Source organism: Pseudomonas sp. S4_EA_1b (assembly GCF_016307435.1).
Lineage (GTDB): Bacteria > Pseudomonadota > Gammaproteobacteria > Pseudomonadales > Pseudomonadaceae > Aquipseudomonas > Aquipseudomonas rhodesiae.
Window position 1 is genome coordinate 1 of sequence record NZ_JAEILC010000055.1, and the last position, 57,671, is coordinate 57,671.

49 protein-coding genes (1 of these 49 running past the window's edge) are annotated in these 57,671 nt (G+C 61.0%); 27 read left to right on the forward strand and 22 right to left on the reverse strand.

From position 1 onward, the window contains the following. Window positions 1–182 precede the first annotated feature (182 nt). Complete coding sequence (locus tag YA0848_RS18565; RefSeq protein ID WP_034096138.1) at window positions 183–1,400, reverse strand: argininosuccinate synthase; 1,218 nt, start codon at window positions 1,398–1,400, stop codon at window positions 183–185. Window positions 1,401–1,529: 129 nt separating this feature from the next. Beyond that, window positions 1,530–2,438 carry a flagellar protein MotY gene (locus YA0848_RS18570; protein WP_034096137.1) on the reverse strand — a complete coding sequence of 303 codons (909 nt, stop codon included), beginning with the start codon at window positions 2,436–2,438 and terminating at the stop codon, window positions 1,530–1,532. Between the two features lie 156 nt (window positions 2,439–2,594). Here YA0848_RS18570 and pyrC point away from each other — a divergent pair, with 156 nt between their 5' ends. Beyond that, window positions 2,595–3,641: a dihydroorotase gene (gene pyrC, locus YA0848_RS18575; protein WP_034111964.1), complete on the forward strand. Its 1,047-nt coding sequence runs from the start codon at window positions 2,595–2,597 to the stop codon at window positions 3,639–3,641. After that, on the forward strand, window positions 3,638–4,309 hold the full coding sequence (rnt, locus tag YA0848_RS18580; protein WP_010564138.1) for a ribonuclease T: 672 nt from the start codon (window positions 3,638–3,640) through the stop codon (window positions 4,307–4,309). The genes pyrC and rnt overlap by 4 nt, the downstream gene beginning before the upstream one ends. Before the next feature lie 64 nt (window positions 4,310–4,373). Here the strand turns inward: rnt and YA0848_RS18585 are convergent, their stop codons facing one another. After that, window positions 4,374–4,976, reverse strand: a complete 603-nt coding sequence (locus YA0848_RS18585) for a peroxiredoxin (RefSeq protein WP_034096135.1) — start codon at window positions 4,974–4,976, stop codon at window positions 4,374–4,376. A 242-nt stretch (window positions 4,977–5,218) separates the two neighbouring features. On the opposite strand from YA0848_RS18585, the gene YA0848_RS18590 reads away from it, so the two are divergent. Continuing rightward, window positions 5,219–5,437: a bacterioferritin-associated ferredoxin gene (locus YA0848_RS18590; RefSeq protein ID WP_034096134.1), complete on the forward strand. Its 219-nt coding sequence runs from the start codon at window positions 5,219–5,221 to the stop codon at window positions 5,435–5,437. Between the two features lie 201 nt (window positions 5,438–5,638). Continuing rightward, window positions 5,639–6,109: a bacterioferritin gene (bfr, locus tag YA0848_RS18595; protein ID WP_034096133.1), complete on the forward strand. Its 471-nt coding sequence runs from the start codon at window positions 5,639–5,641 to the stop codon at window positions 6,107–6,109. Window positions 6,110–6,178: 69 nt separating this feature from the next. Here the strand turns inward: bfr and grxD are convergent, their stop codons facing one another. Further along, window positions 6,179–6,517, reverse strand: coding sequence for a Grx4 family monothiol glutaredoxin (grxD, locus tag YA0848_RS18600; RefSeq protein ID WP_065906770.1), 339 nt, complete (start codon window positions 6,515–6,517; stop codon window positions 6,179–6,181). Window positions 6,518–6,603: 86 nt separating this feature from the next. Beyond that, window positions 6,604–8,712, reverse strand: a complete 2,109-nt coding sequence (locus YA0848_RS18605) for a molybdopterin oxidoreductase family protein (RefSeq protein ID WP_169902714.1) — start codon at window positions 8,710–8,712, stop codon at window positions 6,604–6,606. Window positions 8,713–9,145: 433 nt separating this feature from the next. On the opposite strand from YA0848_RS18605, the gene argF reads away from it, so the two are divergent. Together argF and YA0848_RS18615 are read left to right on the forward strand one after the other, a co-directional pair. Beyond that, complete coding sequence (argF, locus tag YA0848_RS18610; RefSeq protein ID WP_034096130.1) at window positions 9,146–10,066, forward strand: ornithine carbamoyltransferase; 921 nt, start codon at window positions 9,146–9,148, stop codon at window positions 10,064–10,066. Next, a complete protein-coding gene (locus tag YA0848_RS18615; RefSeq protein ID WP_034096129.1) occupies window positions 10,063–11,172 on the forward strand; it encodes an ABC transporter ATP-binding protein in 1,110 nt (369 codons plus the stop codon). Before argF ends, YA0848_RS18615 begins: the two co-directional genes overlap by 4 nt. A gap of 56 nt (window positions 11,173–11,228) precedes the next feature. On the opposite strand, the gene ybaK is transcribed toward YA0848_RS18615, so the two are convergent. Further along, on the reverse strand, window positions 11,229–11,699 hold the full coding sequence (ybaK, locus tag YA0848_RS18620; RefSeq protein WP_034096128.1) for a Cys-tRNA(Pro) deacylase: 471 nt from the start codon (window positions 11,697–11,699) through the stop codon (window positions 11,229–11,231). Window positions 11,700–12,025: 326 nt separating this feature from the next. Here ybaK and YA0848_RS18625 point away from each other — a divergent pair, with 326 nt between their 5' ends. The 11 genes from YA0848_RS18625 to YA0848_RS18675 all read left to right on the forward strand — a co-directional run bounded on the left by YA0848_RS18625 (window position 12,026) and on the right by YA0848_RS18675 (window position 24,420). Continuing rightward, window positions 12,026–12,880: an MIP/aquaporin family protein gene (locus YA0848_RS18625; RefSeq protein ID WP_034096127.1), complete on the forward strand. Its 855-nt coding sequence runs from the start codon at window positions 12,026–12,028 to the stop codon at window positions 12,878–12,880. A gap of 76 nt (window positions 12,881–12,956) precedes the next feature. Further along, entirely contained in the window at window positions 12,957–14,462 is a 1,506-nt protein-coding gene (glpK, locus tag YA0848_RS18630) for a glycerol kinase GlpK (protein ID WP_169902715.1), read from the forward strand. An 83-nt stretch (window positions 14,463–14,545) separates the two neighbouring features. After that, window positions 14,546–15,301, forward strand: coding sequence for a DeoR/GlpR family transcriptional regulator (locus YA0848_RS18635; protein ID WP_169902716.1), 756 nt, complete (start codon window positions 14,546–14,548; stop codon window positions 15,299–15,301). Window positions 15,302–15,527: 226 nt separating this feature from the next. Next, entirely contained in the window at window positions 15,528–17,066 is a 1,539-nt protein-coding gene (glpD, locus tag YA0848_RS18640; RefSeq protein ID WP_169902849.1) for a glycerol-3-phosphate dehydrogenase, read from the forward strand. Window positions 17,067–17,438: 372 nt separating this feature from the next. Beyond that, window positions 17,439–18,365 carry a glutamate/aspartate ABC transporter substrate-binding protein gene (locus YA0848_RS18645; protein WP_184315953.1) on the forward strand — a complete coding sequence of 309 codons (927 nt, stop codon included), beginning with the start codon at window positions 17,439–17,441 and terminating at the stop codon, window positions 18,363–18,365. A gap of 193 nt (window positions 18,366–18,558) precedes the next feature. Next, window positions 18,559–19,305, forward strand: coding sequence for an amino acid ABC transporter permease (locus YA0848_RS18650; protein WP_034096122.1), 747 nt, complete (start codon window positions 18,559–18,561; stop codon window positions 19,303–19,305). Next, window positions 19,305–19,976 carry an ABC transporter permease subunit gene (locus YA0848_RS18655; protein ID WP_034096121.1) on the forward strand — a complete coding sequence of 224 codons (672 nt, stop codon included), beginning with the start codon at window positions 19,305–19,307 and terminating at the stop codon, window positions 19,974–19,976. Before YA0848_RS18650 ends, YA0848_RS18655 begins: the two co-directional genes overlap by 1 nt. Next, window positions 19,973–20,707 carry an amino acid ABC transporter ATP-binding protein gene (locus tag YA0848_RS18660; protein WP_034096120.1) on the forward strand — a complete coding sequence of 245 codons (735 nt, stop codon included), beginning with the start codon at window positions 19,973–19,975 and terminating at the stop codon, window positions 20,705–20,707. Before YA0848_RS18655 ends, YA0848_RS18660 begins: the two co-directional genes overlap by 4 nt. 139 nt (window positions 20,708–20,846) lie before the next feature. Further along, window positions 20,847–22,748 (forward strand): sensor histidine kinase, encoded by a 1,902-nt coding sequence (locus YA0848_RS18665; protein ID WP_034096119.1) that lies wholly within the window; start codon window positions 20,847–20,849, stop codon window positions 22,746–22,748. Further along, entirely contained in the window at window positions 22,745–24,082 is a 1,338-nt protein-coding gene (locus tag YA0848_RS18670; protein ID WP_034096118.1) for a sigma-54-dependent transcriptional regulator, read from the forward strand. The genes YA0848_RS18665 and YA0848_RS18670 overlap by 4 nt, the downstream gene beginning before the upstream one ends. After that, on the forward strand, window positions 24,082–24,420 hold the full coding sequence (locus YA0848_RS18675; protein WP_034096117.1) for a GlpM family protein: 339 nt from the start codon (window positions 24,082–24,084) through the stop codon (window positions 24,418–24,420). The genes YA0848_RS18670 and YA0848_RS18675 overlap by 1 nt, the downstream gene beginning before the upstream one ends. A gap of 197 nt (window positions 24,421–24,617) precedes the next feature. Here the strand turns inward: YA0848_RS18675 and YA0848_RS18680 are convergent, their stop codons facing one another. The 6 genes from YA0848_RS18680 to YA0848_RS18705 all read right to left on the reverse strand — a co-directional run bounded on the left by YA0848_RS18680 (window position 24,618) and on the right by YA0848_RS18705 (window position 31,951). Further along, complete coding sequence (locus YA0848_RS18680) at window positions 24,618–26,015, reverse strand: sigma-54-dependent transcriptional regulator (protein ID WP_034096116.1); 1,398 nt, start codon at window positions 26,013–26,015, stop codon at window positions 24,618–24,620. Next, entirely contained in the window at window positions 26,005–27,774 is a 1,770-nt protein-coding gene (locus YA0848_RS18685) for a sensor histidine kinase (RefSeq protein WP_034111953.1), read from the reverse strand. The genes YA0848_RS18680 and YA0848_RS18685 overlap by 11 nt, the downstream gene beginning before the upstream one ends. Next, window positions 27,771–28,898, reverse strand: a complete 1,128-nt coding sequence (locus YA0848_RS18690) for a GNAT family N-acetyltransferase (protein ID WP_034096114.1) — start codon at window positions 28,896–28,898, stop codon at window positions 27,771–27,773. The genes YA0848_RS18685 and YA0848_RS18690 overlap by 4 nt, the downstream gene beginning before the upstream one ends. A gap of 116 nt (window positions 28,899–29,014) precedes the next feature. Next, window positions 29,015–29,869, reverse strand: a complete 855-nt coding sequence (locus YA0848_RS18695; RefSeq protein WP_034111951.1) for an alpha/beta hydrolase — start codon at window positions 29,867–29,869, stop codon at window positions 29,015–29,017. After that, a complete protein-coding gene (locus tag YA0848_RS18700; protein ID WP_034096112.1) occupies window positions 29,866–31,260 on the reverse strand; it encodes an aspartate aminotransferase family protein in 1,395 nt (464 codons plus the stop codon). The genes YA0848_RS18695 and YA0848_RS18700 overlap by 4 nt, the downstream gene beginning before the upstream one ends. Next, entirely contained in the window at window positions 31,253–31,951 is a 699-nt protein-coding gene (locus tag YA0848_RS18705) for an HAD-IB family phosphatase (RefSeq protein WP_169902718.1), read from the reverse strand. The genes YA0848_RS18700 and YA0848_RS18705 overlap by 8 nt, the downstream gene beginning before the upstream one ends. Before the next feature lie 229 nt (window positions 31,952–32,180). Here YA0848_RS18705 and YA0848_RS18710 point away from each other — a divergent pair, with 229 nt between their 5' ends. Beyond that, window positions 32,181–32,951, forward strand: a complete 771-nt coding sequence (locus tag YA0848_RS18710) for a MipA/OmpV family protein (protein ID WP_034096109.1) — start codon at window positions 32,181–32,183, stop codon at window positions 32,949–32,951. A 63-nt stretch (window positions 32,952–33,014) separates the two neighbouring features. Here YA0848_RS18710 and YA0848_RS18715 read toward each other — a convergent pair whose 3' ends face one another. The 5 genes from YA0848_RS18715 to YA0848_RS18735 form a co-directional block, all read right to left on the reverse strand. Next, on the reverse strand, window positions 33,015–33,419 hold the full coding sequence (locus tag YA0848_RS18715) for an EamA family transporter (RefSeq protein WP_034096108.1): 405 nt from the start codon (window positions 33,417–33,419) through the stop codon (window positions 33,015–33,017). Then, the gene (locus tag YA0848_RS18720) at window positions 33,416–33,796 is read right to left on the reverse strand and encodes an EamA family transporter (protein ID WP_034096107.1); all 381 of its coding nucleotides are present in this window, start codon (window positions 33,794–33,796) and stop codon (window positions 33,416–33,418) included. Before YA0848_RS18720 ends, YA0848_RS18715 begins: the two co-directional genes overlap by 4 nt. Beyond that, the gene (locus YA0848_RS18725) at window positions 33,793–34,713 is read right to left on the reverse strand and encodes an arginase (protein ID WP_099312749.1); all 921 of its coding nucleotides are present in this window, start codon (window positions 34,711–34,713) and stop codon (window positions 33,793–33,795) included. The genes YA0848_RS18720 and YA0848_RS18725 overlap by 4 nt, the downstream gene beginning before the upstream one ends. A 184-nt stretch (window positions 34,714–34,897) precedes the next feature. After that, the gene (locus tag YA0848_RS18730) at window positions 34,898–35,551 is read right to left on the reverse strand and encodes a DsbA family oxidoreductase (RefSeq protein ID WP_034096105.1); all 654 of its coding nucleotides are present in this window, start codon (window positions 35,549–35,551) and stop codon (window positions 34,898–34,900) included. 54 nt (window positions 35,552–35,605) lie between these two features. After that, window positions 35,606–36,625 carry an alpha/beta fold hydrolase gene (locus YA0848_RS18735; RefSeq protein WP_047881579.1) on the reverse strand — a complete coding sequence of 340 codons (1,020 nt, stop codon included), beginning with the start codon at window positions 36,623–36,625 and terminating at the stop codon, window positions 35,606–35,608. 182 nt (window positions 36,626–36,807) lie between these two features. Here YA0848_RS18735 and metR point away from each other — a divergent pair, with 182 nt between their 5' ends. Beyond that, window positions 36,808–37,725, forward strand: a complete 918-nt coding sequence (gene metR, locus YA0848_RS18740) for a transcriptional regulator MetR (RefSeq protein ID WP_034096103.1) — start codon at window positions 36,808–36,810, stop codon at window positions 37,723–37,725. A 139-nt stretch (window positions 37,726–37,864) separates the two neighbouring features. Here metR and YA0848_RS18745 read toward each other — a convergent pair whose 3' ends face one another. The 3 genes from YA0848_RS18745 to YA0848_RS18755 are packed head-to-tail and all read right to left on the reverse strand — an operon-like array spanning window position 37,865 to window position 40,139. Beyond that, complete coding sequence (locus YA0848_RS18745) at window positions 37,865–38,371, reverse strand: GNAT family N-acetyltransferase (protein ID WP_034096102.1); 507 nt, start codon at window positions 38,369–38,371, stop codon at window positions 37,865–37,867. A gap of 5 nt (window positions 38,372–38,376) precedes the next feature. Further along, window positions 38,377–38,790 (reverse strand): NUDIX hydrolase, encoded by a 414-nt coding sequence (locus YA0848_RS18750; RefSeq protein WP_034111939.1) that lies wholly within the window; start codon window positions 38,788–38,790, stop codon window positions 38,377–38,379. A 47-nt stretch (window positions 38,791–38,837) separates the two neighbouring features. Continuing rightward, on the reverse strand, window positions 38,838–40,139 hold the full coding sequence (locus tag YA0848_RS18755; RefSeq protein WP_034096100.1) for an HD domain-containing phosphohydrolase: 1,302 nt from the start codon (window positions 40,137–40,139) through the stop codon (window positions 38,838–38,840). 181 nt (window positions 40,140–40,320) lie between these two features. On the opposite strand from YA0848_RS18755, the gene YA0848_RS18760 reads away from it, so the two are divergent. From YA0848_RS18760 to YA0848_RS18795, 8 genes are all read left to right on the forward strand, one after another. Next, entirely contained in the window at window positions 40,321–42,219 is a 1,899-nt protein-coding gene (locus YA0848_RS18760) for a putative bifunctional diguanylate cyclase/phosphodiesterase (RefSeq protein WP_169902719.1), read from the forward strand. A gap of 25 nt (window positions 42,220–42,244) precedes the next feature. Then, window positions 42,245–43,213, forward strand: coding sequence for a cytochrome-c peroxidase (locus YA0848_RS18765; protein WP_169902720.1), 969 nt, complete (start codon window positions 42,245–42,247; stop codon window positions 43,211–43,213). Then, window positions 43,210–45,027: a DAHL domain-containing protein gene (locus YA0848_RS18770; protein WP_034112123.1), complete on the forward strand. Its 1,818-nt coding sequence runs from the start codon at window positions 43,210–43,212 to the stop codon at window positions 45,025–45,027. Before YA0848_RS18765 ends, YA0848_RS18770 begins: the two co-directional genes overlap by 4 nt. Beyond that, complete coding sequence (locus tag YA0848_RS18775) at window positions 45,024–46,424, forward strand: ATP-binding protein (RefSeq protein WP_169902721.1); 1,401 nt, start codon at window positions 45,024–45,026, stop codon at window positions 46,422–46,424. Before YA0848_RS18770 ends, YA0848_RS18775 begins: the two co-directional genes overlap by 4 nt. A gap of 279 nt (window positions 46,425–46,703) precedes the next feature. Continuing rightward, window positions 46,704–48,326, forward strand: a complete 1,623-nt coding sequence (locus YA0848_RS18780) for a glucan biosynthesis protein (RefSeq protein WP_052229514.1) — start codon at window positions 46,704–46,706, stop codon at window positions 48,324–48,326. Further along, window positions 48,323–50,572, forward strand: coding sequence for a beta-glucosidase BglX (gene bglX, locus YA0848_RS18785; RefSeq protein WP_169902722.1), 2,250 nt, complete (start codon window positions 48,323–48,325; stop codon window positions 50,570–50,572). The genes YA0848_RS18780 and bglX overlap by 4 nt, the downstream gene beginning before the upstream one ends. An 83-nt stretch (window positions 50,573–50,655) precedes the next feature. After that, the gene (locus tag YA0848_RS18790; protein ID WP_034096096.1) at window positions 50,656–52,275 is read left to right on the forward strand and encodes an FMN-binding glutamate synthase family protein; all 1,620 of its coding nucleotides are present in this window, start codon (window positions 50,656–50,658) and stop codon (window positions 52,273–52,275) included. A gap of 172 nt (window positions 52,276–52,447) precedes the next feature. Beyond that, window positions 52,448–53,581, forward strand: coding sequence for an OpgC family protein (locus YA0848_RS18795; RefSeq protein ID WP_034111931.1), 1,134 nt, complete (start codon window positions 52,448–52,450; stop codon window positions 53,579–53,581). A gap of 42 nt (window positions 53,582–53,623) precedes the next feature. Here the strand turns inward: YA0848_RS18795 and YA0848_RS18800 are convergent, their stop codons facing one another. Both YA0848_RS18800 and YA0848_RS18805 read right to left on the reverse strand, forming a co-directional pair. Next, the gene (locus YA0848_RS18800) at window positions 53,624–55,033 is read right to left on the reverse strand and encodes an amino acid permease (RefSeq protein ID WP_047881584.1); all 1,410 of its coding nucleotides are present in this window, start codon (window positions 55,031–55,033) and stop codon (window positions 53,624–53,626) included. Between the two features lie 337 nt (window positions 55,034–55,370). Continuing rightward, window positions 55,371–57,671, reverse strand: the 3' portion of a protein-coding gene (locus tag YA0848_RS18805) for a hypothetical protein (protein ID WP_169902723.1). It continues 2,337 nt past the right edge of the window; 2,301 of the gene's 4,638 nt are visible here — the last part of the coding sequence; its start codon lies off the right edge, out of view — the gene reads right to left on this strand; its stop codon occupies window positions 55,371–55,373.

The following is a 57,671-nucleotide window of genomic DNA, read 5'->3' on the forward strand; positions in this document are numbered from 1 at the left end:
ATTATAAAATTCTTAGTACTCCTACAAATTACCCACCGCAATCTGTGCAAATAAATTGATCAGTACAATTTTTGGCGCAATTGCTCATAGATTTAAACGCGGATAAACATGTGGTGTTGCTAAAGTAGCCAGGCAAAAAAAAGCCCCTTGAGTAAGGGGCTTTTTTCAAGCGTATCCGCGACTCAGAACAACGAACGGCCTTTATTGGCAGCAATGCGCATACGCAGTGCATTCAACTTGATAAAGCCTGCGGCGTCTGCCTGGTTGTAGGCACCGCCATCTTCTTCGAAGGTGGCGATGTTGGCATCGAACAGCGACTCATCCGACTTGCGACCGGTGACGATCACGTTGCCTTTGTACAGCTTCAAGCGCACCACACCGTTCACGTGAGCCTGGGAAGCATCGATCATCTGTTGCAGCATCAGACGCTCCGGGCTCCACCAGTAGCCGGTGTAGATCAGGCTGGCGTACTTGGGCATCAGCTCGTCTTTGAGGTGAGCCACTTCACGGTCCAGGGTGATGGACTCGATAGCGCGGTGCGCGCGCAGCATGATGGTGCCGCCCGGGGTTTCGTAGCAGCCGCGGGACTTCATGCCCACGTAGCGGTTCTCGACGATATCGAGACGGCCGATACCGTGCTCGCCGCCGATACGGTTCAAGGTGGCCAGTACGGTGGCCGGGGTCATCTCGACGCCGTCCAGCGCCACGATATCGCCGTTACGGTAGGTCAGTTCCAGATACTGCGGGGTATCCGGCGCCTTTTCAGGGGAGACGGTCCAACGCCACATGTCTTCCTCGTGCTCGGTCCAGGTGTCTTCCAACACGCCGCCTTCATAGGAGATGTGCAGCAAGTTGGCATCCATGGAATACGGGGATTTCTTCTTGCCGTGACGCTCAATCGGGATTGCGTGCTTTTCGGCGTAATCCATCAGCTTTTCACGGGACAGCAGGTCCCATTCGCGCCAAGGTGCAATCACCTTGACACCAGGCTTGAGCGCATAGGCACCCAGCTCGAAACGGACCTGGTCGTTGCCCTTGCCGGTCGCGCCATGGGAAATGGCGTCGGCGCCGGTTTCGTTAGCGATTTCGATCAGGCGCTTGGCGATCAGAGGACGTGCGATGGAGGTACCCAGGAGGTACTCGCCTTCATAGACGGTGTTGGCGCGAAACATCGGGAAAACGAAATCGCGGACGAACTCTTCGCGCAGGTCGTCAATGTAGATCTCTTTCACGCCCATGGCTTGCGCCTTGGCACGTGCAGGTTCGACCTCTTCACCCTGACCCAGGTCAGCGGTGAAGGTCACCACTTCACAGTTATAAGTATCCTGCAGCCACTTGAGGATCACCGAAGTGTCCAGGCCGCCGGAATACGCGAGAACGACCTTGTTTACGTCGGCCATGCCATCACTCCACGGGGTTGTACGGAAAGGCGTCGATTCTACCGATCAAAACCGTGAAATTACAGGGGCGCGACAGCAAATGAAGATAAAGCGACAGATTATGTCGAACGGGCGACCAATGGTCGCACCTTAGGAGGTGTGCGCCGGATTGCTGGGTGTCGCGGCCTGGGGCGCCGGTTTCTCGGGGGCCGCCACTCTTTCCAACTGGATATTCACGCGACGGTTACGGGCGCGATTGGCGGCATTGGTGTTGGGCGCCAGAGGGTAGCTTTCACCGTAGAACCGCAGGGTGATCTGGGATTCCGGGATGCCATTGGCCTTGAAGTAATCCATGACCGCCAAGGCGCGCCGACGCGAGATATCGCGATTACTCAGGCGATTGCCGCTGTTGTCCGAGTGGCCGTTCAACTCGATATGGTTGACGGTAGGATCGGCCTTCATGAATGCGAGAATCACCGACAGCTTTTGCTTAGCCGCTGCATCCAGTTCGATACCGCCGCCGGGGAAGCCCACCACGGTCTGCTTGACCTGATCGTAGTTCATTGGCAGCAATTTAGTCGTACACAACTGATAGTCGCTGTAGGCCTTATTGAATTTCACTGGCAGTAAACGGATCTCCGAATACCCACCCTCACGCCCGTAATGCCGCACAGTAGGCGAACGCCCTTCGAGCAAGCCGATGAACAGACGCCCGGCCTGGGCCTGTGAACTATTGAACAGGACGTCGCCGCTCCCGGCGCGCACCGCTCCCAGATTTATGTCACCGCGACCCGGCTGCCACGGAGCGGCAGCCGCCAACAAGGTGGCCGATCCAGCGCCCAGCGATCCGTTGTAGGCTTTCAGGCGGAATGTCGCCTGCTCGCCGGCTCGACGCACGAACTCACCTGAGCCGAAATCAGTAATCGGCTGGGTCAGACGGCACTCGAACTGGTCGCCTTCCACCTTCCACTCAATATTTTCCAGTCGTGTCTGGAACGTGAGTGCCATTGTAGGCAGACTGGCGAACACACTGAGCAGGGCTAGATAATGCTGGCGCACGGGAGGCTCCACTGGTTTCTACAACACTTCAAAGCGTCATACATCGTTAAGGCATACCCAGTGCTATCGGTCGTATCCCGCAAAACTTGATAGCGAGTGCCTGCATGAGTCTTTTCCGGTAGCATTCCCACCAGATTGACCCGCCTGGAATCCCCAATGTCCGACCGCCTGACCCTGCTGCGTCCCGACGACTGGCACATTCATCTTCGCGATGGTGCTGCGTTGCCCCACACCGTGGCCGATGTTGCGCGCACGTTTGGCCGCGCCATCATCATGCCTAACCTGGTACCTCCGGTGCGTAATGCCGCCGAAGCCGACGCCTATCGCCAGCGTATCCTCGCGGTACGGCCGGCCGGCAGCCGCTTCGAACCGCTGATGGTGCTTTACCTGACCGACCGCACCCAGCCGGAAGAAATTCGCCAGGCCAAGGCCAGCGGTTTCGTGCACGCCGCCAAGCTGTACCCCGCCGGCGCCACCACCAACTCCGACTCCGGTGTGACCAGCATCGACAAGATCCTGCCGGCCATCGAAGCCATGGCGGAAGTCGGCATGCCGCTGCTGATCCACGGTGAGGTGACCCGTGGCGACGTCGATGTGTTCGATCGCGAGAAGATCTTCATCGACGAGCACATGCGCCGCGTGGTGGAGTTGTTTCCGACGCTCAAGGTGGTGTTCGAACACATCACTACGGCCGATGCCGTGCAGTTCGTCACCGAGGCCCCGGCCAACGTCGGCGCGACCATCACTGCGCATCATCTGCTGTACAACCGCAACCACATGCTGGTGGGTGGGATTCGCCCGCACTTCTATTGCCTGCCGATCCTCAAGCGCAATACTCACCAAGTGGCGCTTTTGGATGCCGCCACCAGCGGCAATCCGAAGTTTTTCCTCGGCACTGACTCGGCCCCCCATGCCCAGCACGCCAAGGAAGCGGCGTGCGGCTGTGCCGGTTGCTACACCGCGTACGCCGCTATCGAGTTGTATGCCGAAGCATTTGAACAGCGTAACGCGCTGGACAAGCTCGAAGGCTTCGCCAGCCTCAATGGCCCGCGCTTCTACGGCCTGCCGGCCAACACCGATCGCATCACCCTGGTTCGCGACGATTGGACCGCCCCTGCCAGCCTGCCGTTCGGCGAGCTGACTGTCATCCCGCTGCGCGCCGGTGAAACACTGCGCTGGCGCCTGCTGGAGGAAAGCAAGTGAGTGAAGACCATTACGATGACGAACACGAGCACAGTGGTGGCGGTTCCCGCCACCCGATGGCCGAGCGTTTTCGCGGCTATCTGCCGGTTGTCATCGACGTAGAAACTGGTGGGTTCAATTGCGCCACCGACGCGTTGCTGGAAATCGCCGCCACCACCATTGGCATGGATGAGCAGGGTTTTGTGTTCCCGGAGCATACCCACTTCTTCCGCGTCGAACCGTTCGAAGGCGCCAATATCGAAGCCGCCGCATTGGAATTCACCGGGATCAAGCTTGATCACCCGCTGCGCATGGCCGTGAGCGAAGAAGCGGCGCTGACCGATATCTTCCGTGGCGTGCGCAAGGCGTTGAAGGCCAACGGCTGCAAACGCGCGATCCTGGTTGGCCACAACAGCAGCTTCGACCTGGGCTTCCTGAACGCCGCCGTGGCGCGTCTGGACATGAAGCGCAACCCGTTTCACCCGTTCTCCAGCTTCGACACTGCCACCCTCGCCGGCCTGGCCTACGGCCAGACGGTGTTGGCCAAAGCCTGCCAGGCCGCCGGCATCGACTTTGACGGTCGTGAAGCCCACTCGGCGCGTTATGACACCGAAAAGACCGCCGAGCTGTTTTGCGGCATCGTCAATCGTTGGAAGCAGATGGGCGGTTGGGAAGACTTCAACGACTGAGACGGAATCCCACGCATAAAAAAACCGGCCTTCTCAGGCCGGTTTTTTTTACCGTAAACGTGGCTTACAGCTTGCCAGCGTTCTCGGTCAGGTAAGCGGCAACGCCTTCTGGCGAGGCGTTCATGCCTTTGTCGCCTTTTTTCCAGTTGGCAGGGCACACTTCGCCGTGCTCTTCGTGGAATTGCAGCGCGTCGACCAGGCGGATCAGCTCTTCCATGTTACGACCCAGTGGCAGGTCGTTGATGATTTGCGAGCGAACAACGCCCTTGTCATCGATCAGGAAAGCGCCACGGAAAGCCACGCCGCCTTCGGATTCAACGTCGTAAGCCTTGGCGATCTCGTGCTTCATGTCGGCAGCCATGGTGTATTTGACTTTGCCGATGCCACCATCGTTGATGGCGGTGTTGCGCCAGGCGTTGTGGGTGAAATGGGAGTCGATGGACACCGCAACCACTTCAACATTACGCGCCTTGAAATCGTCCATGCGGTGGTCCAGAGCGATCAGCTCCGAAGGGCAGACGAAGGTGAAGTCCAGCGGGTAGAAGAACACCAGGCCGTATTTGCCTTTGATGGCTTCAGACAGTTTGAAGCTGTCGACGATTTCGCCATTGCCGAGAACGGCAGGTACGTCGAAATCCGGGGCTTGTTTACCGACGAGTACGCTCATGGGGTATCTCCTGATGTGGGATGAAGATTGAAGTAAAAGGACCGATCCAGAGTCTGCCGTGTTCAAGCGACAAGCCTGTGACGCAGTCACGCTTCGTGAAGACCGACCATCATACACGGAAAAAACCGTTCGTCAGCGCGAGGGCGCCGGCGCGAAAAGTCCATGAATCTACTTTGACAATCATTCTCGTTAACATTAAGATCCATCGCACTTAAGCCCTAAACCCGCGACGGTTCTCCCTTATGTATGTGTGCCTCTGTACTGGCGTCACCGACGGACAAATCCGCGAAGCAATCTACGAAGGTTGCTGCAGCTACAAGGAAGTGCGTGAAACCACCGGCGTTGCCAGCCAGTGCGGTAAATGCGCTTGTCTTGCCAAGCAAGTGGTACGGGAAACCCTGACGCAGCTGCAGACCGCGCAGGCTTCGCTCCCCTATTCAGCAGAATTTACTCACGCCTGATCGGGCATGTTTTAAAGAACCGAACTTAGTGTTCGGTTTTTTTATGCCCGTAATTCAACTAGTTAGCGTCAAGACGCGGAACACAAACATTCTTATTCCGATTAATTTTCATTTATTATTCAATAACTTAGGTTTGACACTACAGAGTTCGCCGCTCAAACTCCGCCCTATACACAGCTATTACAGGGCAGGACCCCAGTCATGAAAGGCGACATCTCAGTCATCCAGCAACTCAACAAAATCCTTGCCAATGAACTGGTCGCGATCAATCAGTACTTCCTGCATGCGCGCATGTACGACGATTGGGGCCTGGAAAAGCTCGGCAAACGTGAATACAAAGAATCTATCAAGGCCATGAAGGACGCGGATGCGCTGATCAAACGCATCCTGTTCCTGGAAGGTCTGCCAAACGTGCAGGATCTGGGCAAGCTGAACATCGGCGAGCACACCCAGGAAATGCTTGGCAGCGACCTGGGCTTTGAACGCAAGAGCCACAGCGACCTGAAGGCCGCCATCGCTCATTGCGAAACAAGCGCCGACTTCGGCAGCCGTGAACTGCTGGAAGATATCCTCGAAGATCAGGAAGAACATATCGACTGGCTGGAAACTCAACTGGGCCTGATCGACAAAGTCAGCCTTGAGAATTACCTGCAGTCGCAGATGGGCGAATAAACCCAACGCACACAGGCACAAAAAAGCCCCGCTCTCTCACGAGAAGCGGGGCTTTTTGTTACACGGCGATCAAGCGTCAGTTTTGGCTGCCGCGTTTGCCGCTGCTTCTTTGATCAGCGCTTGCAATGAGCCGTCGGCCGCCATCTCAACGATGATGTCGCTACCGCCGACCAACTCACCGGCCACCCACAGTTGTGGGAAGGTTGGCCAGTTGGCGTACTTGGGCAGGTTGGCACGAATTTCTGGGTTTTGCAGGATATCGACGTAAGCGAACTTCTCGCCGCACGCCATGATGGCCTGGGACGCCTTCGCGGAGAAACCGCATTGAGGAGCGTTCGGAGCACCCTTCATGTAAAGCAGAATAGTGTTGTTGGCAATCTGCTCTTTGATCGTTTCGATGATATCCATGGAACACCTCTGCAGGAACTTTGCGACTCACAGGTCGGCACGGTGGCGCATTGTAACGCAAAATTCCCGCAGGATGCTCGGGCTCCTTACGCCGCGGCGACTTGCACGGGCACGCCATTCAAGGCCGCATTGCCGGATAACTCATCCAACTGCCGCTCGTCGGTCAGGTCATTGGCGCTGGCGCCTGGCTGTTCGCTGGCAATGCTCATCCGCACACCGGGGCGACCATGCCCCCAGCCATGGGGCAGGCTGACCACGCCGGGCATCATGTCCTGACTGGCGACCACCTCCACCTCGATCATGCCGATACGTGAGCTGACCCGTACCCGCTGGCCATCGCTTAGCTGGCGCTGAGCCAGATCGTCGGGGTGCATGTGCAACTGATGGCGCGGCTTGCCTTTCACCAAGCGGTGATAGTTGTGCATCCAGGAATTATTACTGCGCACATGCCGACGGCCGATCAACAACAGCTCATCGGCCATAGGTACTGGCTGAGCCGCGAAGCGCGCCAGGTCGGCGAGGATCACCGCTGGAGCCGCCTGCACCTTGCCGTCCGCGGTCTTCAAGCGCTCGGCAAGATTGGGCCGCAGCGGGCCCAGGTCCACGCCATGGGGATGATCGGCCAGTATCGCCAGCGACAACTTGTGGCTAGACGCATCGCCGTAAGCCCCGGCACGCAACCCGTAGTCGATCATCTGCGCCGGCGGCATGGTCGGCTTTAGGGCCGCGCCGGTCTTCGCCGCGAATGCCTGAGCCAAGCCCACGAAGATTTCCCAGTCATGCAACGCACCTTCGGGTTTGGGCAAGATCGCGCGATTGAACCGAGTGACATTGCGCACCGCGAACATATTGAAGGTGGTGTCGTAGTGATCGTTCTCCAGCGCCGATGTGGACGGCAGGATCAGGTCGGCGTAACGCGTGGTCTCGTTGATATACAGATCGACGCTGACCATGAACTCCAGACCATCCAGCGCCTGCTCCAATTGGCGACCGTTCGGCGTAGACAGCACCGGGTTACCAGCCACCGTCACCAGGGCGCGAATCTGGCCATCCCCTTCGGTCAGCATCTCCTCGGCCAGCGCCGATACCGGCAACTCGCCACCGTATTCCGGGCGCCCGGACACCCGGCTCTGCCAGCGGTTGAAATGGCCGCCTCCGGTCGATGCCACCAAATCCACCGCCGGCGACGTGCACAAGGCGCCGCCCACCCTGTCCAGGTTGCCCGTCACCAGGTTGATCAACTGCACCAGCCAATGGCACAAGGTACCGAACGCTTGGGTCGATACGCCCATGCGCCCGTAACAGACAGCCTTGTCCGCTGCGGCGAAATCCCGTGCCAACTGGCGAATCTGCGCGACCGGCACGGCACACTGGCGGCTCATCGCCTCGGCGGTGAAGCCGCTGACCGCACGGCGAACCTCGTCCAGCCCCTCAACCGGCAAATGGCTGACGCGATTCAGGTTCTCGGTGAACAAAGTGTTGAGCACACCAAACAACAGGGCTGCATCGCCCCCAGGCCGTACGAACAGGTGCTGATCGGCAATTGCTGCGGTTTCGCTGCGCCGGGGGTCGACGACCACCACTTTGCCGCCACGGGCCTGGATCGCCTTGAGGCGCTTTTCCACATCCGGCACTGTCATGATGCTGCCGTTGGACGCCAGTGGATTGCCGCCCAGGATCAGCATGAAGTCGGTGTGATCGATATCCGGAATCGGCAGCAGCAGGCCATGGCCGTACATCAGGTGACTGGTGAGGTGATGGGGCAATTGGTCCACGGACGTCGCGGAAAACCGGTTGCGCGTTTTGAGCTGGCCCAGGAAGTAGTTGCTATGGGTCATCAGCCCATAGTTATGCACGCTGGGATTGCCCTGATACACCGCCACCGCATTCTGCCCGTGCCGTGTCTGAATATCCGCGAGCCGCTCGGCCACCAGGGCGAATGCTTCCTCCCATGGGATCGGCTGCCATTCGCTGCCCACCCGCAGCATGGGTTGATGCAGGCGGTCGGGGTCGTTTTGAATATCCTGCAGCGCCACAGCTTTGGGACAGATATGGCCACGACTGAAAGTATCCTGCGGGTCGCCCTTGATCGAGGTGATCGCCAGGCGCCCGTCGTCGTTACGGGTGGTTTCCAGGGTCAGACCACAGATGGCTTCACATAGATGGCAGGCACGGTGGTGGAGAGTCTTGGTCATGGCCAGTCTCTTTATAGGGGCTTTGGGCTGACTATGGGCCGCGACCTCAATGGGCGCCAGCATCGTTCGCCCTGTGAATCGCCGGGCATCAGGCCGGGCCATGGCGAAGCATGAGCAAATGTTACAGAACCCCGCCCATACCGGCTGAAACCGACGCAGCCTGGCCCGAGCCCGCCTCCGCGCATTGCAAAAGGTTGCGAGGCCAGTGTACAAATGGGCCGCTGCTGTCAGGAAATTGTCTTCAAACGCGTCTCGGCGCCCTGCTTGAAAACCCCTAAAAACGTAGCCCTATTGGTAAGACGCGACATTTAATGTCAATATCGCGCCTTCCCCTATTTCGTCGCCCCCGTGCGGCTTTCGCCGCAGGTCTCGCCCGTTGTCACAATAAACAAGGCTTTGAGTATCTGCGGTCTGTTGCAAAAGGTAGTTAATGATGAGCGCAAGGCACTTTCTCTCCCTGATGGATTGCACGCCCGAAGAGCTGGTCAGCGTGCTCCGTCGAGGCATTGAGCTTAAAGACCTGCGTAACCGCGGTGTACTGTTCGAGCCTTTGAAAAACCGCGTACTCGGGATGATTTTCGAGAAATCATCCACGCGTACCCGCCTGTCCTTCGAAGCCGGCATGATTCAGCTGGGCGGCCAGGCCATCTTCCTGTCGCCGCGGGACACCCAACTGGGCCGTGGCGAGCCGATCAGCGATTGCGCCATCGTCATGTCGCGCATGCTCGACGCGGTGATGATCCGAACCTTCGCCCACAGCACCCTGACCGAATTCGCCGCCAACTCGCGCGTGCCGGTGATCAACGGCCTGTCCGATGACCTGCACCCCTGCCAGTTGTTGGCCGATATGCAAACCTTCCTTGAGCACCGCGGCTCGATCCAGGGCAAGACCGTGGCCTGGATCGGCGACGGCAACAATATGTGCAACAGCTATATAGAAGCGGCGATTCAATTCGACTTCCACCTGCGCATCGCCTGCCCGGAAGGCTACGAGCCTAACCCTGAGTTCCTGGCCAAGGCCGATGGCCGCGTGCAACTGCTGCGCGATCCAAAAGACGCCGTGGTTGGCGCGCACCTAGTGAGCACTGACGTGTGGACCTCCATGGGTCAGGAAGACGAAACCGCCAAGCGCCTGGCCTTGTTCGCGCCCTACCAGGTCAACCGCGACCTGCTAGACCTGGCCGCACCGGACATGCTGTTCATGCACTGCTTGCCTGCGCATCGTGGCGAAGAAATCAGCCTCGACCTACTCGACGACCCGCGTTCGGTCGCCTGGGATCAGGCCGAAAATCGCTTGCACGCACAGAAGGCCCTGCTCGAATTTCTGGTCGAGCCGGCGTACCACCACGCATGAGCCATTCATTACTGCTGAACCTGCGCAACCTGGCTTGCGGCTATCAGGACCAACGCGTGGTGCAGAACCTCAATCTGCACCTCAATGCCGGTGATATCGGCTGCCTGTTGGGCTCCTCGGGCTGCGGCAAAACCACAACCCTGCGCGCGATCGCCGGGTTTGAGCCGGTGTACGAAGGCGAGATCAGTCTGGCAGGCGAAGTCATCTCCAGCGCCGGTTTCACCCTGGCGCCGGAGAAACGTCGCATCGGTATGGTGTTCCAGGACTACGCGCTGTTTCCCCATCTGAGCGTGGCCGACAACATCGCCTTTGGCATTCGCAAGCACCCGCAAAAAGAGCGTGTGGTGGCCGAGCTGTTGGAACTGGTCAACCTGAAAAACCTGGGCAAGCGCTTTCCCCATGAGCTGTCCGGCGGCCAGCAACAACGTGTGGCACTGGCCCGCGCCCTTGCGCCGGAACCGCAATTGCTGCTGCTGGACGAACCCTTCTCTAACCTGGATGGCGAATTGCGCCGCAAGCTCAGTCATGAGGTGCGCGACATCCTCAAGGCGCGCGGTACCAGTGCGATCCTGGTCACCCATGACCAGGAAGAAGCCTTCGCGGTGAGCGATCAGGTGGGCGTGTTCAAAGAAGGCCGGCTGGAGCAGTGGGACACGCCCTACAACCTCTATCACGAACCGCAGACGCCTTATGTGGCCAGCTTTATCGGCCAGGGCTACTTCATTCGTGGGCAGTTGAGCTCACCGGAGTCGGTCAGCACCGAGCTGGGCGATCTGCGCGGCAACCGTGCCTATACCTGGCCTACGGGCGGTGCGGTGGATGTATTGCTGCGCCCGGACGATATCGTCTATGCGCCCGACAGCGCGTTGAAGGCAAGGATTGTCGGCAAGACCTTCCTCGGCGCGTCCACCCTGTACCGCCTGCAACTGCCGACCGGCGCACAGCTGGAGTCGATTTTTCCCAGCCATGCCGACCACCTGGTGGGCGCGGAGGTTGGCATTCGTGTCGCCGCTGAACACTTGGTACTGTTCCAAGCGTCAGGCAGCGTTGCGGCGCAAATTCCCCAGCTCGAATCCGGCGTACGGCGCTACAGCACTGCCAGCTGAGTCACGAAACGTGTGGGAGTGAGCCGCCTCCCACACGGCATCTTCAGCAATCTGGATTATGCCCGGCCAATTTCGGCAAATTTGGCTTGGGTATGCTCCGCCAGCACTGCCGCCGGCAACTCCACTTCCAACCCTCTCCTGCCTGCGCTGACAAAAATCGTCGCGAAGGGCTGTGCCGTCACATCAATAAACGTGCGCAAGCGCTTCTTCTGCCCCAGCGGGCTGATGCCGCCCAGTAAGTAACCGGTTGAACGCTGCGCGGCCGCCGGATCGGCCATTTCGACTTTCTTGACCCCCGCCGCATGAGCCAGGGCCTTCAAATCCAGACTTCCGACGACCGGTACTACGGCCACCAGTAATTCGCCCTTCTCGCTGCTCGCCAGCAAGGTCTTGAACACCTGCGCCGGGTCGAGGCCCAATTTCTCTGCGGCCTCCAGCCCATAGGAGGCGGCCTTAGGGTCGTGTTCATAACTATGAATACGATGTTCGGCGCGAACTTTCTTCAAAAGATCCAGTGCAGGGGTCATGGATACTCCAAGCGTGGCAAACAGATGGCCAATTCTAGGCCAACCCAGCACGAAACGCTCTAGTGCGCCCACTGCCGTGACACGCATCGGGCGTAGGTGACGTGATCATTCATCAGACCAATAGTTGGAAAGTGACTGACAGTTCACTTTCGACCTTTGACAGCGGTCATTCTTGTCTATATTTTTTCGTTTCCGAATACAGTGGGAAATAATCCTACGCATTCGAGCAGTAAGCCGTAACGGAGATGGGGATCCCCGCCGCGGTGAAAATCGCGCAAGGCCCGTTGAGGTCCAGCGCCAGACAAGAAAAACAATTGAGGTTTTCCATGACAACTGCTCTTCAACAGCCTTCACTTTCAAGCCAATGCATGGCCGAGTTTCTGGGCACTGCGCTCCTGATCTTCTTCGGTACCGGCTGTGTCGCTGCGCTCAAGGTCGCGGGTGCCAGTTTTGGCTTGTGGGAAATCAGCATCATCTGGGGGGTCGGCGTGAGCATGGCGATCTACCTGAGCGCCGGGATTTCCGGGGCCCACTTGAACCCGGCGGTGAGTATCGCGCTGTGCCTGTTCGCCGACTTCGACAAGCGCAAACTGCCTTTCTATATCCTCGCCCAGATCGCCGGCGCCTTTTGCTCGGCCGCCTTGGTCTACACCCTCTATAGCAATCTTTTTTTCGATTACGAACAAACCCACCATCTGGTGCGCGGCACTCAAGCCAGCCTTGAGCTGGCGTCGGTGTTCTCCACTTACCCCCATGCGCTGCTGAGCACCGCCCAAGCATTCTTGGTGGAAATGGTCATCACAGCGATCCTGATGGGCGTGATCATGGCCCTGACCGATGACAACAACGGCCTGCCACGCGGCCCACTGGCGCCGCTGTTGATCGGCCTGCTGATTGCCGTGATCGGCAGTTCCATGGGCCCGCTGACGGGGTTTGCGATGAACCCCGCGCGGGATCTGGGGCCGAAGCTGATGACCTTTTTCGCCGGCTGGGGTGAAATGGCCCTTACCGGCGGCCGCGATATTCCTTATTTCCTGGTGCCGATTTTCGCGCCGATCGTGGGTGCGTGCCTTGGTGCTGCGGCGTATCGCGGCCTGATCGCCCGTCATCTGCCGAGCGCCGCACCTGCTGTAATTGAAACACCTGACACGGCTGTCAACGGCAACACCCGTATTTCCTGAAAGCGCCAGCCTGGCGCCCCTGCCCTTCGCGGCCCAGGCTGATTTCTGACTTCCTATTTCGTTTAAGGCAATCGACATGACCGACCTTCAGAATAAGAACTACATCATTGCCCTCGACCAGGGCACCACCAGTTCGCGGGCAATCATCTTCGATCGTGACGCCAACGTGGTCTGCACCGCCCAACGTGAGTTCGCCCAGCATTACCCGCAAGCGGGCTGGGTCGAACACGACCCGATGGAGATCTTCGCCACCCAGAGCGCGGTGATGGTCGAAGCGCTGGCCCAGGCCGGCCTGCACCATGACCAGGTAGCCGCCATCGGCATCACCAACCAGCGCGAAACCACCGTGGTGTGGGACAAAGTCACCGGCCGCCCGATCTACAACGCCATTGTTTGGCAGTGCCGCCGTAGCACCGAAATCTGCCAGCAGCTCAAGCGCGACGGTCACGAACAATACATCAGCGACACCACCGGCCTGGTCACCGACCCGTACTTCTCGGGCACCAAACTCAAGTGGATCCTCGACAACGTCGAAGGCAGCCGCGAGCGTGCGCGCAGCGGCGAGCTGCTGTTCGGTACCGTCGACAGCTGGCTGATCTGGAAATTTACCGGCGGCAAAACCCACGTCACCGACTACACCAACGCCTCGCGCACCATGCTCTTCAACATCCACACCCTGGAGTGGGATGCGAAGATGCTGGAGATCCTCGACATTCCGCGCGAGATGCTGCCGGAAGTGAAGTCCTCGTCGGAAATCTACGGCCGCACCAAAAGCGGTATCGCCATCGGCGGCATCGCCGGTGACCAGCAGGCCGCACTGTTCGGCCAGATGTGCGTGGAAGCCGGCCAGGCTAAGAACACCTACGGCACCGGCTGCTTCCTGCTGATGAACACCGGCGACAAAGCCGTGAAATCCAAGCACGGCATGCTCACCACCATCGCCTGCGGCCCGCGCGGCGAAGTGGCCTACGCCCTGGAAGGCGCAGTATTCAACGGTGGTTCCACCGTGCAGTGGCTGCGTGACGAGCTGAAGATCATCAACGACGCCCATGACACCGAATACTTTGCCGGCAAGGTCAAGGACAGCAACGGCGTGTACCTGGTCCCTGCTTTCACCGGTCTGGGCGCACCGTACTGGGACCCCTACGCCCGTGGCGCGCTGTTCGGCCTGACCCGTGGCGTACGTGTGGATCACATTATTCGTGCAGCTCTGGAGTCGATTGCCTACCAGACCCGCGACGTGCTGGACGCCATGCAGCAGGATTCCGGCGAACGCCTCACAGCCCTGCGCGTAGACGGCGGTGCGGTGGCCAACAACTTCCTGATGCAGTTCCAGGCCGACATCCTCGGTACTCAGGTGGAGCGCCCGCAAATGCGTGAAACCACAGCGCTGGGCGCGGCGTACCTGGCCGGCTTGGCCTGCGGTTTCTGGGGCAGCCTGGACGAATTGCGCGGCAAAGCGGTGATCGAGCGCGAATTCGAACCTCAATTGGACGAAAAGGAAAAAGAAAAACTCTACGCCGGCTGGCAAAAAGCAGTCAGCCGCACCCGAGACTGGGAGCCCCACGAAGGCGCCGAATAAGCCAACCTCGGGTTGTAACTGGTAGGGAGCAGATTCCTGCGTCATCATGGGCCACTTTTGTATGGCAGCCCAAAGGACGCCCCATGAATCTGCCTCCCCGCCAGCAACAAATTCTCGAACTGGTCCGCGAACGCGGCTACGTCAGTATCGAGGAAATGGCGCAGTTGTTCGTTGTCACCCCGCAAACCATCCGCCGCGATATCAACCAGTTGGCGGACGCTAATCTGCTGCGTCGCTACCATGGCGGCGCAGCCTATGACTCCAGCGTCGAAAACACCGCGTACGCCATGCGTGCCGACCAGATGCGCGACGAAAAACAACGCATCGGCGAAGCCATCGCCGCCCAGATCCCCGATCACGCCTCGCTGTTCATCAATATCGGTACCACCACCGAATCCATCGCCCGTGCGCTGCTGAACCACAGCCACCTGAAAATCATCACCAACAACCTCAACGTCGCCGCCATGCTCAGCGCCAAGGACGACTTCGACGTGCTGCTCACCGGCGGCAATGTGCGACGCGACGGCGGCGTGGTGGGCCAGGCCAGCGTCGACTTTATCAATCAGTTCAAAGTCGACTTCGCACTGGTGGGTATCAGCGGCATCGACGAGGACGGCAGTCTGCTGGATTTCGATTACCAGGAAGTGCGCGTGTCCCAGGCGATCATCGCCAATGCCCGACAAGTAATTCTGGCGGCGGACTCCAGCAAATTCGGGCGCAATGCCATGATTCGGTTGGGGCCGATCAGTCTGGTGGATTGCCTGGTGACTGACCAAGAGCCGGTGTCGGCGTTGGTGCAGTTGCTGAATCAGCATAAGGTTCGGCTGGAAGTCGTGTAGGGCCTTTACTGATGCTATCGGGGGCNNGCTTGCCCCCGATAGCATCAATACTCGCTGAAACATCTCGAGCCTTAGACGGGCCAATGTTCACAACTTTTCCTTTTCCTGCCCTTCGATGAGTTTTTTCAATCGAAGTCGGGTGGCTGTGCCCGCGTTTATCGGCTACCATTTTCGCAAATGAACATTAATGTTCGAATTCCAATACGAAAAATCGCGAGGCCAGCCGATGAACCCTTCTACCTTGCCTGCTCCACCGCTTGCCGAAGTCTATGACGTTGCCGTTATCGGCGGCGGGATCAATGGCGTCGGCATTGCAGCAGATGCAGCCGGTCGTGGGCTGTCGGTATTCCTTTGCGAAAAGGATGACCTGGCCAGCCACACCTCTTCCGCCAGCAGCAAGCTGATCCACGGCGGTTTGCGCTATCTCGAACATTACGAATTCCGTCTGGTGCGCGAAGCCCTGGCCGAACGGGAAGTGCTGCTGGCCAAGGCGCCGCACATCGTCAAGCAAATGCGTTTTGTCCTGCCGCACCGCCCGCACCTGCGCCCGGCGTGGATGATTCGTGCTGGGCTGTTCCTCTATGACAACCTGGGCAAGCGCGAAAAACTCGCGGGTTCCAAGAGCCTCAAGTTTGGCCCGGACAGCCCACTGAAAAGCGAAATCACCAAAGGGTTCGAATATTCCGACTGCTGGGTCGACGACGCCCGCCTGGTGGTGCTCAACGCCATGGCCGCCCGCGAAAAGGGCGCCCATATCCACACCCAGACCCGGTGCGTCAGCGCCCATCGCAGCAAGGGCCTGTGGGAAATGAACATGGAACGTGCCGACGGCAGCCTGTTTTCGATTCGCGCTCGTGCGTTGGTGAATGCCGCCGGCCCATGGGTGGCCAAATTCATCAAGGATGACCTGAAACTTGATTCGCCCTACGGCATCCGCCTGATCCAGGGCAGCCACCTGATCGTGCCGAAACTGTATGAAGGCGCCCACGCGCACATTTTGCAGAACGAAGACCAGCGCATCGTCTTCACGATTCCGTACCTGAATCATCTGACCATTATCGGCACCACCGACCGCGAATACACCGGTGACCCGGCGAAAGTGGCGATCACCGAGGGCGAAACCGACTACATGCTCAAGGTGGTCAATGCCCACTTCAAGAAGCAACTGAGCCGCGATGACATCGTGCATACCTACTCCGGCGTACGCCCGTTGTGCAACGACGAGTCGGACAACCCATCGGCGATCACCCGCGACTACACCCTGGCACTGTCCGGGAGTACGGGCGAGGCACCGATCCTGTCGGTGTTCGGTGGCAAGTTGACCACCTATCGCAAGCTCGCCGAATCGGCCATGGCCCAACTGGCGCCGTACTTCACGCAGATGCGTCCTAGCTGGACCGCCACGGCCAGCCTGCCGGGTGGTGAGGACATGAGCACGCCCGAAGCGCTGGCCGAGGCGATTCGCGCCAAGTTCGATTGGGTTCCGAGCGAGATCGCACGCCGCTGGTCCACAACCTACGGCAGCCGCACTTGGCGCCTGCTGGAGGGCGTGCAAACCCTGGCTGACCTGGGCGAGCATTTGGGCGGTGGCCTGTACACCCACGAGGTCGACTATCTGTGCACAGAAGAATGGGCCACCCAGGCTCAGGACATCCTATGGCGCCGCACCAAGCTGGGCCTGTTTACCACTGAGCAAGAGCAGGACAACGTCCAGCGCTACCTGTCCAAGGTTGAGCAGAACCGCAGTAAGTTCCAAGCGGCCTGATCTGCCGCCGCATGGCCTTGAGCCTGCGAGTAACAACCTGAGAGCGCCGCGTTTATTCTGAATAAACGCGGCGCTTTTGCGTTTGTCCCGTACACACTTACGCCGATCGACCAACCAACAGCCATTCGGTTTTCCGAACACGACATCCCACGCTATTCGGTTTGCCGGATCAAAAGACCGGCGAAATCCCGTAACACAAACTTAATCACCTTCTAAATCATACAGTTAACCTTTTATTTCAAGCCTGGCACGACTCATGCTCTACACTCTTGGACGATTGCCGAGACGCCTCAGGAGCCGTCACGGACATTCGCTGTACAAGAGAGCCGTTTAGCCGGCTTCATAAAAAAAACAAATGTCGAGGAAGTATTGATGCGCATCGTTTCCCATATTTTGGGCGCAGCTATCGCTGCTGCTCTGATCAGCACTCCAGTCTTTGCCGCCGAACTCACCGGCACGCTGAAGAAAATCAACGACTCCGGCACCATCACCCTCGGGCACCGCGACAGCTCCATTCCGTTCTCCTACATCGCGGATGGCTCGGGCAAACCTGTGGGTTACTCCCACGACATTCAGCTGGCCATCGTTGAAGCCCTGAAAAAAGACCTGAACAAGCCCGATCTGCAGACCCGTTACAACCTGGTGACCTCGCAGACCCGTATTCCGCTGGTTCAGAACGGCACCGTCGACATCGAGTGCGGTTCCACCACCAACAACGCCGAACGCGCCCAGCAAGTCGCTTTCACCACCAACATCTTCGAAATCGGCACCCGTCTGCTGGTCAAGAAAGACAAAGATGGCAAGCCAAGCTATGCCGACTTCGCCGACCTGAAAGGCAAGAACGTCGTGACCACCGCCGGCACCACGTCCGAGCGCATCATCAAGTCGATGAACGCCGACAAGCAGATGGGCATGAACATCATCTCCGCCAAAGACCATGGCGAATCCTTCCAGATGCTCGAAAGCGGCCGCGCCGTAGCGTTCATGATGGACGACGCCCTGCTGGCCGGTGAAGAAGCCAAGGCCAAGAAGCCGGATGACTGGGTAATCACCGGTACTCCGCAATCTTTCGAAGCCTACGCCTGCATGGTCCGCAAAGACGACCCAGCATTCAAAAAAGCCGTGGATGACGCCATCATCGGTCTGTACAAGTCCGGCGAGATCAACAAGATCTACGGCAAGTGGTTCGAAAGCCCGGTTCCACCTAAAGGCCTGAACCTCAACTTCCCGATGAGCGACAAGGTCAAGGAACTGATCCAGAATCCGACCGATAAGCCGGCTCCGGAAGTAAAGATCTAAAAGCTGACTAACCTTATCTCCTGAGGGAGCCAACCCTCCCTCAGGCGTCTGTTACTACCTGCTGGTTTTAACTTGGAACACTCGACCTGGCGGTTTTCGAGCCGATCGCGTGTGCCTGGCGTTCAACGTCAGGCGGGAATGGATTTTCCCCAAGCGGGTGCTTGTACATCGATCGATTTCGGGGGAGACCCTAATGAATTACAACTGGGACTGGGGCGTGTTCTTCAAGTCCACCGGCGTGGGCAGCGAGACTTATCTCGACTGGTACATCGCCGGCTTGGGCTGGACCATCGCCATCGCCGTCGTGGCATGGATCATCGCCTTGCTGCTGGGCTCCATTCTGGGGGTCATGCGCACCGTGCCGAACCGGCTGGTATCCGGCATTGCGACCTGTTACGTGGAGCTGTTCCGTAACGTGCCGTTGCTGGTGCAGCTGTTTATCTGGTACTTCCTGGTGCCCGACCTGCTGCCGCAGAACCTGCAGGACTGGTACAAGCAGGACTTGAACCCGACCACCTCGGCCTACCTGAGCGTTGTCGTGTGCCTGGGCCTGTTCACCGCGGCCCGTGTCTGCGAACAAGTGCGCACCGGTATCCAGGCGCTGCCACGCGGCCAGGAAGCCGCCGCCCGCGCCATGGGCTTCAAGCTGCCGCAGATCTACTGGAACGTGCTGCTGCCCCAGGCCTACCGCATCATCATCCCGCCACTCACCTCGGAATTCCTCAACGTCTTCAAGAACTCCTCCGTGGCGTCCTTGATCGGCCTGATGGAACTGCTGGCGCAAACCAAACAGACCGCCGAGTTCTCGGCCAACCTGTTCGAAGCCTTCACCCTGGCCACGCTGATCTACTTCACCCTGAACATGAGCCTGATGCTGCTGATGCGCCTGGTCGAGAAGAAAGTCGCAGTGCCCGGCCTGATCTCCGTGGGGGGTAAATAATGGAACTCGATTTCAGCGGTATCATCCCCGCCATGCCCGGGCTGTGGAACGGCATGATCATGACCTTGAAGCTGATGGTCATGGGCGTGATCGGCGGTATCGCCCTGGGCACGATTCTCGCGCTGATGCGCCTGTCGTCCAGCAAACTGCTGTCGCGTCTGGCCGGCGCCTATGTGAACTACTTCCGCTCGATCCCCCTGCTGCTGGTGATCACCTGGTTCTACCTGGCGGTGCCGTTCGTGCTGCGCTGGATCACCGGCGAAGACACCCCGATCGGTGCGTTCACCTCCTGCGTCGTGGCTTTCATGATGTTCGAAGCCGCGTACTTCTGTGAAATCGTGCGGGCCGGCGTGCAGTCGATCCCCAAGGGCCAGATGGCGGCAGCACAGGCCATGGGCATGACCTACGGCCAGACCATGCGCCTGATCATCCTGCCCCAGGCGTTCCGTAAGATGACCCCGTTGCTGCTGCAACAGTCGATCATCCTGTTCCAGGATACGTCGCTGGTCTACACCGTGGGCCTGGTGGACTTCCTCAACTCCGCCCGCTCCAACGGCGATATCATCGGCCGCTCCAATGAGTTCCTGATCTTCGCCGGTGTCGTCTACTTCATCATCAGCTTTTCCGCCTCGCTGCTGGTCAAGCGTCTGCAAAAAAGGTTTGCCGTATGATCTCTATCAAGAACATCAACAAGTGGTATGGCGACTTCCAGGTGCTGACCGATTGCAGCACCGAGGTTAAAAAAGGCGAAGTGATCGTGGTGTGCGGGCCCTCCGGCTCGGGCAAATCCACCCTGATCAAGTGCGTGAACGCGCTGGAACCGTTCCAGAAAGGCGACATCGTGGTCGACGGCACTTCCATCGCCGACCCGAAGACCAACCTGCCGAAACTGCGCTCGCGCGTGGGCATGGTGTTCCAGCACTTCGAGCTGTTCCCACACCTGACCATCACCGAAAACCTGACCATCGCGCAGATCAAGGTGCTTGGCCGCAGTAAGGAAGAAGCCACCAAGAAAGGCCTGCAATTGCTTGAGCGCGTCGGCCTGTCGGCACACGCCCACAAGCATCCTGGCCAGCTCTCCGGTGGTCAGCAGCAACGTGTGGCGATTGCCCGCGCCCTGGCCATGGACCCGATCGTCATGCTGTTCGACGAACCGACCTCGGCCCTGGACCCGGAAATGGTCAACGAAGTGTTGGATGTAATGGTGCAACTGGCTCAGGAAGGCATGACCATGATGTGCGTGACCCACGAAATGGGCTTCGCCCGTAAAGTGGCCGACCGCGTGATCTTCATGGATGCCGGCAAGATCATCGAAGACTGCCCGAAAGAAGAATTCTTCGGCGACATCAGCGCCCGCTCCGAGCGCGCGCAGCAGTTCCTCGAGAAAATCCTGCAGCACTAAGCAATTAAGCCCGAGCCAGTGTGGGAGGGGGCTTGCCCCCGATAGCTGTGTGTCATTCGGTACATCTGTACTGAGCCACCGTCATCGGTGGCAAGCCCCCTCCTACATGGCAAGCTCTGGTTGACCCAAGGCATCTGTGATGAAATGCGACCCCAACCAATTTCGCGCCGCACCGCCATCACTTGCCGTGAAACCTCGCCTGATTCGCCAGTTGTTCCTGCCGCCGTTGATCATCGCCCTGATGATCGGCCTGGGTTACATCGGCTTCTGGATCAGTGAGTACTATGGCATCCGCACCCTCAGCGACAACGGCGAACGCCAGTTGGAGCTGCATGCCCGTACCGTCGAGAGCGAGATCAGCAAATACACCTACCTGCCCAGCCTGCTGGAGCTGGAGACCAGTGTCTCCACGCTGCTGGCCGACCCGAATCAAGAAACCCGCAAAGCCGTCAACGATTACCTCGAAGGCCTGAACCGACGCAGCCGCAGCCGGGCCATCTACGTGATGGACACCACTGGCCGCGTACTCGCCACCAGTAACTGGCGCGATGCCGACAGTTACCAGGGGGAAGACCTGTCCTTCCGCGCGTATTTCCAGAACGCCGTGCGCGGCCAGCCCGGTCGTTTCTACGGCATCGGCAGCACCAACGGCGAGCCTGGCTACTACTTGGCCCATGGCCTGGAGGAGCACGGCAAAATCATTGGCGTCGCCGTGGTCAAAGTGCGCCTCGAAGCCCTGGAAGAGCGCTGGCAGCGTGCGCGTCTCGAAGCGTTCGTGAGCGACGAGAACGGCATCATCATTCTATCCAGCGACCCGGCCCGCCGCCTCAAGGCCGTGCGTCCACTGAGCGACGAGGTCAAAGAACGCCTCGCCCACAGCCTGCAATACTACTGGGCCACCTTGAACGAGCTGGAGCCCCTGGCACGCGAGCGTTTGAAGGAAGGCACGGAAAAACTGACCTTCCCGGCCAATAGTGAAGTGGTCAACGACGAGCACGAGGTCAGCTACCTGGCGCAATCGCGCCCGCTCAATGACACCCCCTGGAGCTTCACCCTCCTCACCCCACTCAACGACCTGCGTCGCGCAGCGATCAATCAGGGCATCCTGGTGGCGGTCGCCTTCGGCCTGGTGGCATTCCTGCTGATTGCCTGGAACGAGCGACGCAAGGTCATCGCCACCCGCCTCGCCGCGCGGGAAGCCTTGCAGGAAGCCAACAGCCAACTGGAGCGGCGGATCGCCGAACGCACCGCCGACCTGCGCGCCAGCAACGAACGGCTCAAGGGCCAGATCCGCGAACGGCGCCAGGCCGAAGAAACCCTGCGCCGCGCCCAGGATGAACTGGTGCAGGCCGGTAAACTGGCGGCCATCGGCCAGATGTCCACCAGCATCGCCCATGAATTGAACCAGCCGTTGGCGGCGCTGCGCACCTTGTCCGGCAATACCGTGCGCTTCCTCGAACGCGGCGCGCTGGACACCGCCAGCACCAACCTCAAGACCATCAACGAACTGATCGACCGCATGGGCCGCATCACCGCCAGCCTGCGCTCGTTCGCCCGGCGTGGCGACGACCAGGGCCAAGCCAGCCTGGCCAAGGCTGTGGACGCCGCGCTCCAGGTGCTGAGCGCGCGTCTGGACAACCTGCCACTGACCTTGCACCGTGACTTTACCGACGCCCCATTGCAGATCGATCAAACGCGCCTGGAGCAGATCCTGGTCAACCTGATCGGCAACGCCCTGGATGCCATGCAGGCCCAGCCGGCGCCCGAACTGTGGCTGGAGGGCAGCAACGCCGAGGGCAAATACCGCTTGCAGGTGCGCGACAATGGCCACGGCATCGACCCCGAGGCGCGCAAACATTTGTTCGAACCGTTCTTTACCACCAAACCCGGCGAACAAGGCCTGGGCCTGGGGCTGACCCTGTCGGCCAGCCTGGCGGCGGCCACCGGCGGCAACCTCGCCGTGGAACACCCGCCCAGCGGTGGTACGGCCTTTGTCCTGAGCCTGCCATTGGCGGGCGCTCACCCCACTGAGTCGACATGAATACAGACCCCAATGACCTCACCGTCCTGATCGTCGAAGACGACCCCCATGTGCTGCTCGGTTGCCAGCAGGCCCTGGCGCTGGAAGACATCACCAGTGTGGGGGTGGCCAGCGCCGAGGAAGCCTTGAAGCGCGTCGGCGAGAACTTTGCCGGCATTGTCATCAGCGATATCCGCCTGCCGGGCATCGACGGCCTGGAGCTGCTCACCCGCCTCAAAGCCCTGGATAAAAGCCTGCCGGTGGTGCTCATCACGGGGCACGGCGATATTTCCATGGCCGTCGGGGCGATGCGCAACGGCGCCTATGACTTCATGGAAAAACCCTTCTCCCCCGAACGCCTGGTGGACGTCGCCCGGCGCGCCCTGGAGCAGCGCGGGCTGGCGCGGGAAGTCTGGGCGCTGCGCCGTCAACTGGCCGAACGCGACTCCCTGGAAGGCCGCATCATCGGGCGTTCGCCGGCCATGCAGAACCTGCGCGAATTGATCGCCAATGTCGCCGACACCTCAGCCAATGTGTTGATCGAAGGTGAAACCGGCACAGGCAAGGAACTGGTCGCCCGCTGCCTGCATGATTTCAGCCGGCGCCACGCCCACCAGTTCGTCGCCCTGAACTGCGGCGGCTTGCCGGAAAACCTGTTTGAAAGCGAGATTTTCGGCCACGAAGCCAACGCCTTCACTGGCGCCGGCAAGCGGCGTATCGGCAAGATCGAACACGCCCATGAAGGCACGCTGTTCCTCGACGAAGTGGAAAGCATGCCCATCAACCTGCAGATCAAACTGCTGCGGGTGTTGCAGGAACGCACCCTGGAACGCCTCGGCTCCAACCAGAGCGTGGCGGTGGATTGCCGAGTGATTGCCGCGACCAAGTCCGACCTGGACGAACTGAGCCGCGCCAGTCAGTTCCGCAGCGACCTGTATTACCGCCTCAACGTGGTCACCCTGGAGTTGCCGCCACTGCGCGAGCGCCGCGAAGACATCCTGCAATTGTTCGAGCATTTCCTGCAGCAGTCGTCGCTGCGCTTCGACCGCACCGCGCCGGAGCTGGATAACCAGACCCTATCCAGCTTGATGAGCCACGACTGGCCCGGCAACGTCCGCGAATTGCGCAACGTCGCCGAACGCTTCGCACTCGGCCTGCCCGCATTCAAAAAAAGCGGCGCCAGCAGCGGCGGCCAGGGGTTGGCCTTTACCGAGGCGGTGGAAGCCTTTGAGCGCAATTTGCTGATGGACGCCCTGCAACGCAGCGGCGGCAACCTGACCCAAGCCAGCCAGGAGCTGGGAATGGCCAAGACCACGCTGTTCGACAAAGTCAAAAAATATGGGTTGAGTCACTGATGGATCTGTTTCTGAAGGCCGCCCTGGGCGCGGCGGTGGTGCTGATACTCGCCGCGCTGGCCAAGACCAAGAACTACTACATCGCCGGGCTGGTGCCGCTGTTCCCGACCTTTGCGCTGATCGCCCACTACATCGTCGGCAAAGGCCGCTCGGTGGAAGACTTGAAGACCACCATCCTGTTCGGCATGTGGTCGATCATTCCGTACTTTGTGTACCTGGCTGCGTTGTATGTGATGGTCGACCGAATGCGCCTGGAGGCTTCTTTAGCCGTAGCGGCAGTAGCGTGGCTAATCGCCGCAACTGTGCTGGTAAGCGTCTGGGTACGCCTTCACACCTGACACACTGCGGTCAAACATGTGGGAGGGGGCTTGCCCCCGATAGCTGTGTGACAGTCAGCTCATCTGTAACTGGGCCACTGCAATCGGGGGCAAGCCCCCTCCCACCTTTGAAAGTTATTGCCTGGGCTGGATCAACTGAATCCCCTAACTGACTGGCATTAGGGCAAGCCTCCTCCCACAGTTTTATCCCGGTTGAGTCAGCGGACTATTTTGTCGACCTGGATGCCCAGCTTCTTCAGGCGATACCAGAAGCTGCGCTCGGAAATCCCGATCTTTGCCGCCGCCGCGGCCTGTACGCCGTTGCTCTCCTGTAACGCCGCCAGGATGTAGGCTTTCTCGACCTCGGCCAGCGCCGCATCCAAGTCCTGGGGAATGCCGGGGCCGTCGCTGAGAATCGTCGCCACGCCGCCCTCGCTGGGCTTGGAAGCAAACAGATAGCCTGGCAAATCGATGTCTTCGATCACGGGCGTGGCTGCCACGATGGTCGCGCGCTCCACGCAGTTTTGCAGCTCGCGGATATTACCCGGCCAGTGATACGCCGCCATGGCCTGCAAGGCCTCGGGGCTGAAACCGGTGATGCGTTTGCCGGCGGTGGCGCTCAGGGTCTGGGCGAAATGCCGGGCCAGGGGCGCGATGTCTTCCACCCGCTCGCGCAGGGCCGGTAGCGGGATCGGGAACACATTGAGGCGGTAATACAGGTCTTCGCGAAACTCTTTGTTGGCCACTGCATCCAGCAGGTTTTTATTGGTGGCGGCGATCACTCGCACGTCCACCTTGCGCTCACGCGGGTCGCCCACCGGCTCGATCACCCGCTCCTGCAAAGCGCGCAGGATCTTGGCCTGCAAGGCCAGGGGCATATCGCCTACTTCATCGAGAAACAACGTGCCCTTGTCGGCCTGCTGGAAGCGCCCGACCCGGTCCGACACCGCGCCGGTGAACGCGCCCTTGCGATGGCCAAACATCTCGCTTTCCAACAAGCCTTCGGGAATCGCCGCGCAGTTGACCGCCACGAAGGGTTTGTCGGCGCGGCTGCCGTGCTTGTGGATGGCGCGCGCGACCATTTCCTTGCCGGTACCACTCTCGCCAGTCAGCAGGATGGTGGCGCTGCTGTCGCGCACCGAATCCACTGCCTGGAGCACCTTGCGAAACGCCGGGCTGTCGCCCACCAGGCTGTCGAACTGCGCGTGCTCATCCAGCTCGGCGCGCAGGCGTGCGTTGTCGCGCAGGATGTCGCGAAACTGCAGGGCTTTGGCCACGGTGATATCGAGTTCGTCGATATCGAACGGCTTGGCGATGTAGTCATAGGCGCCGTTACGCATCGACTGCACAGCGTTTTTCACTGTGCTGTAGGCAGTCATCACGATCACCGGCACCTGAGGGTAGCGCGTTTTGATTTCCGCCAGCAGCGCCGCACCGTCCATGCCCGGCATGCGCCAGTCACTGATCACCAGGTCGATGTCTTCCTGCTCCAACACCTTGAGCGCGTGCAGGCCGTTGCCGGCGGTGAATACTTGAATGCCGTTCTGGCCCAGGGCCGAGGCGAGCAAATCACACAGCTTGGGCTCATCGTCGACTACTAATACGTTATGCGTCATGACTGTCCTCGTCGTCTTCGCCCCGCGCCGGAATGTACAGGCTGAAGGTGGCGCCGGCCTCTTTCTCACTGGCGCATTCGATGCTGCCGTCGTGACTTTCCATGATCGAATAGACCTTGGCCAGCCCCAGCCCCGTGCCCGAAGCCTTGGTGGTGACAAACGGCGTGAAGATACGCTCGATCATCTCGGCGGGAATACCTTGGCCGCTGTCGGCAATGCTGATGACGGTGTTGTCGCCCACGCTGCGAATGCCCAAGGTCAAACGCCCGCCGTCGGGCATGGCGTCGATAGCGTTGATGATCAGGTTGAGACACGCCTGTTTGAGTTGGCGGGCATCGGCATACAGCGTCGCCCCCGGCGACTGGTCGTCGATCTGCGCATCGATGTTATGGGTGGCCAGTTCCGGCGCGCAGAAGCCGAGGATTTCTTCCACCAGTGCACGCGCCGGTTGCACCACGCGCAGCGGCGGGTTGGGCTTGGCAAAGTCGAGAAACTCGGTGATCAGGTCATTGATGCGGCTGACTTCACTGATCACATATTCGAGGTGGCGCTTGTCGGCGTCCGGCAGGTCGGCGCGGCGGTGCAGCAACTGGGTGGCGGTCTTGATGATGCCCAACGGGTTGCGGATCTCGTGGGCCAGGCCCATGGCGACTTCGCCCAGGGCATGCAGGCGGTCGCGGCGCCGCAATTGGGCTTCGAGCTGGTGCAATTCGCCCAAGCGTTCGGTCATGTGGTTGAAGGTGCTGCTCAACTGGGCCAATTCGTCGCCGCCGCTGACCTCGACGCGGTGCGCATAATCGCCTGAGATCACCGCGCTGACGCCCTGGGACAGATCCCGCAGCGGCTTGGTCAGGCGTCGCGACACCAGCACCCCGGCCGCCAGGGACAACGCCGAGCTGAGCACAAAGATCAGCACGAACAAGTTGCTCTGGTTGACCAGCCCCACCAGGCTGGTGTGGCGCAGCAACCCGCTGAAAATCACGCCTTGCAACTCGCCGGCGTCGTTGAAGATTGGCCAGTACAGGCCGCTGTAGTTATGGGTGAACTGCTCGCTGGGTTGGCGCGTGCTGCGCATCGCGGTTTCGACGTCCTTGGGGATGCGCGAGGGGTGATCCTCGAAGCGTTGGGTCGAAAAGATTTCCGAGAAGCCGTCCGGGTTGGCCAGGTACAGGCGCAGGTCTAGGGAATGCACATCGGCCACGCTGGTGAGGAAGCTGCTGTCCAGGTAGGTGCCGACCAACAGCACATAGTCGACGCCCTCCTGGGTGGTCTCGAAGGTGGAGACCACGATGCCGGTGGAAACACCGCCCACCTGCACGGTCTGCAATACGGTGTTCCGGGCCAGGCTGATCTGTTTGACGATGTCGTCGGCGGCGGTGCTGAACACCGGTTTGTTGTCACTCACGCGGATCAGCGCGACCACATCGATGTCGGTGGCATCGGCTATGTCCGCGGTCAGACGATCGTGCTTGGCGGCTTGCCTGCTCTCTGGCGGACTGGTGTAGCGCAAGAACAGTTTGGCCATGCGCGCGTTGTCGTGAAGGATATCGCCGATCTCGTCCTTGACGATCTTGGTCGACTCCTGCAGCCAGATGCGCACGTTGCTGTCGAAAATTTCCGACAGCGTGGTGGCGGCCAATTCCGCCGCAATCATGGTGGGGATCACGCTGACCAACCAGAACGCCAGCACCAGCTTGCGCTGGACACTCCAGCGCGAAATGGCAAACGGACGGGCTTTCTGGCGGGTCTTGGTGATCATCGGGTTTCGCTTATTGCGGCAGCCATGGCAGGGTCGGAACGATCCGGTCGAATAAACAGTTTTACCAGCGCAAGCAGGCCGTTGACCAGGCGGTTGCGGTGTCGGAAGAACACCTGGTTGCCCTGGAACTCGCAGCCCAGGCGCAGCTTACTGGCATACCCGGCCTGCCCGCACTCGTACGCTGCAATTTTGTGTTGAATACAGTAGTCGACATTGGTCAGCCAACTGCGAAAGTACAGGTTGTGGTCGCGGGTGAAGGCGACGTCATGCCCGAAGAACTTGTCCACCAGCCGATGTTCGTCCCTGAGCATGAGGTTGAACGCCACCAGTTGCTCGTCCACCCAGTACAGCACACACACCGCGCGCCCTTCGAGGCGTTCGAGCACGCCGGTGAAGTAGTCGGCGGGCAAGCGTTCGAACTGCAATTCGGCGCGGGTAAGCGTGGCTTCGTACAGCCTCATGACCTCGGGCAGCACATCATCGATATTGTCCCGCCACTCGACCCGCGGCCCCGGCGCGCGCAGCTTGCGGCGCAGGTCCTTGCGCGTGGATTTGCCCAGCGAGCCGAGGTAGGCGTCCACCGAGCCATAGGGCAGCGGCAGCACGCCGGTGGGCAGGCTCGGCATGCTCTGGAAACCGGCGGCGCGGCAGCTTTCGCGCCAGTGCGGGTCATGGCTGGGGGCATCCTTGACCGCCAGCAGGCCGATGCCGAGGTCATCGGCGTCCTGTCGCGCGGCGTGCAACAGGTGCTTGAGCAACAGCGGTCGGCGCGCGGCCGGCACGTCACTGGCAAACCCGACGTCGCAGCGCTCGGCCACTGGCGAGCCCACTGCATACAACCCCAACTGCAAAGCCCCGGGCCACACGCGTTGCAAGCGCGTGGTCAAGCGCTTGCCGACACCGGACACAGTGGTGTCGAGGCGGTAATGGGTGATAAAGGCCGGCGCCACGGCCACCAGCGTTCCATTGTCGTACACGGCCAGATAGCGCCATTGAAAATCCTCGATGGCGGCGTTTTCCACGGCGACGTAATAATCCCAGTCCTCCAGCGCACCGGGAAAACAATCGTTCCAGGCACTGCGCTGGAGCGCCCGGATGGTTGCAAAGGCTTGGGTGGTGATCACGTGTTCCCCTTTTTTGGCTGAGGATCTAGTTGGGTCAGGTCGCGCGGTGAGCAGGCTTGACCTGCTCACCACCAAGAGCTTGCTTGGCGCACAGCCCGCTCAGCACAACAGTCGCATTAACCACAACACGCCAACACATCATCGTTCGCCCGTTCGCGGATAAAAGCGGCGCTCAGTTCGATCACCCGCCGGTATTGCAGGTCGACGGTGATCATGTGGTAGCAGTCATCCAGCAGGATCTTGGTCACCGGCCCGCCGAGGTGGCGTTCGACGTAGTCGGCGTTCCAGCGGCTGGTGATATCGTCTTCGATCGAATGCAGCACCAGCGCCGGGACGTTGATCGACGGCATGCGTTTTTTCACCACGGCGTTCATCCAGTGCAACTCGCGCACCGTCACCCCTTCCATGGTCAATAACCCCGCCTCGCTGCTTTCACCCTCCTTCATCTGCCGCTCGACGATTGCCCGTAACCGTTGGTTCTTGATGCCGTAGGGCGGCTTTTCAGTAAACCGGAACAGGCGCACGCCGAACGGGATGCGGATCAGCAACGGCGTGATGAACGCCATTTTGCTGATGCTCCAGCCGTCGTACTTAAGGGTGGTGGAATACATCAGCAGCCCGGCGACTTGGCCCGGATGCTCCGAAGCCAGGTACATCGACATCACCGCGCCCATGGACAAGCCACCGACGAACACTTGCCCATGCCGCTGGCGCACCTGCACGAAGGTCTTGCGCACGCCTTCGTACCAGTCGCGCCAGCCGGTGGCCTGCAAGTCGCTGTTGCCGCCACAGTGCCCGGCCAGGGTCGGCACGTACACCGTGCACGTACCGTCCTTGGCCAGGCCCTTGGCGACCTGGCGCAATTCGTTCGGGGTGCCGGTCAGGCCATGGATCAACAGGACCCCGACCGGACCGTTGCCGAGCACGAAACCGGCATCACCTTCACCGAGGTCGAACCCGTGACTGTTCACCGGTTGGTCGCCCGTACCAGCAGTTGTTCCAGCAGCTTGAGGCCCAGTTCGATTTCCGGGTAGCTGATTTCTAGGGACGGCGCCAGGGTGATCACGTTTTTGTAGTAACCGCCTACGTCGAGGATCAGGCCGAGTTTCTGCCCGTCGACCACCATATCGCCCTTCATGCCTTCCTCGACCATGTAGTCCAGGGTTGCCTTGTCCGGGGTGAAACCGTCCGGGCCGCAGATTTCGCAGCGCAGGGCCAGGCCCAGGCCGTCCACGTCACCGATGATCGGGAAACGCTTCTGCAAATCCTGCAAACCTTCAAGGAAGAACTTGCCCTTGGCCATCACCATCGCGCCGTAGTCGACTTCGTTGGTCATCTTGAACATTTCCAGGCCCACCGCCGTGCCCAGCGGGTTGGAGGCGAAGGTGGAGTGGGTCGAGCCTGGCGGGAAGATCTTCGGGTTGATCAACTCTTCGCGAGCCCAGATACCACCCAGGGGGTTGAGGCCGTTGGTCAGCGCCTTGCCGAACACGATCACATCGGGCTGCACGTCGAAGTGCTCGATCGACCACAGCTTGCCGGTGCGGTAGAAGCCCATCTGGATTTCATCGGAAACCAGCAGAATGCCGTGCTGATCCAGCACCTGCTTGAGCTCGCGGTAGAAGTTCATCGGCGGGATCACGTAACCGCCGGTGCCCTGGATCGGCTCGACGTAGAACGCGGCGTATTCGCTCTGGCCGACTTTCGGGTCCCACACGCCGTTGTATTCGGTCTCGAACAGCCGCGCGAATTGCTGCACGCAGTGGCTGCCATATTCTTCCTTGGTCATGCCCTTGGGCCCACGGAAGTGGTACGGAAACGGGATGAACTGCGCGCGCTCGCCAAAGTGGCCATAGCGGCGACGGTAGCGGTAGCTGGAAGTGATCGACGAAGCACCGAGGGTGCGCCCGTGGTAACCGCCTTCGAAGGCGAACATCAAACTCTTGCCGTTGGTAGCGTTGCGCACCACCTTCAGGGAGTCTTCAATCGATTGCGAGCCGCCGACATTGAAGTGCACGCGACCGTCGCGACCGAACTTGTTCTTGGCGTCCACCGCGATCATTTCCGACAGCTCGATCTTGCCCTTGTGCAGGTACTGGCTGGCGATCTGCGGCAGGGTATCGATCTGCTGTTTCAGCGCGTTGTTCAGGCGCGGGTTGGCGTAGCCGAAGTTGACCGCCGAGTACCACATTTGCAGGTCGAGGTAGGCCTGGTCTTCGGTGTCCCACACGTAGGAGCCTTCGCAGCGGCTGAAAATGCGCGGCGGCTCGATGTAGTGGACGGTGTCCCCGTAGGAGCAATACTTGGCTTCTTTATCCAGAAGCACCTGGTCTTCGGCGGTAGCGATGCGGATATCAGACATGATGGAAGAGTTCCTGAGAGTCGGTAGCAAAGGAGGTGGCGTTGGCGGCAAGGCTCTGCGGGAACCGCGCCAGCAGTGCGGTCACTTCGGCGAAGGTGTCGAAGCGCGCGTGGGGGATGGCATTGGCGGTGCAGTACTCGGCGAGGCTGCCCTTGGCGAATACGAAGTCGGCGGTGGACGCCACGCACATGTCGGACTTGCCGTCGCCGATCACCAGTACCCGCTTGTTGCCTGGCGTGGATTTGCACTTGCAGTTGCCGGATGCAGCGCGGCAGGCATCGCTGGAATACGGAAAGTCGATGCGCCAGCTGTTCTGGTCGACCTGGCGCAGGCGGTTGGCGAGGATCGGCAGCAAGGTCACGTAGTTGCGCGACAAAATCCGCGCAATGCCTTGCTCGATGCCGTCGCTGACCACTTCCAGGCTCGCCCCCAGGCCGAGGACGTGATCGACGAAGTCCGGAAAGTCCGGGTCGATCTCGACGCTGTCGAAGTACGCCAGCAGCTCGCTGGGCGTGGCTTTGATCAGTGCCAGTTGGCGGCTCAGGCATTCGCGTGAACCGATATGCCCGTCCAGCCATTGCTGCTCGATGGTTTCCCACTCGGGGCCGGCGAAGCGTTGGAGGACGTTGTCGATGACATCGGTGGGCGTGATGGTCCCGTCGAAGTCACACACGATATGCCAGTCAATCATCTGCGTTTACCTTGAAGAGGGCGCGCTGCATGCGCTTGCACCAGGGGTAGAGCAGAGACTGTGCCAACTGGCCATCACCCCGTGGGGCTGGGGCTTTGCTCGGGGTACGGAGGTGATAAGTGTCGTGGAAGCTACAATTTTTGTAGCTTGCTACAAACAAGATGAGTGCTTGCACGGCCGCCATGCTTTGCGCGTTCATGCGCGGGTATTCAATCAAGGAACAGTGACCATGTTGAGGATCACCCGCGCGGCATTCGCCGGTTTACTTGGCCTGTGGAGTGTCTCCAATGCCGCGTTGGCCGACGGCATCAGCGGTGAAGTAGGCGCCGGCCTGAGCTACCAGCCCCACGACCCGACCGGCAGCCGCTACGAAACCCGGCCCGTGCCCTATGTGGACCTGGACTGGGGCAATGTCAGCCTCAGCACCGACGACGGCCTGACCTGGAGCGCGTTGAACACCCACGGTTTCAGCGCTGGGCCGTATATCAATTACCTGCAAGGACGTACTTCCAACGGCTCGCTACAGGGCCTGCGCAATGTGTCGGACATGGCTGAGATCGGTGGCTTCGTGCAGTACGCACCGGCTGATTTCTGGCGGGTCTACGCGCAGTTGGGCCAGGCCGTCGGCGGCGGCCACGCTCAGAGCGGCACGTTGGGCAAACTGGGTGGCGAACTGGGCTACCCACTGGGCGGCGGAATCATCGGCAGCAGCGGCCTGGTGGCGCATTTCGCCGACGCACGGCAGACCAACACGTTTTTCGGCGTGGACGACCACGAGGCCGCCGCCACCGGGTATCGCCCGTACAGCGCCAGCGGCGGCTTCCAGAATGTGACGCTGACCCAGAGTTTCGAATTCCCCCTGGCGCCCCACTGGTCCCTGTTGACCAGCGCCAGCTGGGTGCACTTGGTGGGCTCGGCGGCGGACAGCAGCATCGTAAAGCAGACTGGCGATGTGAACCAGGGGCAGGTGCAGACGGCGATCAGCTACAAGTTCGACTGATTCAATGTGGGAGGGGCTTGCCCCTCCCACCCATGAACATCGGGGGGCCAAGCCCCTCTACCATCAGTTCTCTTCGCCTTCGGCCAACAGGGCGATGCCGCCGATGATCACTGCAACCCCCACCCAGTGCAGCAGGCTGATATGTTCCCCCAGCCCCAGCCACGACCCCAACAGCACCACCACGAACACCAGCGAACTCAGGGGAAAGGCCAGGGACAAACTGCTGCGCCGCAGGATCAGCATCCACACGAAAAACGCGCCGATGTAGCAGGCAATCGCCGCCAGGATGCCGGGGTTATGCGCGACTTCCACCAGCCACCGCCAATTGAAATCCATCTGCCCCAGCTGATCGCCGGCGACCTTGGTAAACAGCTGGCCGGCGCTCTCGGTGCAGATCAGCAGGGCCCACAGCACCACCGTGCCCAAGCGTTCATGCAGCCAACCGACATTGACGTTCTGCGTACTCATGCCTGCCCTCCTCCAATCGCCACCAGCATCACCCCTAACGTGATCACCAAGGTTCCCAGCCAGCGCCGACGGCTGACGGTTTCCCCCAGCACCAGCTTGCCGACGAGCACCACCCCGCAATACGCCAGCGCCGCCGCCGGAAACAGCAAGCTCAGCGGCGCGCGGGACAAAGCTTCGAGCCAGACGAAAAACTCGATCACATAGGCACCGATCCCCGCCCACAACAACGGCGCATTGAATACCTGCCCCCAGAACGCATTCAGGCGAAAGCCGCCCTCCAGCTCCGGCAAACGGTCCAGGCCCATCTTGAAACACAGCTGGCCGATCACATCGAGCACGATGGAAAACGCCACCAGCACCACTACGGTCAGGGTCACGGGAACAACTCCTCAAACAGTTCGATCAGGGCTTGATTGGTCGCGGCATTGCGCTGCAAGTCCTCAGGGCTCCAGCGCTCGGCGGGGGGTTGATCGGACTTGGCCTCCCAGCGCTTGAACGCGTTGCTGAACGCTGGCGTGGCGAACTCGCCGCACACGTCGATGCCGATAATGCGTTTGCGCGCGGCCAAGGCGCGCAGGGCCTGGAGCAAGTGGGTCAGGCGCATGCCGCCCTGGTCCCAGTTGGTGGCCGCGTCTTCGCTGGCCAGCACGTCTTTATCAACGGTGATCCACACCGCTTCGGTGGGCAGGCTGCTGATCATCTCCTCAAGAAATGCCGTCCAATCCAGCTCCGCCAGGTTGCGCCAATACAGCTGATCTTCACGCTGCTGATGCCCGGCGCCATCGCCGATCCGCCCCCACACTTTCGACGGCGCATGCTGCCAGGGAAACAGCTGTAACTGCCCGCGCCTGAGGGCCCCCAGGTTACCGCCGCGCAGTTGCGGGTTATGCAGGTCGTCACTGCATGGGCCGAGGGTGACGATGCGTTTAATCGCCGGCATTTTCAGCACACGGTTGACCCACGAGCCGCAGTGACGCTTGGGCGCAAAGCGCACCCAGTCGGGGTGATTGTCAAAGTGGATCAGGCTGACCGGCTCTTTCAAATCGGCCAGGAACGCCGGGGTGAGGTGGTGATAATCGCCGGAGCCGATAAACAGGATTTCCGGTCGCGCGTCGGTGGGCCGAGGCCGCTGGGCCAGACGTTCGACGAAGCGCTTCCAGGTGTTTGCGGTGGACCACAGCCGCAGCTTGGGGCCCAGGTCCAGCAGGTCGATACGCGTGGCCTGGCCGCTGGCCAACCGCCGGGCAATCGGCGCCTGCGCAGTGAGGCTGTGGTCAAGATCGAGAATATTCAAGGCAGTGTTCCCCTAAGGCTTTAGGGGGTCAATGCAAGGCGCGGGCCAGCACTTACTCCAAGCACACTGCCATACCCTGTGGGAGAGGGCTTGCCCTCGATAGGTGGTTGGAGCGCTACAAGCGCTGACCGACACTCAGCCATCGAATCGTCGCAGCGCCCCTCCCACCTTTGGAGAGGGGGCTCTAGTTTTTGGCTTCGTTGATGATCTGGCGAATCGCGCCCACAAAGGCTTCGGCCGGTTGGCCACCGCTCACGGCGTACTGGTCGTTGAACACGATGGTGGGCACCGAACTCACGCCCCGGGAAACCCACAGTTGCTCCTGCTCGCGAACGTCGGCGGCGTATTCGTCGCTGGCGAGGATCTGGGCTGCGCGCTGGATATCCAGGCCGACGCTTTCGGCGATGATCGCCAGGGTGGCGTGGTCGGAGGGGTTCTGCTGGTCGGTGAAGTAGGCCTTGAACAAGGCTTCCTTGAGGTTGTACTGCAAGCCTTCAAGGCCGGCCCAATGCAGCAGGCGGTGCGCATCGAACGTGTTGTAGATGCGGCTCTGGCCATCGGTGCGAAAGGCAAAGCCCAACGCCGCGCCCAGATCGCGGATGCGCGCGCGATTGGCCTGGGACTCTTCAGCGCTGGAGCCGTATTTCTCGGTGATGTGTTCGACGATGTTCTGCCCTTCGGCCGGCATGTTCGGGTTGAGTTCGAACGGCTGGAAGTGGATCTCGGCCTGTACCTCGGCGCCCAGTTGGTCCAGGGCATCGGTCAGGCCGCGCAGGCCGATGATGCACCAGGGACAGGACACATCGCTGACGAAATCGATTTTCAGGGGAGTACTCATGCTAGGCAACCTCGCAGGCCATATGCGCCATAAAGGTTGCACCATACACCAATGTCACAACACCTTCGAAGGCGCCACGGGCTCGATGCGTGCCCAGTGCGCGGCATCCTCGCGATGGGCTTGCAGGTACGGCAGCACCGCCGTCAGCAGCGGCGCCTTGAACGCTTCCTGAAACCGGTGGGCCATGCCTGGGATCAGCTTCAACTGGCTACCCTGGATATGCGCCGCCAGGTGCACGCCGTGCATCACCGGCAGCAACGGGTCGGCGGTGCCGTGGACCACCAGCGTCGGCACGCGCAGCTGGTTGAGCAAAGGCACGCGGCTGGGTTCGGCGAGGATCGCCATGATCTGGCGCTTCACGCCTTCGGGGTTGAACGCGCGATCATAGGACAGCGCCGCCTGGTGCAGCAGAGCCTGGCGATCGTCCTTGATGTTTGGGCTGCCCAGTGCCGCCAGCAGATCGGCCTGTTGCTCCAGAGCGACTTCGCGATTGGGCGCGCTGCGCCGCGACAACAACTGCACAAGCGCCGCGTTCGGCGCCGGCAGCCCTTCGGCGCCGGAGCTGGTCATGATCAGGGTGAGGCTCTCGACCCGCTGCGGCGCCATGGCCGCCAGGTGCTGGGCGATCATGCCGCCCATGCTGGCGCCGAGTACGTGAAATTGCTGGATCTGCAACGCATCCATCAGGCCCAAGGCGTCGTCGGCCATATCGGTCAGGGTGTAGGGCGCCGACACCGGCAGGCCGAGCTTGTAGCGCAGCACTTCAAAAGTCAGGTTGGCGCTGGCCGGCGCTTGGCGCCAAGTGGACAGGCCGACATCACGGTTGTCATAGCGGATCACCCGAAAGCCTTGCTGACACAGGGCGACTACCACTTCATCCGGCCAATGGATCAGTTGCCCGCCCAGGCCCATCACCAACAACAAGGCCGGGTCCGAAGCACGGCCGATGCTTTGATAGGCAAGGCTCACCTGATCCAGATCGACCGTTTGGGTCGGGACGTTGATATCGCAACGGGAGGCCGCAAAAGACGGCAGGCCGAACAGCAAGGCGGCCAATAAAAACAACACACGCATGAAAAACACCAAAACGCAGAACCCCAGTAGAGCGCGAGTCTGATGAAGTTTGTTCAAGCGCGCTGCCACAGTTCCATGACAGTTTGATGAAGAGTGCCCGGTGGTCATGGTCGACATGCTTTGCAACATGAGCCAAACTCACGCCATTGCACTTCAACACAAATTGCCCTCATGGAGAGCCCGTGCTCGAAATCCGTCACTTAAAGACCCTGCACGCCCTGCGCGAAGCCGACAGCCTGGTGGAAGCCGCCGAGCGCCTGCATTTGACGCAATCGGCGCTGTCCCACCAGTTCAAGGAGCTGGAGGAACGCCTGGGCATGCCGCTGTTCGTGCGCAAGACCAAACCGCTGCGCTTCACCAGCGCCGGCCTGCGCCTGCTGCAATTGGCCGATGCCACCCTGCCCTTGCTGCGCGGCGCCGAGCGCGATATCGCGCGCCTGGCCGGCGGCACCGCCGGGCGCTTGCACATGGCGATCGAATGCCACAGTTGCTTCCAATGGCTGATGCCGACCATCGACCAATTCCGCGACGCCTGGCCGGAAGTCGAGCTGGATTTGGCCTCCGGTTTTGCCTTCGCCCCGCTGCCGGCCCTGGCCCGTGGCGACCTGGACCTGGTGGTGACCTCCGACCCGCTGGAGCTGCCGGGCATCACCTATGTACCGTTGTTCACCTACGAGGCGATGCTGGCCGTGGCCAATCAGCATGCGCTGGCGAACAAGTCGTATATCGTGCCGGAAGACTTGCTCAGCGAAACCCTGATCACCTACCCGGTGGAACGCGACCGCCTGGACATCTTCACGCGCTTTCTGGAACCGGCCGACGTGGAACCGGCCCAGGTGCGCACCTCCGAGCTGACGGTGATGATGATGCAACTGGTGGCCAGCGGCCGTGGCGTGTGCGGCATGCCCCATTGGGCGCTGCATGAATACAGCTCGCGCGGCTACGTAAAGGCTAAGCGCCTGGGTGAGAAAGGGTTGTTCGCGACGTTGTACGCCGGCATTCGCGCCGACATGTTGGATGCGCCGTATATGCGCGACTTCCTGCTGACGGCCAAGGACACGTCGTTTTCCACGTTGGACGGGGTGAGTGCGGTGCGCTGATGGGGCGGGTCAGCCGACACAGCGTTACTGGCCAGCCGTTAGGATTTGCGTAGATGCCTATAAGCATCGGGGGCAAGCCCCCTCCCACCGTTGATGTCATTGCCTGGGCGGGATCATACGGCGCACTAACGCGCCGGCCTCAGTTAACCCTGAGTTCGCGCCACATATGGATCTTGTCGAAGTAGTCCTCCCCCACTCGCACCGCCAGCGGTTCCAGGCCGTATTGGATAAAGCCGCAGCGTTGGTACAGCGTGAACGCTGCGGTGTTGCCGGCGGTGACGGTGAGTTGGATGACTTTAAGGCGCGGGTGCCGCCGTGCTTCGGCCAGCGCCGCTTCCACCAGCCGGCGGCCCAGCCCCTGTTGCTGGGACTGCGTGGTCACGTACATGCCGAACAACGTGACCTTGTGCCGCGCCTTTTCCCGGGGTTCGAAAGCCAGGCCGACAATCCCGGCCAATCGCTCGCCGTCAAAACCGCCCAGCAGGCTATCCAGCGGGTTGTCGAGGCGCTTCTGCCACCAGCTCAAGGGCATGGCGGCGCGTTCGGCCACGCTGGAGGTGAATGCCTGGGGGTAGGTGTCGTAAGCCTCCAACATCAACGCCCGATAAGCCTCGGCATCCTCGGGCCCCAGCGCACGGATCAGCATGGGCGTCAGGCCGGGGTGGCCAGGGACGAGCGATAGAACGGCAGGATCAGGTCACGGGTCAGGGGCGCCAGGACCAGGCCGCCGTCACCGGCCGGGTCGATCCAGCGCACTTCCTCGATCTCGGCGGCGGGGGCCACGGGTACGTCGATGTTGACCTGGAACAGCTCGGCTTCCACGGTGCAACCCGGCTCGTTAGCCGCCGGGGCCGAGAAGTGGCCTAAGTAGGCCGCCGCTTCAGGGTCGATACGCAGGTTCAGTTCCTCGAACAGCTCACGGGCCAATGCTTCGGCGGGTTGCTCGCCGGCGTCGATCTTGCCGCCCGGTTGCATAAAAGCCTGGGTGCCGCGTTTACGCACCAGCAGGGTCTGGCCGTCGTCGCCGATCAGGAGGGCGGCGGCGATGCGGATAGTGGTGGACATACGATAAAAACCTTGCATTCAAATCAGTGAAAATCACCGCCCAAGGCTCACGCCTCGTCCGGTTCCTTGATAAAGACGCTGTACTTGGCCCCCTCCATCGCCTCGAACGCAATCAGCTTGTCCACCAGCGGTAGGTTCAGCACCTTGCCGGCGTTGAGCAGCAGCATGCCGTTGTCGGCGTTGAGGTTGCGCGCCAGGATCATACCGTCCTGCAGTTCCCGGGTGGTCAGCACCTTGACGGTCGGGTCGCCCAGGGTCACGTCGCTGAGGAAGGTGGCGCAGGCCTGCACAAAGCCCTCGATCAACTCCGGATCATACAGACGCCCGGCGTATTTGCGGATGAACAACAGCGCTTCGTCGCTGTTCATCTGCCGCTCCAGGATCAGGCCTTTTTGCAGTTCGATAAAATCCACCGCCAGCTTCAGCAGGCGCGAACCGAAGGGAATCGCATCACCCTTGAGGTGATCGGGAAAGCCGCTGCCGTCCCAGCGCTCCTGGTGATGACGAATGATCCGCGCGGCATCTTTCATCGGTTCCAGGGTCATCAACAGCGATTCGCTCTGGGTCGGATAACCGCGATAGCGCTCACGGTCGGTGCTGTGCAGCTTGTCCGCCGGTTCCATCAGCATGCTGTCGGTCCAGCTCAGCTTGCCGATGTTGTACAGCGCGGCCGCCATGGCCAGATCGCGGGCACTGGACTCGTCGATGCTCTGCGCTGCGCAATACACGCGCACCAGTTCGATCAGCGCGCGGTTGGTTTGCTTGCTCTTGGGCAAGCGCAGGTTGGCCAGCAGCGAAAACACTTCGGTGCCGGTCACGTAGCTGCGCTTGAGCTCGTCGTAGGCCAGGTCGAGCATATCGGCGGTCTGCTGCAACTCGCTGGTGCGCGCCGCCACGCGTTTTTCCAGGGTGGCGTTCAATTGCTTGAGCTGCTCGTTCTGAACCTGGGTCAGACGCTCCAGGCGCTGATGCTCCAGGGTCTGGCGCAAGACCAGCTGCAGTTCTTCGTCATTCCAGGGCTTGCTGATGTAGCGGTGGATATGCCCTTCGTTGATCGCCTTGACGATCGTCGGCAGGTCGGCGTAACCGGTGAGCAGGATGCGGCTGGTGCCGGGGTACAGCCGATGGACCTCGGCCAGTAACTGCGCGCCGTCCATGCCCGGCATACGCGCGTCGGTCATCACCAGGTCGATGGGTTGGGCGGCCATGATGTCCAGGGCCTGGGCGCCGCTGCCCGCCAGCACCACGTCGAAAGGCTGGCCGCGCAGCAGGCGGCGCAGGCTGTTTAGGATCGACTCTTCATCGTCGACCAACAAAATCGTGGGTTTCGTCGCCAGTTGTTCATCCATGCCTACGCGCCTTCAAATTAAACGGAATTGAGCTAAATTGAACCGTCTTGCCAAGCCACTTTCCCTCGCCCAAGGCGCGGGGTCGATTTGACGCCAACTGGCCATCAATTTCAAGGTAGCTCGGCTATGCTGTCACAGTAGTCGGCCCCCCCCAAGAAGTGAAACCAGGGAAGGAATCGTTATGCCGTCGAGCCTTTTGCCAGCGCGGAATGCAGACTCAACTCGGGCCAACCGCCGCATTCTGATCGTCGACGACACTGTGTCGATTCACGAGGACTTTCGAAAGATCTTGTGCGCCGACGCAGACGGCGAGCCGTCTCTGGATAGCCTTGAGGAAACCCTGTTCGGCACTCCCGCTGCTCCCCGCCAGGTGTTCGAGTTGGATTCGGCCTACCAGGGCCAGGAAGCACTGGCACTGGTGAGCCAGGCCCTGGCCGCCAATGCCCCCTACGCCATGGTGTTTATCGATATGCGCATGCCGCCCGGCTGGGATGGCCTGCAAACCATCGAACAGCTGTGGAACGTCGACCCCAACCTGCAGATCGCCCTGTGTACGGCGTATTCCGACTATTCCTTCGAGGCCATCGAGGCACGGCTGAAGTACAACGACCAGCTGCTGATCCTGAAAAAGCCCTTCGACCACTTGGAGATCCGCCAGATGGCCAGTGCGCTGACGTGGAAATGGCAACTGGCTCAGGACGTGGCCCGAAAGGTGATCGGCTTGGAGCGCACCATCGAAGAACGAGTGCAGGAACTGCTGAAAGTCTCGCACCTGCTGCAATACGACGCGCTGACCGAGCTACCCAACAGCACGCTGCTGGGGGACCGCCTGACCCAGGCTATCGCCCTTGGCCGGCGGCACGACACGCAACTGGCGGTGATGTTCATCGGCCTCGACCGCTTCAAACGCATCAACAATGCCCTGGGCTATCCGGTGGGCGACGAAGTGCTGCAACAGGTCAGCCGCAGCCTGGTGGCAACGGTGCGCGACTCCGATTCGGTGTTTCGCTACGGTTCCGATGAGTTTGTGATCGTGCTCCACGATGTCCAGCACCCTCAGCAAACCCAACACATCGCCGACAAAGTGCTCAGGACCATCAGCGCGACGCGGCATGTGGCCGGGCATGACCTGAGCGTCACCGCGAGCCTGGGCATCAGCATCTACCCCAATGACAGTTGCAACGCAGTGGAATTGATCAAGCACGCCGAAACCGCCATGCACACCAGCAAGGAACGCGGCGCGAACGTTTTCAGTTTTTACACCAAAGATATGAACCTGCGCGCCCAACGCCAGCAAAATCTGGAGAGCGCGATTCGCCAGGCCCTGGAGCGCGATGAATTTGTGCTGCACTACCAACCCAAACTGGACCTCAGGTCCGGGCGCATCGTCGGCGCGGAGGCGCTGATACGCTGGTTTCAACCGCGCTCGGGGTGGGTCAGCCCGGCCGATTTCATCCCGGTGGCCGAGGACAGCGGCCTGATCGTGCCGTTGACCCAATGGGTGCTGCGCCAGGCTTGCGAGCAGGCGCAAGCCTGGCGCGGCATGGGCTTGCCGCCGTTGTGCATGTCAGTGAATGTCTCGCCCATCGACTTTCGCCAGCGCGACTTCGTCGACAACCTGGCCGCGATCCTCAAGCAAAGCGGCCTGCCGCCCGCTCGGCTGGAGCTGGAAATCACCGAAAGCGTGCTGATGCAGAACGTCGATGAAACCGTGGACATCCTGCAAAAGATCAAGGCCATGGGCGTGCGCCTGGCGCTGGATGACTTCGGCACCGGTTACTCCAGCCTCAGTTACTTGCGGCGCTTTCCCATCGATGTGTTGAAAATCGACCAGTCGTTTGTGCGCGGCCTGAACGTAAATAGCCAGGACGCGCAACTGATCAGCGCTATCATCGGCATGGGCAAAAGCCTGGAACTGAACATCATTGCCGAAGGGGTCGAAACCGTCGAACAGCTGAATTTCCTGAAAACCCAGCAGTGCGAAGAAGGCCAGGGCTTTCTGTTCAGCAAGGCCGTACCGCCCAAGGATTTCGCTCAAATGCTGCAAGTGGGCAGCGCCACACTGATGCCCACCCCATAGCCCCATGCCTGCAAGGAGTGCTCGCTTGAGCGAAGTCTCACGTTACCGTTTCGGCGTCATGCTGGTGTTGTGGTCGGGGCTGGTTCAGCCGCTGTCGGCTGCACCGTTGAATGAGGCGCTCAAACCGCTGCCGCCGGTGCCCACCCTGGACCCGGCCAAGGTCGAGCTGGGCCGCCGACTGTTCAACGAACCGCGCCTGTCGGTCAATAACACCTTGTCATGCGCCAGCTGCCATCACCTGGAAACCGGTGGCGCCGACAACAAGCCATTTTCCCTGGGCTTCGACGGCAAGCCGGTGGCGATCAATACCCCGTCGGTGTTCAACGCCAGCCTGAATTTCAAACAGTTCTGGAACGGCCGGGTGGACACCCTGCAAGCCCAGATCGAACAGGTGGTGATCAGCCCGGTGGAAATGGGCAGCGACTGGAACACCGTGGTGCAGAACCTCTCCGCACTGCCCGACTATCAGACCACCTTCAAACAGACCTACCCCGACGGGGTCACGGCCGCCAATGTGCAGAATGCCCTGGCCACCTATGAGCAAACGCTGCTGACCCCCAATTCGCGCTTCGATCAGTACCTGCTGGGCAACACCGAGATCCTTACGATCCAGGAAAAGTACGGCTACCAGCGCTTCAAGGATTACGGCTGCATCGCCTGCCACCAGGGCATCAATATCGGCGGCAATATGTTCCAGAAGTTCGGCGTGATGGGCGATTACTTCAAAGCCCGCGGCAACCCGGTCGAAGCCGACCTGGGCCGCTACCTGGTGACCCAGGACGAGGAAGACCGCCATGTATTCAAAGTGCCGAGCCTGCGCAATGTGGCAGTGACCGCGCCGTATTTTCACGATGCTTCGGCCAAAACCCTGGAAGAAGCCGTCGACGTGATGTTCAAGTACCAGTTGGGGCGCAACCCTAACCAGGAAGACAAAGACTTGATCGTGCAGTTTCTCAAGACGCTGACCGGTGAATGGGCGGGCAAGCCACTATGACGACTCAATCGCGCCGTCGCTTCACCCAAATCGTGCTGGGCCTGGTAACCCTACTGCTGGCCTCGACTCTGGTGTTTCTGTACCTGAAGGCCGCTCGTGACCAGACCGCCAGCTACACCCAGTCGCGGGACTTGATCCGCCAGTTGCAACAACTCAATGCGCAGTGGGACAGCGAAGTGCTCAAGGCCAGGATCGCGATCACCCACAACTATGATCCCCTGGTCACGCCCCTCACGGAGATGACGCGGATCTGGGCCGAATTGAACAGCCGCGACACCTACCACAACCCGATCGACCTGAGCAGTTGGCAGGCCACGCAAACCGCCTACCAGACGGCAATGCAAGAAAAAGCCCGGCTGGTGGACCAGTTCAAATCCCACAACGCGGTGCTGCGCAATTCCCTGGCGTTCCTGCCGACCGCCGAAGACGACATCCAGGCCCAGTTCAATCGCCTTGACGACGAAGGTCGGCTGCAGTTGCAAGGCGTGGCCACCGACACCTACGACCTGCTGCTCAGCAGCCTGGAATTCGCTCAAGTCACCAGTGACGATCGGGCTGCCGACATCCTGGTGGGCCTGGGCAAACTGGCTACCAATAAGGAACAGCTACCGAGCGAATTCCAGGGCCCGGTCGAGCTGCTGAGCAATCACATTTCGCTGATCCTGCGCGAACAACCGGTGGTCAACAACCTTCTTGAGCGGATTGCCGACGTGCCCGTGGCCGAACGTCTGGACGACCTGACCACCCACCTCGACCAGGACCAGCAGGCAGCCGACCGCATCGACCATCAATACCACCGCTATCTACTGATTTTCTCGACCTTGCTGGTGGCGATGCTGCTCTACCTGGCCGTGCGCCTGTTGCGCAGCTTCGCCGAGATCAACCGGGTCAACCGCCAGTTACAGGCCGCCAACGAAACCCTGGAACAACGCGTGGAGCGGCGCACCCAGCAGCTCAAGGATGCCCAGAGCGAACTGCTCGACAGCGCGCGCCAAGCCGGCATGGCCGAAATCGCGACCAACGTGCTGCATAACGTGGGTAACGTGCTCAACAGTGTGAACATCTCCGCCGACCTGGTCACCCGCAAACTGCGCAGCAGCAAAGCGCTGGGGCTGGGCAAGGCCATGCAGTTGATCAATGAGCACAAGGCCGACCTGGGTACCTTTCTCACTGAAGATGAGAAAGGCAAGCTGCTGCCCGGTTACCTCAACCAACTGGTGGACGCCATCGCCGTGGAGCAGCAGGGCATGACCGATGAGTTGGCGCAGTTGAGCAAAAGCGTGGACCACATCAAAGACATCGTCTCCACCCAGCAATCCTATGCCGGTGCCGCCACGCTGTTGGAGCCGGTGCATATCAGCGACTTGATGGAGGATGCCCTGCGCATGAACGCCGGCGCCTTGAGCCGGCATCACGTCACGGTGGTAAAGGAATATGCCCCCGTGCCGGAAATCCTCGCCGACAAACATCGCCTGCTGTTGATCATGGTCAACCTGATCAGCAACGCCAAGTACGCCATGTCCAATCTCAACGACCGCCCGAGACAGATGACCCTCAAAGTCCAGGCACTGGCAGACAACACCTTGCAGATCAGCGTGAAAGACGACGGCGAAGGCATCCCCGCCGAGAACATGACGCGGATCTTCACCCACGGTTTTACCACCCGCAAAGAAGGCCACGGCTTCGGCCTGCACAGCTGCGCGCTGGCCGCCGTCGAAATGAGTGGCCAGCTCAGCGCCCACAGCGACGGGCCTGGCCTGGGCGCGATCTTTACCCTGACGATTCCCATGACCCCAGCCGGAAGTCCTGCATGAACCAGCCTCCCAATCGACGCATCCTGTTGATCGACGACACGCCGTCGATTCACGACGATTTCCGCAAGATCCTGATGCCGACCGTTGAGACCAACCAGGCTCTCGACGACTTGGAATCGGCGCTGTTCGGCGACACCGATAAACCCGAGGTCCAGGCGTTCGAATTGCACTCGGCCTATGGCGGCGAAGAAGGCCTGCAATTGCTCAGTGCAGCCATGGCGGACAAGCGCCCCTACGCCCTGGCGTTCGTCGATATGCGCATGCCTCAAGGCTGGGACGGCGCCAAGACCATCGAAGAGTTATGGAAAGTCGACCCCGGCCTGCAAGTGGTGGTGTGCACGGCTTATACGGATTACTCCTGGGATGACCTGCTGTACCGCCTCAAAGGCCATGATCGCCTGCTGATCCTGAAAAAGCCCTTCGACAACATCGAAGTGCAACAGATGGCCAACACGCTCTCCAACAAGTGGGACATGGCCCGCCGCGCCTCCTTGCAAACCAGCCACCTGGAGCAACTGGTGGCGCAACGCACCCTGGCGCTGACCCAGACCAGCGAAGCGTTGCAACAGGAAATCGACGAGCGCAAGCAGTTGGAGAGCCAACTGGTGCAGTCGGAAAAACTCGCGTCCCTGGGGCAACTGGCGGCTGGCGTAGCCCATGAGATCAACAACCCGGTGGGGTTTATCTCCTCCAACCTCAGCACCCTCGACAGCTACTTCAATCAGTTGCAGCAGATGCTCGATGCCTACCGGCAGGTCGAGGACAGCCTCGCCTCGGTCGAACAGCGCGATGCGCTCAAAACCCTGCGCAACGAACTGGAGCTGGACTTTCTCAAGGAAGACATTCCCATCCTGATCAAGGAGTCCAAGGAAGGCATCGGGCGGGTGGTGCAGATCGTCAAGGACCTGAAAAACTTCTCGCGGGTGGACAATGACCAGACCTGGCAATGGGCCAATCTGCAACAGGGCATCGACTCCACCCTCAACATCGTCGCCAGCGAGCTCAAGTATAAGGCCGACGTGATCAAGCACTACAGCGCGTTGCCGGAAATCGAATGCCTGGCCTCGCAACTTAACCAAGTGGTGATGAACCTGGTAATCAACGCCGCCCAGGCCATGGGCCCCGAGCGAGGCACGATCACCATCAGCAATGGGGTGGAGGGCGATAACGTGTGGCTGGAAGTCGCCGATAACGGCTGCGGCATTGCGCCCGAAACCGTGCAGAAAATCTTCGATCCGTTCTTCACCACCAAACCGGTGGGGGAAGGCACGGGCCTGGGGCTGTCACTGTCCTACGGCATTATCAAAAAGCACCACGGCGATATTTCCGTGCGCAGCGAGCCGGGCAAGGGCACGACGTTTCGCGTGGTTTTGCCGATTCGGCAAACGGCGGCCTGAGGGTGTAGCCCCCAACGCGCCTCAGGCCAGGGCTGACAGGCGCGACTAATGCGTTCGGGCGGCGGCGCGCGATGCATCACACCGTGGCCGTCGCGTTTGAAAACCCCATGGTCCTGGCAGCGAAGCCCGCTTCCGCCACTGGTCTAAAACACTTGCCAACCTGTTATTTCTGACAGTAGACACTTTGCCCTTCCCGCTCAAAACTTCAGGCAAGCAGCACGGTTGCCTGCGTCGTACCGATCGTGGTGCCTGGATTTCTATCTCCAAGGAAAGGCCGCCATGTCTACACGCCGCGAGTTTCTGACGTACGCTTCGCTGGCCGCACTCCTGCCAGCCCTGAATCGGACAGCCCTGGCGGCCGAGCAGGCCAGCCCCTTTTCTTTCGAGCAATTGATCGAACAGGCGCAAGCCGACGCCTTGAAACCCTACATCTATCCAAGCACCGCCTCGGCAGCACTACTGGAAAAACTGGATTACCGCGCCCACGGCCAGATCCGTTTTAAATCCGAGCAGGCCCTGTTCGCCAAAGGCCCTGGGCAATTTCCCGTGACCTTCTTCCACTTGGGTTCGTTCTTTCGTAGCCCCGTCAGGATGTATGTGTTGGACAACGGCGCGGCCCGCGAGATCGTCTACGACCCGGCACACTTTGACATGCCCGCCGATAGCCCGGCGCACGCCCTGCCTCGTAACAGTGGGTTCGCCGGTTTTCGTATCCAGGAAAGTCGTTTGGGCAACCAAGCCAAGTTGGCGTGGCAACAGAACGATTGGGTGGCGTTTCTCGGCGCCTCGTACTTTCGTGCCATCGGCGAGCTCTACCAATACGGCTTGTCGGCGCGAGCGATTGCACTGGATGTGGCCCAAGCCGGCAAAGCCGAGGAATTCCCGGACTTCACCCACATCTGGTTTGAACCGCCCAAGCACGAACACGCCCAATCCATGACGCTCTATGCGCGGCTCGATGGGCCCAGCCTCTGTGGCGCGTACCGTTTCGTGATCAGCCGTCAGCAGGGCGTGATCATGGAGGTCGACTGCACGTTCTTCCTGCGCCATAACGTCAGCCGATTGGGCATCGCGCCGGTTACCTCGATGTTCTGGTTCAGCGAAGCCGCCAAACGCACTGCCGCCGACTGGCGTCCCGAAGTCCACGACAGTGACGGCCTGGCGCTGTGGACCGGCAACGGCGAACGCCTCTGGCGCCCCTTGAACAACCCGCCGCGCACGATGGTGTCGGCCTTCAGTGATCGTCAGCCCAAGGGGTTTGGCCTGTTCCAGCGTGATCGCAACTTCGACCACTACCTCGATGGCGTGAATTACCAGCGGCGTCCCAGCCTGTGGGTCGAACCGTTGGGGGATTGGGGCGAAGGCAGCGTGCAACTGATGGAAAACGGCACCGATGACGAGATCCACGACAACATCGTGGCGATGTGGGTGCCCTCGACCCCAGCGGAAGCGGGCAATCGTTATACGCTACGTTATCGCTTGCACTGGCTGGCCGATGAGCCGTACCCATCGTCCCTGGCGCGCTGCGTGGCGACGCGCCTAGGCAAGGGGGGTCAACCCGGTCTGGCGCGACCGGCGGGGATGCGTAAGTTCGTGGTGGAATTTCAAGGCGCGCCCTTGGAAAAGCTCGCAACCGGCATCAAGCCCGAGGCGGTGATCAGCTGTTCCAGAGGCGAACTCAGCCTGATCTTTACCGAACCTGTGCCGGACGGTGTGGCAGGCCATTGGCGCGCTCAGTTCGATCTGACCGTCGACGGTCAAGACCCCGTGGAGTTGCGGCTGTTCCTGCGCCTGGAGGGGCAGCCGTTATCAGAGACCTGGCTGTATCAGTACCACCCCTTCCGCTCGGAATCGACGGCCATCGGCACCCCCTGGCCAGCTGACAACGTCCCGCCGTCATGAAACTTTACCGTCAATTAGCCCTGCTCTACCTGGCGCTCAGCATAAGCGTCGGCGTGCAGGCCATTGAGCAGGACCCGGTGGAAGACCTGCTGCGGCAGATGACGCTGGAAGAAAAAATCGACCAGCTCAGCCAGTTGGGTGTCCAGATCACACCGACCGGTCCGGTCATCAATAACGGGCAGTTGCCGCCGGCGTCCATCAACACCGTCGGTTCGGTGCTCGGTGCCTACGGTGCTGAGCAGACCCGGCAGTTGCAGGAGCAGGCCGTCACCCAATCGCGCCTGCATATCCCGCTGTTGTTTGCCTATGATGTGATCCACGGTTTCCGCACGATATTTCCCGTGCCACTGGCGGAGGCCGCTGCCTGGGACACCGACCTTGCTTATCGCACCGCTCGTGCCGCCGCCATCGAAGCCACGGCCAGCGGCGTGCATTGGACCTTTGCGCCAATGGTCGACATTGCTCGCGACCCGCGCTGGGGGCGTGTGGTGGAAGGCGCCGGTGAAGACCCCTTTCTCGGTGCCGCGATGGCTGAGGCCAAGGTCCGGGGCTTTCATGGCGCAGGCCCCTCGGACAATTCTTCGATGCTGACGACCGCCAAACACTTCGTGACCTACGGCGCGGCGGAAGGCGGCCGCGACTACAACGGCGCCGACCTGTCGGAGCGCACCTTGCGCGAGGTGTATTTACCGCCGTTCCGCGCAGCGGTGGCGGCCGGAGTCGACGGGATCATGCCGTCGTTCAACGAGTTGGCCGGAACTCCTCTGCACAGCCACAAGGCGCTGCTGACCGGTGTACTGCGGGACGAGTGGCGGTTCGACGGTCTGATCGTCAGTGATTACAACGCCATCTGGGAACTGAACCAGCATGGCATCATCGCTGTGCCGGCCGACGCGGCACGGCTGGCGTTCACCGCCGGGGTGGACATTGAAATGGCCAGCCAGACCTACCGGCAGTACTTGCCCTCACTGGTGCGCGCGGGCCAGGTGTCTTTGGCCACCGTGGACGAGGCGGTGCGCCGCGTGCTCAAGGCCAAGCAACGCCTGGGGCTGTTTGCCGACCCCTACCGCTACAGCGATGAAGCCCGGCAACGGGCCAATCTGCTCACACCGCAGCACCGTGCCTTGGCACGGGAGGCCGCGCAAAAATCCATCGTACTGCTGAAAAACACCGATGCGCTGCTGCCGTTGCCCAAGAGCCTGCGCAAGGTGCTGGTGGTCGGCAGCCTGGCCACAGACGCCGACAGCACACTCGGCCCATGGTCAGGGGTGGGACTGGCCGCGGACTCCATCACGGTGCTGCAAGGCATTCGCAGCGCCGTCGACCCAGACACCGAGGTGACTTACCTGCCCGGCACTGCGCCCAACAGCGAACAAATCGAGGATTTGCGCTCGATCCGCCAGGCTGCCCGCTCTGCCCAGGTGGTGGTTGCCGTGCTTGGCGAAAGCGCCAACCAGAGTGGTGAAGCGCGCAGTCGCACGCATCTGGGCTTGCCGGGCGCCCAGGACGCGCTGTTGCGCGAGCTGCTGGCTACGGGCAAACCCGTGGTCATCGTGCTGATGAACGGCCGCCCGCTGGTGTTATCCGACACCGTTGCCCAGGCTCCGGCGCTGCTGGAGACTTGGTTTCTGGGCAGCGAAACGGGGCACGCGGTGGCCGATATTCTGTTCGGTGACGTCAACCCAAGCGGCAAACTGCCCATCACCTTTGCCCGTAACGTCGGGCAAATCCCCCTCTACTACGCCTATAAAAACACCGGTCGCCCGCCCAGTGGCGAGGGCTTGTACACCTCCACTTATATTGATTCACCGTGGAGTGCGCTGTACCCGTTCGGCTTCGGCCTGAGCTACACCACGTTCAGCTACGCCACGCCACACCTCAGCGCCGATCGGATTGCCTCCACCGACACGCTGACGGTGCAAGTGAACGTCACCAATACCGGCCAGCGCGCAGGCGACGAAATTGTGCAGTTGTACCTGCGCGATGACGTCGCCAGTGTGACCCGCCCGGTCCGCCAGTTACGCGGCTTTCGCAAGGTCCACTTGGAGCCCGGTGAAACGCGCACGGTGAGTTTTACCCTGGACGCGCAGGACTTTGCCTTGCTCGACGAGCACTGGAGAACGATGGTCGAGGCCGGCCGCTTCAGCGTGTTCGTCGGGGCCGACTCGACCACCGACAACCAGGCGCGGTTCGAGGTCACGGACAGCCGCGTGCTGTCTGGCGCGGGGCCGTCCGGGCGGCCTTGAGTGCAGGCGGCGGTTGTCTGGGCCTTCGTTAGCGGCGCAGAATGCCGCACCGACCTGTAAGAGTCCGACCTCAAGGAACCCGTATGAGCCTGTCCTTGCTAAGCCGTTACGCCTTCTTTGCCGTGTGCGTCCTGTTCACCCTTGCCAGCCTGCCGTTCCTTCACTATGAGTGGGTGTGGCCGATCACGTTGGTCACCGGCGTGCTGAGCCTGATCGGCCTGTTCGACCTGTTGCAAAGCCCTCACGCGGTGCGCCGCAACTACCCGATCCTGGGCAATATCCGTTACCTGGTGGAGGCCATCCGCCCGGAAATCCGCCAGTACCTGCTGGAGTCCGACAGCGACGCCCTGCCCTTCTCCCGCGCCCAGCGTTCGCTGGTGTACTCGCGGGCCAAGAACGAGACTGCCGACAAACCCTTCGGCACCTTGATCGACGTGTACCAGTCCGGCTTCGAATTTATCGGTCACTCCATGCGCCCCGCTCCCCTGAGCGACCCCAGCGCGTTCCGTGTGATGGTCGGCGGCCCGCAATGCACACAGCCGTATTCGGCGTCGGTATTCAATATCTCGGCGATGAGCTTTGGCTCGTTGAGCGCCAACGCAATCCGCGCGCTGAACCAGGGCGCCAAGCTGGGTAACTTCGCCCATGACACCGGCGAAGGCAGTATCAGCCCTTACCACCGCGAACACGGCGGCGACCTGACCTGGGAACTGGGCAGCGGCTACTTCGGTTGCCGCACCAGCGACGGCCGTTTCGACCCGGAGCGCTTCGCCGTGCAGGCGCAGAACCCCCAGGTGCGCATGATCGAAATCAAGATGAGCCAGGGCGCCAAACCCGGCCATGGCGGCATCCTGCCTAAACACAAAGTCACCCAGGAAATTGCCGACACCCGCGGTATCCAGATGGGCGAGGACTGCATCTCGCCGTCACGCCACAGTGCGTTTTCCACGCCGATCGAGCTGATGCAGTTCATCGCCCAATTGCGTGAACTGTCCGGCGGCAAACCGGTGGGCTTCAAGTTCTGCCTGGGCCATCCATGGGAATTCATGGGCATCGCCAAGGCCATGCTGGAAACCGGCATCCTTCCGGACTTTATCGTGGTCGACGGCAAAGAAGGCGGCACCGGCGCGGCACCTGTGGAGTTCACCGACCATATCGGCGTACCACTGCGCGAAGGCTTGCTGTTCGTGCATAACACCCTGGTGGGCCTGAACCTGCGCGACAAGATCAAGCTCGGCGCCAGCGGCAAGATCGTCAGCGCGTTCGATATCGCCAGCGTGCTGGCCATCGGCGCCGACTGGGCCAACTCGGCGCGCGGCTTTATGTTCGCCATCGGTTGCATCCAGTCCCAAAGCTGTCACACCAACAAGTGCCCGACCGGCGTCGCCACCCAGGACCCGTTGCGCCAACGTGCCCTGGTGGTACCGGACAAGGCCCAGCGCGTGTTCAACTTCCACCGCAACACCCTCAAGGCCCTGGCCGAAATGCTCGCGGCGGCGGGACTGGATCACCCCTCGCAGCTGTCGGCCAAGCACCTGGTACGGCGCATGTCGGCGACGGAGATCAAGTTGTTCTCGCAGTTGCATGTGTTCCTCAAGCCAGGGGAGCTGCTGACCGGTGAAGTGAATGGTGAGTTCTATTCGCGCATGTGGCAGATGGCGCGCGCCGATAGCTTTGAACCCCTTGAAGTTGCTGCTGCCTGATCTACGCCCTCAGCCCGCCCAACTTGGGCGGGCTGTCGAGACATTCAGTAATACCCAGTCTTTGCAATTGCTTACAAATACCGCCAACCTGCGCCCGCCCGACAAGCGGCGTACGACATCGCCCTCGTAGACTTGTCCTGACTAAACCCATTTTGTTCAAGAGCCCGCTGCCATGCTGAACGGACGCGACCCACGCATCGATTTTTTTCGGGGCCTGGCGTTGATCTTCATTTTCTGGGATCACGTCCCCCACAATCCCCTCGGCCAGATCACCCTGCGCAACATCGGTTTCAGCGACGCGGCCGAGGTCTTTGTGTTCCTCGCCGGTTATGCCTCGGTGCTGGCCTACAGCAAGGTGATGGAGCGCGAGGGCTATGGCATGGCCTGCCTGAAAATCCTGCGCCGAGCCTGGGTGCTGTATGTGGTGCATATCTTCCTGCTGGCGATGCTGATGGGCATCGTGTTCTTCGCCAACAGCCATGTGGAAACCCGCGATCTGGTACAGGAAATGGGCCTGACGCACTTCATCACCAACCCGCAGCAGGCGCTGACCGACGAGTTATTGCTGCGCTTCAAACCCAATCTGATGGACCCACTGCCGCTGTATATCGTGCTGTTACTTGGGCTGCCGCTGGTGCTGCCGGCGTTGGTGCGTGTGCCGCTGGCGGTGGTGGCCGTGTCGCTGACGGTGTACCTGCTGGCGCCGAAACTGGGTTGGAACCTGGCGGCGATTGCCGACGGTGTGTGGTACTTCAACCCGGTGACCTGGCAACTGCTGTTCGTGCTCGGCGGTGCCGCGTCGATCCATGCTCGCAGGCCCCACACGCCCGATCCGCGACCATTGTCGCGCCAGCCCGTATTTATGGTCGCAGCGGCGTACAGCTTGCTGGCGGCAGTGATTACCTTGTCGTGGCGCTGGCCCCAGATTCACGATGCGCTGATGCCGACGCTGCTCAACGAGTGGTTGTACCCGATCAGCAAGACCGACTTGTCGCCGGTGCGCCTGCTGCATTTTCTGGCGTTGGCCTATGTCACCGCCAAGCTGTTGCCCACCCACGGCTGGACACAGAACTGGCCGGCCCAGCAATGCTGCCGCATGGGGCGTCATTCACTGGAAGTGTTTTGCCTGGGGGTATTGCTGGCGCCATTGGCGGATATGCTCAACGCCCAAGTCAACGATGCCTGGCCGATGCAGATCTTCAGTGCGTTGCTGGGGTTGCTGTTGATGGCGGCGCTGGCGGCCTGGCTGGAATTCAATCAGCGTTTGAGCGCGCCACGGCCGGCGCCCTTGGCCGCCAGCCGCTGACGCAAACCGGCGACCGCCTTGCGCGGTCGCCGGTTCAGGCGGTCAAGCCGACTGCGCCGCCGCTTGGGTCGGCTGCAGCTTGAACACGTAAAACAGCACCGTCAGCAGCACCAGGAACGCCGGGCCGATATACAGCGCTACGCGGGTGTCCGGGAAGTACGCCATCAGGCCCACCACCAGCACCAGGAACGCCAGGGCCAGGTAGGAACTGACCGGGTACAGCCACATGCGGTATTTCAGGTTTTTGCGTTCGGCAGGGCTCAGGCTCTTACGGAATTTGAGCTGCGCCAGCAGGATCATCACCCAGGTCCAGATCGCGCCGAAGGTGGCGATGGACGTCACCCACACAAAGACTTTTTCCGGTACCAGGTAGTTGAGCAGTACGCCCAGCAGCAACGCGGCGATCGACAGCAGCAGTGCCTTGCGCGGCACGCCGTTGCTTGAGGTGGTGGCGAAGGTCGCCGGTGCCTGGCCGTTCTGCGCCAGGCTGTAGAGCATGCGCCCGGTGCTGAAGATGCCGCCGTTGCAGGAAGACAGGGCGGCCGTGATCACCACGAAGTTGATAATGCCCGCCGCCGTCTTGATACCCAGACGCTCGAAGGTCATCACGAACGGGCTGCCCTGGGTGCCGATTTCATTCCACGGGTAGATCGACAGAATCACGAACAACGCCCCGACGTAGAACAGCAGGATGCGCCAGAACACCGAGCCGATGGCGTTGGGGATGGTCTTTTGCGGGTTGCGTGCTTCACCGGCGGTGAGGCCGATCATTTCCACGCCCAGGTAGGCGAACATCACCATTTGCAGGGACATCAGCACGCCGGTCATGCCGTTGGGCATAAACCCGCCGTGAGCCCACAGGTTGGAAATCCCCAGCGCCACACCGTCATTGCCGAAGCCGAAGGCAATGATGCCGACGCCACCGATGACCATGGCGATGATGGTAACGATCTTGATCAGGGCGAACCAGAACTCGAACTCACCGAACGCCTTGACCGCGATCAGGTTGATGGTGCCCATGCTCACCAGGGCCGCCAGAGCCCAGATCCAGCGCGGCACATCGGGGAACCAGACGCCCATGTACACCGCCACGGCGGTGATCTCGGCGACGCAGGTCACCAACCACAAGAACCAATAGTTCCAGCCGGTCAGAAAGCCCGCCAAGGGCCCGAGGTAATCCTGGGCATAGCGGCTGAACGAGCCCGCTACCGGGTTGTGCACGGCCATCTCGCCGAGGGCGCGCATGATCACCAGGATCGCCAGACCGCCGATGATGTAGGAGAGCATGATGGCCGGGCCGGCCATTTCGATGGCCTTGGCCGAACCGAGGAACAGGCCGACGCCGATACAGGCGCCCAGGGCCATCAGGCGGATATGCCGTTCACCCAGTTCGCGTTTGAGCGGGCCGCCTTGAGCGGTGTCGCCATGGGGCAGGTGGTTGCCAGAGGGCATAGGGATACAACCTCATTTTGTTATTGGATTGATCCACCGAGTCATGGGCGTTAGCGCGGATAAGCGCGGGCGCCTGAATAACCGGCCTGCCTCGTGGGCAGAACCGTCTGACAGAACAACCGTCAGATCAGCGGGCGTGCAGTATAAAAAGCTCCCAACAGGGCTTTTCACTCAATAAACGACAAAATTTGGCGAGAACTCGCGGCAAAAGCCGCTTATGCGGAGGGGCATTAACTGCCTGACGTGGCGTTCTGCCGTGGAAACGGCGGCGAGTATTGCACAGCCAAGGTGCAGCGTCATGCCCCTACTCTGGTCGTAGGTGCGGGCGGCGAGCGCTCTAGCTCGCGGCTTTGCCCTCAGGCCAGGCGGGCGCATCGAAGAACAGCTTGCGGGCCATGCGCAAGTTGATTTCGCCGCGATGGATCTCCAGGGTCTGGCTTACGCGCCCGCTTTGCCCTGCCTGCATGCTGGCAAATGCCTGAGCCTGGACCTGGATCTGCGCTTGTTTGCCCAACCGATGCTGTTCCGGAGTCTTGAGGTGCGCGGCGCTGAAATGATCGTCCGGCCCGGTCTGGCGCCCATAGTGAAAATGCCCATAGCACCAGGGCTGACGACTCTGTTCGTCGATCACCACATAGCTTTGCAGCCAGTCGTCCGAGCGCCCGGCCAGCGCCACGCGCTCGCCCTGACGATACACCTTGGCTTCGCGATGCCCCACCAACACGTCCAACCCGGCCTGGGTCGGCGGGCGCGCCTTGATGGCGGTCAAGCGCGCCTGCAAGCCTTGCTCGGACAAGCGACTGGCAGCGGCTCGCAGCTCGTCGGTTTCGGTGCGCGCCCGGGCTCTTTGCGTGGCCGCCAAACGATCCGGCTCGCTGAGCAACAGGCGCTGCTGAATGGCATCGGCGCAGCGGCGTAACTTGTCGGCGCGCTGCTCCAGGATGTCTTGCAGGGACTGCGGTTCGTTGGCGTTGCGCGCCATTTTCAACACTTCGGCGATGGCCTTTTCCACCGGCGCGCGCAGGGCCTGGCCTTGTTCGATCAAGCGCGCCAGGTTGGGCAACGACGTCGTGCGCTGCACCGGCGTTTTGTTGAGCGGCTCCCAGATGCCGTCGGTGGCCTGGGTAAACGAAGCAATCACTTCGTTCTGAGCGTCGGTGACCTCGGCGATTTCAATCGGCTGCTCATCGCTGGTGACTGTCACCCGCGCCACGTACAGGTCCTGGTTGCGCGTGCGGATTATTTTCTTCTGCCGCACACGGGACGCGGGCCGGGTGACAGGCGCCGGCTCCAAAGTCGCGGCCAACTCGCGTTGTACCTGAAGGTGCAATTGGGCGAACAGTTGTTGCAGTTTTTCCAGGTAGCCCAGGTGGAACTTGTCCGGTTCCATGGCCCGCCAGAACTCGATGCGGTCGTCGGTCTGGGCATACACGCGATCGAAGCTCTCCAGCAATTCGACGCGCAACTCCGGGTTGTGCGACGCCAGCTCATCGAGCTGCGCCTGGGAGCCACTGGCCCAGCGGGCACGTTGTACGGTGTCGTCCAAGCTCTGGAAAAAGTCATCGTCCAGCTTCGGACCTTCGCTGTTAAGCGCGACCGCCCACAACGCGGACACTTGCAACGACTGCAACTCCAGCACCGTCGGCGTAGCCGCCTCACTCTGTTTGAACGCCTGGGCTTTGTCTCGCCCGTATTTGGGCACTCGCTCCAGCGCGTCCAGGGTGTCGATTTCCAGGCTGCGCCAGACAATCGCGTTCTGATTTTGGTCGGCTAACAGGCGCATGCCTTCGATGATGCTGCGATGCGCCTCTTGGTTGATGTCCGACATGGCCTCTGCCGCACTCTCGGCTTGCACCAGTTCCAGCGCCGGCACCAGCCTGGCATGCAGCGCGGCGGTCGCTTCCCGAGCGTATTGCAGCAACTGGCGCAAGTTGAGGATCTGGCCTTCGAGCAGCGTGCTCAACTCGCGCTCGTAACCGGGGCGCGGGCGTAGAGCTTGCAGGTCTTTAAGGCATTGGAGTTCAAGGCGAGAAGCCTCCAGTTTGTTCTGTAACTCGTGCAGGTAGCGGGCATCGGCGGCGATTCGCTGTTGTTCGGTGATGTGCCCGGCGTGGCTGGTTTTCAGGCTGCGCGCCACGCCGATAGCACGCTCCGCGGTTTCGCGGCGTTGGGCGTATTGACGTAAATCCTGCTCCAGTTGTTGGCGACGCGCTTCGGTGCTGGCGGGCGCCGCCGGGGTGTCGGCCTGGCCACCGCGCAGGCGCAGGCGCAAGTCCAGATCCCAGCCGCCGCCCTCCAGCGGTTTGAGCCAGGGGCCGCTGGCCGTGCCGGCGGTGTCGGTGACTTGCACACTGTCGCCGACCAGCCGCACTCGATAAACATGGCCGCGTACCACCGCCTGCCATTGCGGCGGAGTCGAACGGGTGTCCTGCAACAAGCCCTTGAGTCGACCCGAGGTTTCGGCGCCCGGCAACGCGAGCGGCCAGGGCTGTTGCACGGCGCGCAGGCTCAGCCCTTCCAGACGTTCGCGCATAAACGGCGTCAACGTATCGCGGGCGCTGCTCCAGCGGTACGGCGCATGGGTGGGCAGCGCGGCGGCACTGCGCGTCACCGTAGGCGAAGGCGACGCCAGCGTAGC

Excerpts from the sequence above, each read along its gene's own strand:
- YA0848_RS18685 (WP_034111953.1), bottom strand. The coding sequence starts at position 27,774 with ATGATCACCAAGACCCGCCAGAAAGCCCGTCCGTTTGCCATTTCGCGC.
- YA0848_RS18605 (WP_169902714.1), bottom strand. The coding sequence starts at position 8,712 with ATGACCAAGACTCTCCACCACCGTGCCTGCCATCTATGTGAAGCCATC.
- argF (WP_034096130.1), top strand. The coding sequence starts at position 9,146 with ATGAGCGCAAGGCACTTTCTCTCCCTGATGGATTGCACGCCCGAAGAG.
- YA0848_RS18635 (WP_169902716.1), top strand. The coding sequence starts at position 14,546 with ATGAATCTGCCTCCCCGCCAGCAACAAATTCTCGAACTGGTCCGCGAA.
- YA0848_RS18660 (WP_034096120.1), top strand. The coding sequence starts at position 19,973 with ATGATCTCTATCAAGAACATCAACAAGTGGTATGGCGACTTCCAGGTG.
- ybaK (WP_034096128.1), bottom strand. The coding sequence starts at position 11,699 with ATGACCCCTGCACTGGATCTTTTGAAGAAAGTTCGCGCCGAACATCGT.
- glpK (WP_169902715.1), top strand. The coding sequence starts at position 12,957 with ATGACCGACCTTCAGAATAAGAACTACATCATTGCCCTCGACCAGGGC.
- YA0848_RS18790 (WP_034096096.1), top strand. The coding sequence starts at position 50,656 with ATGAGCCTGTCCTTGCTAAGCCGTTACGCCTTCTTTGCCGTGTGCGTC.
- YA0848_RS18585 (WP_034096135.1), bottom strand. The coding sequence starts at position 4,976 with ATGAGCGTACTCGTCGGTAAACAAGCCCCGGATTTCGACGTACCTGCC.
- YA0848_RS18755 (WP_034096100.1), bottom strand. The coding sequence starts at position 40,139 with ATGGATGAACAACTGGCGACGAAACCCACGATTTTGTTGGTCGACGAT.
- YA0848_RS18745 (WP_034096102.1), bottom strand. The coding sequence starts at position 38,371 with ATGCTGATCCGTGCGCTGGGGCCCGAGGATGCCGAGGCTTATCGGGCG.
- YA0848_RS18800 (WP_047881584.1), bottom strand. The coding sequence starts at position 55,033 with ATGCCCTCTGGCAACCACCTGCCCCATGGCGACACCGCTCAAGGCGGC.
- YA0848_RS18770 (WP_034112123.1), top strand. The coding sequence starts at position 43,210 with ATGACGACTCAATCGCGCCGTCGCTTCACCCAAATCGTGCTGGGCCTG.
- YA0848_RS18650 (WP_034096122.1), top strand. The coding sequence starts at position 18,559 with ATGAATTACAACTGGGACTGGGGCGTGTTCTTCAAGTCCACCGGCGTG.
- YA0848_RS18780 (WP_052229514.1), top strand. The coding sequence starts at position 46,704 with ATGTCTACACGCCGCGAGTTTCTGACGTACGCTTCGCTGGCCGCACTC.
- YA0848_RS18680 (WP_034096116.1), bottom strand. The coding sequence starts at position 26,015 with ATGACGCATAACGTATTAGTAGTCGACGATGAGCCCAAGCTGTGTGAT.
- YA0848_RS18795 (WP_034111931.1), top strand. The coding sequence starts at position 52,448 with ATGCTGAACGGACGCGACCCACGCATCGATTTTTTTCGGGGCCTGGCG.
- glpD (WP_169902849.1), top strand. The coding sequence starts at position 15,528 with ATGAACCCTTCTACCTTGCCTGCTCCACCGCTTGCCGAAGTCTATGAC.
- YA0848_RS18715 (WP_034096108.1), bottom strand. The coding sequence starts at position 33,419 with ATGAGTACGCAGAACGTCAATGTCGGTTGGCTGCATGAACGCTTGGGC.
- YA0848_RS18590 (WP_034096134.1), top strand. The coding sequence starts at position 5,219 with ATGTATGTGTGCCTCTGTACTGGCGTCACCGACGGACAAATCCGCGAA.
- YA0848_RS18670 (WP_034096118.1), top strand. The coding sequence starts at position 22,745 with ATGAATACAGACCCCAATGACCTCACCGTCCTGATCGTCGAAGACGAC.
- YA0848_RS18735 (WP_047881579.1), bottom strand. The coding sequence starts at position 36,625 with ATGCGTGTGTTGTTTTTATTGGCCGCCTTGCTGTTCGGCCTGCCGTCT.
- YA0848_RS18750 (WP_034111939.1), bottom strand. The coding sequence starts at position 38,790 with ATGTCCACCACTATCCGCATCGCCGCCGCCCTCCTGATCGGCGACGAC.
- YA0848_RS18615 (WP_034096129.1), top strand. The coding sequence starts at position 10,063 with ATGAGCCATTCATTACTGCTGAACCTGCGCAACCTGGCTTGCGGCTAT.
- grxD (WP_065906770.1), bottom strand. The coding sequence starts at position 6,517 with ATGGATATCATCGAAACGATCAAAGAGCAGATTGCCAACAACACTATT.
- pyrC (WP_034111964.1), top strand. The coding sequence starts at position 2,595 with ATGTCCGACCGCCTGACCCTGCTGCGTCCCGACGACTGGCACATTCAT.
- bglX (WP_169902722.1), top strand. The coding sequence starts at position 48,323 with ATGAAACTTTACCGTCAATTAGCCCTGCTCTACCTGGCGCTCAGCATA.
- YA0848_RS18775 (WP_169902721.1), top strand. The coding sequence starts at position 45,024 with ATGAACCAGCCTCCCAATCGACGCATCCTGTTGATCGACGACACGCCG.
- YA0848_RS18625 (WP_034096127.1), top strand. The coding sequence starts at position 12,026 with ATGACAACTGCTCTTCAACAGCCTTCACTTTCAAGCCAATGCATGGCC.
- YA0848_RS18675 (WP_034096117.1), top strand. The coding sequence starts at position 24,082 with ATGGATCTGTTTCTGAAGGCCGCCCTGGGCGCGGCGGTGGTGCTGATA.
- YA0848_RS18700 (WP_034096112.1), bottom strand. The coding sequence starts at position 31,260 with ATGTCTGATATCCGCATCGCTACCGCCGAAGACCAGGTGCTTCTGGAT.
- bfr (WP_034096133.1), top strand. The coding sequence starts at position 5,639 with ATGAAAGGCGACATCTCAGTCATCCAGCAACTCAACAAAATCCTTGCC.
- YA0848_RS18710 (WP_034096109.1), top strand. The coding sequence starts at position 32,181 with ATGTTGAGGATCACCCGCGCGGCATTCGCCGGTTTACTTGGCCTGTGG.
- YA0848_RS18655 (WP_034096121.1), top strand. The coding sequence starts at position 19,305 with ATGGAACTCGATTTCAGCGGTATCATCCCCGCCATGCCCGGGCTGTGG.
- YA0848_RS18705 (WP_169902718.1), bottom strand. The coding sequence starts at position 31,951 with ATGATTGACTGGCATATCGTGTGTGACTTCGACGGGACCATCACGCCC.
- YA0848_RS18665 (WP_034096119.1), top strand. The coding sequence starts at position 20,847 with ATGAAATGCGACCCCAACCAATTTCGCGCCGCACCGCCATCACTTGCC.
- YA0848_RS18760 (WP_169902719.1), top strand. The coding sequence starts at position 40,321 with ATGCCGTCGAGCCTTTTGCCAGCGCGGAATGCAGACTCAACTCGGGCC.
- YA0848_RS18565 (WP_034096138.1), bottom strand. The coding sequence starts at position 1,400 with ATGGCCGACGTAAACAAGGTCGTTCTCGCGTATTCCGGCGGCCTGGAC.
- YA0848_RS18730 (WP_034096105.1), bottom strand. The coding sequence starts at position 35,551 with ATGAGTACTCCCCTGAAAATCGATTTCGTCAGCGATGTGTCCTGTCCC.
- YA0848_RS18645 (WP_184315953.1), top strand. The coding sequence starts at position 17,439 with ATGCGCATCGTTTCCCATATTTTGGGCGCAGCTATCGCTGCTGCTCTG.